This window comes from Aliiroseovarius pelagivivens (assembly GCF_900302485.1).
Classification (GTDB): domain Bacteria; phylum Pseudomonadota; class Alphaproteobacteria; order Rhodobacterales; family Rhodobacteraceae; genus Aliiroseovarius; species Aliiroseovarius pelagivivens.
This window is the reverse complement of the sequence record NZ_OMOI01000001.1, coordinates 1307161-1363828: the sequence shown is the minus strand read 5'-3', so window position 1 is coordinate 1363828 and position 56668 is coordinate 1307161. Positions and strand designations below refer to the sequence as shown.

At 56.4% G+C, this 56668-nt stretch carries 55 protein-coding genes and 2 tRNA genes (2 of these 57 running past the window's edge); 26 read left to right on the top strand and 31 right to left on the bottom strand.

Annotation, left to right across the window (positions count from 1 at the left end; genetic code table 11):
- Together gmk and ALP8811_RS06685 are read right to left on the bottom strand one after the other, a co-directional pair.
- Positions 1 to 476, bottom strand: partial view of a guanylate kinase gene (gene gmk / locus ALP8811_RS06690; RefSeq protein WP_108856360.1) — the 5' portion only. It extends 178 nt beyond the left edge of the window; the window shows 476 of its 654 coding nt (coding positions 1-476); its start codon is at positions 474 to 476; the stop codon falls past the left edge of the window.
- A gap of 4 nt (positions 477 to 480) precedes the next feature.
- A complete protein-coding gene (locus tag ALP8811_RS06685; protein WP_108856359.1) occupies positions 481 to 1374 on the bottom strand; it encodes a YicC/YloC family endoribonuclease in 894 nt (297 codons plus the stop codon).
- A 160-nt stretch (positions 1375 to 1534) separates the two neighbouring features.
- Between ALP8811_RS06685 and ALP8811_RS06680 the strand changes: the two genes are divergently transcribed.
- The 5 genes from ALP8811_RS06680 (at position 1535) to ALP8811_RS06660 (ending at position 8581) form a co-directional block, all read left to right on the top strand.
- Positions 1535 to 2359 (top strand): PAS domain-containing protein, encoded by an 825-nt coding sequence (locus ALP8811_RS06680; protein WP_108856358.1) that lies wholly within the window; start codon positions 1535 to 1537, stop codon positions 2357 to 2359.
- A gap of 260 nt (positions 2360 to 2619) precedes the next feature.
- The gene (locus tag ALP8811_RS06675; protein WP_108856357.1) at positions 2620 to 4983 is read left to right on the top strand and encodes a hypothetical protein; all 2364 of its coding nucleotides are present in this window, start codon (positions 2620 to 2622) and stop codon (positions 4981 to 4983) included.
- Between the two features lie 459 nt (positions 4984 to 5442).
- Entirely contained in the window at positions 5443 to 6414 is a 972-nt protein-coding gene (locus ALP8811_RS06670) for an ABC transporter substrate-binding protein (protein WP_058274113.1), read from the top strand.
- Positions 6415 to 6481: 67 nt separating this feature from the next.
- On the top strand, positions 6482 to 7510 hold the full coding sequence (locus tag ALP8811_RS06665; RefSeq protein ID WP_108856356.1) for an ABC transporter permease: 1029 nt from the start codon (positions 6482 to 6484) through the stop codon (positions 7508 to 7510).
- 12 nt (positions 7511 to 7522) lie between these two features.
- On the top strand, positions 7523 to 8581 hold the full coding sequence (locus ALP8811_RS06660; RefSeq protein ID WP_073256172.1) for a quaternary amine ABC transporter ATP-binding protein: 1059 nt from the start codon (positions 7523 to 7525) through the stop codon (positions 8579 to 8581).
- A gap of 33 nt (positions 8582 to 8614) precedes the next feature.
- On the opposite strand, the gene ALP8811_RS06655 is transcribed toward ALP8811_RS06660, so the two are convergent.
- Positions 8615 to 9538: a LysR substrate-binding domain-containing protein gene (locus ALP8811_RS06655; RefSeq protein ID WP_108856355.1), complete on the bottom strand. Its 924-nt coding sequence runs from the start codon at positions 9536 to 9538 to the stop codon at positions 8615 to 8617.
- A 279-nt stretch (positions 9539 to 9817) separates the two neighbouring features.
- Between ALP8811_RS06655 and ALP8811_RS06650 the strand changes: the two genes are divergently transcribed.
- Genes ALP8811_RS06650 through ALP8811_RS06635 form a run of 4 tightly spaced genes read left to right on the top strand, consistent with a single transcriptional unit; the run spans position 9818 to position 15376 of the window.
- Entirely contained in the window at positions 9818 to 11380 is a 1563-nt protein-coding gene (locus ALP8811_RS06650) for a fatty acid--CoA ligase (RefSeq protein ID WP_245924585.1), read from the top strand.
- Entirely contained in the window at positions 11377 to 12063 is a 687-nt protein-coding gene (locus tag ALP8811_RS06645) for a dimethylsulfonioproprionate lyase family protein (RefSeq protein ID WP_108856353.1), read from the top strand. The genes ALP8811_RS06650 and ALP8811_RS06645 overlap by 4 nt, the downstream gene beginning before the upstream one ends.
- Before the next feature lie 11 nt (positions 12064 to 12074).
- A complete protein-coding gene (locus tag ALP8811_RS06640; RefSeq protein ID WP_108856352.1) occupies positions 12075 to 14195 on the top strand; it encodes a 3-hydroxyacyl-CoA dehydrogenase NAD-binding domain-containing protein in 2121 nt (706 codons plus the stop codon).
- Positions 14192 to 15376, top strand: coding sequence for an acetyl-CoA C-acyltransferase (locus tag ALP8811_RS06635; protein ID WP_108856351.1), 1185 nt, complete (start codon positions 14192 to 14194; stop codon positions 15374 to 15376). Before ALP8811_RS06640 ends, ALP8811_RS06635 begins: the two co-directional genes overlap by 4 nt.
- A gap of 328 nt (positions 15377 to 15704) precedes the next feature.
- Here the strand turns inward: ALP8811_RS06635 and ALP8811_RS06630 are convergent, their stop codons facing one another.
- Complete coding sequence (locus tag ALP8811_RS06630; RefSeq protein WP_108856350.1) at positions 15705 to 17078, bottom strand: class II 3-deoxy-7-phosphoheptulonate synthase; 1374 nt, start codon at positions 17076 to 17078, stop codon at positions 15705 to 15707.
- 236 nt (positions 17079 to 17314) lie between these two features.
- Between ALP8811_RS06630 and ALP8811_RS06625 the strand changes: the two genes are divergently transcribed.
- The 8 genes from ALP8811_RS06625 (at position 17315) to ALP8811_RS06590 (ending at position 24650) form a co-directional block, all read left to right on the top strand.
- Positions 17315 to 18301, top strand: a complete 987-nt coding sequence (locus tag ALP8811_RS06625) for a GlxA family transcriptional regulator (protein ID WP_108856349.1) — start codon at positions 17315 to 17317, stop codon at positions 18299 to 18301.
- Positions 18298 to 18828 (top strand): GNAT family N-acetyltransferase, encoded by a 531-nt coding sequence (locus ALP8811_RS06620; protein WP_108856348.1) that lies wholly within the window; start codon positions 18298 to 18300, stop codon positions 18826 to 18828. Before ALP8811_RS06625 ends, ALP8811_RS06620 begins: the two co-directional genes overlap by 4 nt.
- 80 nt (positions 18829 to 18908) lie before the next feature.
- The gene (locus ALP8811_RS06615) at positions 18909 to 20096 is read left to right on the top strand and encodes an ABC transporter substrate-binding protein (protein ID WP_108856347.1); all 1188 of its coding nucleotides are present in this window, start codon (positions 18909 to 18911) and stop codon (positions 20094 to 20096) included.
- A 90-nt stretch (positions 20097 to 20186) separates the two neighbouring features.
- Positions 20187 to 20966, top strand: a complete 780-nt coding sequence (locus ALP8811_RS06610; RefSeq protein ID WP_108856346.1) for an ABC transporter ATP-binding protein — start codon at positions 20187 to 20189, stop codon at positions 20964 to 20966.
- On the top strand, positions 20966 to 21679 hold the full coding sequence (locus ALP8811_RS06605) for an ABC transporter ATP-binding protein (RefSeq protein ID WP_108856345.1): 714 nt from the start codon (positions 20966 to 20968) through the stop codon (positions 21677 to 21679). The genes ALP8811_RS06610 and ALP8811_RS06605 overlap by 1 nt, the downstream gene beginning before the upstream one ends.
- A 2-nt stretch (positions 21680 to 21681) precedes the next feature.
- Positions 21682 to 22692, top strand: a complete 1011-nt coding sequence (locus tag ALP8811_RS06600; protein ID WP_108856344.1) for a branched-chain amino acid ABC transporter permease — start codon at positions 21682 to 21684, stop codon at positions 22690 to 22692.
- Positions 22689 to 24044 (top strand): branched-chain amino acid ABC transporter permease, encoded by a 1356-nt coding sequence (locus ALP8811_RS06595; protein WP_108856343.1) that lies wholly within the window; start codon positions 22689 to 22691, stop codon positions 24042 to 24044. Before ALP8811_RS06600 ends, ALP8811_RS06595 begins: the two co-directional genes overlap by 4 nt.
- A gap of 3 nt (positions 24045 to 24047) precedes the next feature.
- The gene (locus ALP8811_RS06590) at positions 24048 to 24650 is read left to right on the top strand and encodes a nucleotidyltransferase family protein (protein WP_108856342.1); all 603 of its coding nucleotides are present in this window, start codon (positions 24048 to 24050) and stop codon (positions 24648 to 24650) included.
- On the opposite strand, the gene ALP8811_RS06585 is transcribed toward ALP8811_RS06590, so the two are convergent.
- The 7 genes from ALP8811_RS06585 to ypfJ all read right to left on the bottom strand — a co-directional run bounded on the left by ALP8811_RS06585 (position 24631) and on the right by ypfJ (position 31274).
- A complete protein-coding gene (locus tag ALP8811_RS06585) occupies positions 24631 to 25173 on the bottom strand; it encodes a Hint domain-containing protein (RefSeq protein ID WP_108856341.1) in 543 nt (180 codons plus the stop codon). The genes ALP8811_RS06590 and ALP8811_RS06585 overlap by 20 nt on opposite strands.
- A 559-nt stretch (positions 25174 to 25732) precedes the next feature.
- Entirely contained in the window at positions 25733 to 26863 is a 1131-nt protein-coding gene (locus ALP8811_RS06580; RefSeq protein WP_108856340.1) for a cystathionine gamma-lyase, read from the bottom strand.
- 53 nt (positions 26864 to 26916) lie between these two features.
- A tRNA-Leu gene (locus ALP8811_RS06575) sits at positions 26917 to 27002 on the bottom strand.
- Between the two features lie 78 nt (positions 27003 to 27080).
- The gene (locus ALP8811_RS06570) at positions 27081 to 28433 is read right to left on the bottom strand and encodes a TRAP transporter large permease (protein WP_108856339.1); all 1353 of its coding nucleotides are present in this window, start codon (positions 28431 to 28433) and stop codon (positions 27081 to 27083) included.
- Positions 28430 to 29014, bottom strand: coding sequence for a TRAP transporter small permease (locus tag ALP8811_RS06565; protein ID WP_108856338.1), 585 nt, complete (start codon positions 29012 to 29014; stop codon positions 28430 to 28432). The genes ALP8811_RS06570 and ALP8811_RS06565 overlap by 4 nt, the downstream gene beginning before the upstream one ends.
- Before the next feature lie 104 nt (positions 29015 to 29118).
- A complete protein-coding gene (locus ALP8811_RS06560) occupies positions 29119 to 30156 on the bottom strand; it encodes a TRAP transporter substrate-binding protein (RefSeq protein ID WP_108856337.1) in 1038 nt (345 codons plus the stop codon).
- Between the two features lie 275 nt (positions 30157 to 30431).
- Positions 30432 to 31274 (bottom strand): KPN_02809 family neutral zinc metallopeptidase, encoded by an 843-nt coding sequence (ypfJ, locus tag ALP8811_RS06555; protein WP_108856336.1) that lies wholly within the window; start codon positions 31272 to 31274, stop codon positions 30432 to 30434.
- 136 nt (positions 31275 to 31410) lie between these two features.
- Between ypfJ and ALP8811_RS06550 the strand changes: the two genes are divergently transcribed.
- Entirely contained in the window at positions 31411 to 31989 is a 579-nt protein-coding gene (locus tag ALP8811_RS06550) for a YqaA family protein (protein ID WP_108856335.1), read from the top strand.
- Complete coding sequence (locus tag ALP8811_RS06545; protein ID WP_181363700.1) at positions 31986 to 32486, top strand: disulfide bond formation protein B; 501 nt, start codon at positions 31986 to 31988, stop codon at positions 32484 to 32486. Before ALP8811_RS06550 ends, ALP8811_RS06545 begins: the two co-directional genes overlap by 4 nt.
- Before the next feature lies 1 nt (position 32487).
- On the opposite strand, the gene ALP8811_RS06540 is transcribed toward ALP8811_RS06545, so the two are convergent.
- The gene (locus ALP8811_RS06540) at positions 32488 to 33237 is read right to left on the bottom strand and encodes an RNA methyltransferase (RefSeq protein ID WP_108856333.1); all 750 of its coding nucleotides are present in this window, start codon (positions 33235 to 33237) and stop codon (positions 32488 to 32490) included.
- 73 nt (positions 33238 to 33310) lie between these two features.
- Here ALP8811_RS06540 and ALP8811_RS06535 point away from each other — a divergent pair, with 73 nt between their 5' ends.
- Together ALP8811_RS06535 and ALP8811_RS06530 are read left to right on the top strand one after the other, a co-directional pair.
- On the top strand, positions 33311 to 33640 hold the full coding sequence (locus ALP8811_RS06535) for a TfoX/Sxy family protein (protein WP_108856332.1): 330 nt from the start codon (positions 33311 to 33313) through the stop codon (positions 33638 to 33640).
- Positions 33641 to 33709: 69 nt separating this feature from the next.
- The gene (locus ALP8811_RS06530; RefSeq protein WP_245924584.1) at positions 33710 to 34351 is read left to right on the top strand and encodes a thiamine phosphate synthase; all 642 of its coding nucleotides are present in this window, start codon (positions 33710 to 33712) and stop codon (positions 34349 to 34351) included.
- On the opposite strand, the gene olsA is transcribed toward ALP8811_RS06530, so the two are convergent.
- The 3 genes from olsA to ALP8811_RS06515 all read right to left on the bottom strand — a co-directional run bounded on the left by olsA (position 34348) and on the right by ALP8811_RS06515 (position 36217).
- On the bottom strand, positions 34348 to 35181 hold the full coding sequence (gene olsA, locus ALP8811_RS06525) for a lyso-ornithine lipid O-acyltransferase (protein ID WP_108856331.1): 834 nt from the start codon (positions 35179 to 35181) through the stop codon (positions 34348 to 34350). The two genes, ALP8811_RS06530 and olsA, sit on opposite strands and share 4 nt — an antisense overlap.
- Positions 35178 to 35948 (bottom strand): L-ornithine N(alpha)-acyltransferase, encoded by a 771-nt coding sequence (gene olsB, locus ALP8811_RS06520; protein WP_108856330.1) that lies wholly within the window; start codon positions 35946 to 35948, stop codon positions 35178 to 35180. Before olsB ends, olsA begins: the two co-directional genes overlap by 4 nt.
- An 80-nt stretch (positions 35949 to 36028) precedes the next feature.
- Positions 36029 to 36217: a DUF3553 domain-containing protein gene (locus ALP8811_RS06515; protein WP_370738885.1), complete on the bottom strand. Its 189-nt coding sequence runs from the start codon at positions 36215 to 36217 to the stop codon at positions 36029 to 36031.
- 27 nt (positions 36218 to 36244) lie between these two features.
- Here ALP8811_RS06515 and ALP8811_RS06510 point away from each other — a divergent pair, with 27 nt between their 5' ends.
- Positions 36245 to 36844, top strand: a complete 600-nt coding sequence (locus tag ALP8811_RS06510; RefSeq protein ID WP_108856329.1) for a histidine phosphotransferase family protein — start codon at positions 36245 to 36247, stop codon at positions 36842 to 36844.
- A 45-nt stretch (positions 36845 to 36889) separates the two neighbouring features.
- Here the strand turns inward: ALP8811_RS06510 and ALP8811_RS06505 are convergent, their stop codons facing one another.
- The 8 genes from ALP8811_RS06505 to ALP8811_RS06470 form a co-directional block, all read right to left on the bottom strand.
- Positions 36890 to 38137, bottom strand: coding sequence for a glutamate-5-semialdehyde dehydrogenase (locus ALP8811_RS06505; protein ID WP_108856328.1), 1248 nt, complete (start codon positions 38135 to 38137; stop codon positions 36890 to 36892).
- Positions 38138 to 38177: 40 nt separating this feature from the next.
- Positions 38178 to 39284 (bottom strand): glutamate 5-kinase, encoded by a 1107-nt coding sequence (proB, locus tag ALP8811_RS06500; RefSeq protein ID WP_108856327.1) that lies wholly within the window; start codon positions 39282 to 39284, stop codon positions 38178 to 38180.
- Positions 39272 to 40306: a GTPase ObgE gene (obgE, locus tag ALP8811_RS06495; RefSeq protein WP_108856326.1), complete on the bottom strand. Its 1035-nt coding sequence runs from the start codon at positions 40304 to 40306 to the stop codon at positions 39272 to 39274. The genes proB and obgE overlap by 13 nt, the downstream gene beginning before the upstream one ends.
- 85 nt (positions 40307 to 40391) lie before the next feature.
- Positions 40392 to 40901: a GNAT family N-acetyltransferase gene (locus ALP8811_RS06490; RefSeq protein WP_108856325.1), complete on the bottom strand. Its 510-nt coding sequence runs from the start codon at positions 40899 to 40901 to the stop codon at positions 40392 to 40394.
- On the bottom strand, positions 40898 to 41419 hold the full coding sequence (locus ALP8811_RS06485; protein ID WP_108856324.1) for a GNAT family N-acetyltransferase: 522 nt from the start codon (positions 41417 to 41419) through the stop codon (positions 40898 to 40900). Before ALP8811_RS06485 ends, ALP8811_RS06490 begins: the two co-directional genes overlap by 4 nt.
- A 9-nt stretch (positions 41420 to 41428) precedes the next feature.
- A complete protein-coding gene (locus ALP8811_RS06480) occupies positions 41429 to 41968 on the bottom strand; it encodes a GNAT family N-acetyltransferase (protein WP_245924583.1) in 540 nt (179 codons plus the stop codon).
- Between the two features lie 197 nt (positions 41969 to 42165).
- Complete coding sequence (gene rpmA, locus ALP8811_RS06475) at positions 42166 to 42435, bottom strand: 50S ribosomal protein L27 (protein ID WP_108856322.1); 270 nt, start codon at positions 42433 to 42435, stop codon at positions 42166 to 42168.
- A 21-nt stretch (positions 42436 to 42456) separates the two neighbouring features.
- Positions 42457 to 43098 (bottom strand): 50S ribosomal protein L21, encoded by a 642-nt coding sequence (locus tag ALP8811_RS06470; RefSeq protein ID WP_108856321.1) that lies wholly within the window; start codon positions 43096 to 43098, stop codon positions 42457 to 42459.
- Positions 43099 to 43399: 301 nt separating this feature from the next.
- On the opposite strand from ALP8811_RS06470, the gene ALP8811_RS06465 reads away from it, so the two are divergent.
- A complete protein-coding gene (locus tag ALP8811_RS06465) occupies positions 43400 to 45559 on the top strand; it encodes a tetratricopeptide repeat-containing sulfotransferase family protein (RefSeq protein WP_108856320.1) in 2160 nt (719 codons plus the stop codon).
- Between the two features lie 3 nt (positions 45560 to 45562).
- Here the strand turns inward: ALP8811_RS06465 and ALP8811_RS06460 are convergent, their stop codons facing one another.
- On the bottom strand, positions 45563 to 46276 hold the full coding sequence (locus tag ALP8811_RS06460; protein ID WP_181363699.1) for a DUF2059 domain-containing protein: 714 nt from the start codon (positions 46274 to 46276) through the stop codon (positions 45563 to 45565).
- Between the two features lie 149 nt (positions 46277 to 46425).
- Positions 46426 to 47247, bottom strand: coding sequence for a DUF2059 domain-containing protein (locus ALP8811_RS06455; RefSeq protein WP_146183998.1), 822 nt, complete (start codon positions 47245 to 47247; stop codon positions 46426 to 46428).
- A gap of 167 nt (positions 47248 to 47414) precedes the next feature.
- On the opposite strand from ALP8811_RS06455, the gene ALP8811_RS06450 reads away from it, so the two are divergent.
- From ALP8811_RS06450 to pdxR, 3 genes are all read left to right on the top strand, one after another.
- A tRNA-Ser gene (locus ALP8811_RS06450) sits at positions 47415 to 47504 on the top strand.
- A gap of 351 nt (positions 47505 to 47855) precedes the next feature.
- Positions 47856 to 48521 (top strand): hypothetical protein, encoded by a 666-nt coding sequence (locus ALP8811_RS06445; RefSeq protein WP_146183997.1) that lies wholly within the window; start codon positions 47856 to 47858, stop codon positions 48519 to 48521.
- Between the two features lie 383 nt (positions 48522 to 48904).
- The gene (gene pdxR, locus ALP8811_RS06440) at positions 48905 to 50320 is read left to right on the top strand and encodes a MocR-like pyridoxine biosynthesis transcription factor PdxR (RefSeq protein WP_108856316.1); all 1416 of its coding nucleotides are present in this window, start codon (positions 48905 to 48907) and stop codon (positions 50318 to 50320) included.
- A gap of 192 nt (positions 50321 to 50512) precedes the next feature.
- Here pdxR and phoB read toward each other — a convergent pair whose 3' ends face one another.
- From phoB to ALP8811_RS06410, 6 genes are all read right to left on the bottom strand, one after another.
- Positions 50513 to 51202, bottom strand: coding sequence for a phosphate regulon transcriptional regulator PhoB (gene phoB / locus ALP8811_RS06435; protein WP_108856315.1), 690 nt, complete (start codon positions 51200 to 51202; stop codon positions 50513 to 50515).
- Positions 51199 to 51930 (bottom strand): phosphate signaling complex protein PhoU, encoded by a 732-nt coding sequence (phoU, locus tag ALP8811_RS06430; RefSeq protein ID WP_108856314.1) that lies wholly within the window; start codon positions 51928 to 51930, stop codon positions 51199 to 51201. Before phoU ends, phoB begins: the two co-directional genes overlap by 4 nt.
- A 29-nt stretch (positions 51931 to 51959) precedes the next feature.
- Complete coding sequence (pstB, locus tag ALP8811_RS06425) at positions 51960 to 52721, bottom strand: phosphate ABC transporter ATP-binding protein PstB (RefSeq protein WP_370738884.1); 762 nt, start codon at positions 52719 to 52721, stop codon at positions 51960 to 51962.
- A gap of 50 nt (positions 52722 to 52771) precedes the next feature.
- Positions 52772 to 54136 carry a phosphate ABC transporter permease PstA gene (pstA, locus tag ALP8811_RS06420; protein ID WP_108856312.1) on the bottom strand — a complete coding sequence of 455 codons (1365 nt, stop codon included), beginning with the start codon at positions 54134 to 54136 and terminating at the stop codon, positions 52772 to 52774.
- A complete protein-coding gene (gene pstC / locus ALP8811_RS06415) occupies positions 54133 to 55599 on the bottom strand; it encodes a phosphate ABC transporter permease subunit PstC (protein ID WP_108856311.1) in 1467 nt (488 codons plus the stop codon). Before pstC ends, pstA begins: the two co-directional genes overlap by 4 nt.
- A 93-nt stretch (positions 55600 to 55692) precedes the next feature.
- Positions 55693 to 56668, bottom strand: partial view of a substrate-binding domain-containing protein gene (locus tag ALP8811_RS06410; RefSeq protein ID WP_108856310.1) — the 3' portion only. It continues 77 nt past the right edge of the window; only the last 976 of its 1053 coding nucleotides appear in the window; its start codon lies beyond the right edge, outside the window; the stop codon is at positions 55693 to 55695.

Sequence of the window (56668 nt, the reverse complement as noted above, 5' to 3'; positions counted from 1 at the left end):
CAGCTTTTCTGCATCCGTTTCTGGATCACCTCGTCGCTGTCCTGTCCACGGCCGACCAGACGCGCGCGCAGCTCGGTGATCGAGGGCGGCAGGATGAAGATCGACAGGGAGTGTGATGCCATGGACGAATTGCGGATCTGCACCTCGCCCTGCCAGTCCACGTCAAACAGCACGTCCTTGCCGCTTTCGATGGCCTTGCGCACTGGTTTCGCGGGTGAGCCATAGAAGTTTCCGAAAACGTGGGCGTGTTCCAGCATGTCGCCTTTGATGACCATGTCCTTGAACTTCGCTTCATCGACGAAATGGTAATCCTTGCCGTCCACTTCCCCCTCGCGCGGAGCGCGTGTGGTGGCCGAGACCGAGAAGCTGAGCGTCGGGTCCCATTCCATCAGGCGCTTGGCCAGCGTCGATTTTCCCGCGCCCGAAGGCGAGGACAGGATGATAAGAAGGCCGCGGCGGGTATCTGGGGCGCTCATGGGGTTACTCCACGTTCTGAACTTGTTCGCGCATCTGATCAATCACATGCTTCAGGTCAAGCCCCACACGGGTCAGTTCGTTGAATTGTGCCTTGGAACACAACGTGTTGGCTTCGCGGTTGAACTCTTGCATCAGGAAATCAAGCTTGCGACCTGCGGGGTCCCCTGCGCTCAGATGCGAGCGGGCAACCGCGACATGGGCACGCAAACGATCCAGTTCTTCACGCACATCGGTTTTCACGGCGATCAGCGCAAGTTCTTGCGCCACGCGGTCAGGATCGGCGCCTTCGGTCGCATCCATTACCCGGGCCAGCGCGTTGCGCAGCGCATCGGCTTGTGCCTGAGAGCGGTCATCTAGAAGTGCTTCTGCCTGCTCGACAAGGGTTTCCACCTGATCCACCTGCCCCGCCATAATCTCGGACAGCGCTTGGCCTTCTTCTTGTCGCGAGGACATGAAAGCCTCGATCAATGTCGGGATCTGTTCTTTCAGCGCTTCAATCAGTGGCGCGCGGCTGTCTGCGTCTGCTGCGCGCACTTCGATCACACCGCGCAGCTGAGCGATTTCTGTCGCCGAAACCGGCGTAACTGTCAGTCCGCGCATCTCAGCCTCGGTCGAGATGGCCAGCAGATGCGAGATCGCCTGCCCCAACCGTTCCGGGTTAACCGCGTATTGACCATCGTCCTCCGGATGCGAGACACGCAGTGTCACGGATACGTTCCCACGGGCGATCTTTTGCTTCAACGCCTTGCGCAGCGTATCCTCCACGCCGTCCAGCCCATCTGGCAGCCGAAGGCGTATATCCAGCCCGCGCGCATTGACCGATCGCAAGTCCCAAACCCAGGTAAATCCATTCAGTTCCCCAGTAGAACTGGCGTATCCGGTCATCGAGTAAATCATGAGTGGTTAACCATTTGATAAGATTTTCCGCCAAATTCGATCAGAATATGACATATTAAGACATCGGTAAGCATTACCTACTTATTCGTTAACAAACGGTCACCGATTGAACAAGGATCACACAGATCCCATTCGGGGCCAGATCGTCGGGAACAAAGTGATGAGAATCGAGTATTTGCGTAACAAAAATGTTGTTTCACTTCTGTCGGCCCGACAGACCAAAACCTATCCCTCCATCACGCAGGTGGAAGCCTACTGGGACGGACTGCGCAACGGACGCCTTTGCCCGACCCGGCAAGAAGTTGACCCGCGCGGAATAGCTGGCGCCCTGCACGAAGCATTCATCCTTGAAAAGATCGCGCCGGGCCTGGCCCGTATCCGGCTCGCCGGGCAGCATCTGAATGACGTTATGGATATGGAAGTGCGCGGGATGCCAATCTCGGTCTTTTTTCAGTCCGATGCGCGCAAAGAGTTGCACCGCGCGATTGAAGCATTGTTCGACATGCCCGCGCAGATCACATTGTCACTGACCACGGAACCCGGCGCATTTCGTAAACCCACCGACGCGCAGATGGTTTTGCTTCCCCTGTGCGATGAAGATGGTCAGATCACGCGGGTCCTGGGCGCGTTGCAGGTCGATGGAGAGATGAAGCGCGGTCCGCATCGGTTCTCGATCCGATCCGTTGAAACCACTGCCATCGTCGCCAAGGCAAACGCCTCAGCGTCGATTGCAAAGTCTCAACAAGCCTACGACGAGGGGAAAGGCACGTTGAGACCGTCACACGAGGCGTTGGACCAGCGTTTGGGCACTAGCCCGGGTTTGCATATGGGGCATGTCTATCGTGAGCCTATTCCCGGCGGTGACCACGCATTTCGCAGCTTCGCCGAGGCGCAGCGCCATTTCGAACAGTACAAAGAACTGGACGCTTCTGACGGCCGGGGGACGGCCGAGCGGACATACCTAAAGCTGGTGACGTCAGACTGACTTTGCCTTTAGGCAGCGGCATCTGGGCGTTCTGCGCTGCTTTGGGCAAAGAAAAAACGCCCCGGCGACAATGCCTGACGCATTCCGTCCGATAGGAGGCTTCCCATCATGTCCTGCCGAAATATTTCCGGCAGGACATTGATTTCTATTTGAATTTCGAATTCAAAGTCGACGACAGATCGGCCTGATGCCCGGGACCTCGCAGTCCCGGGCTTCGTTTTTGCGAGTTTTGGCCAATATAACAATCAGCGGGAAACGCCATGGCAAAACTGAAGGTGGGGGGGGCTTTGTTCGAGAGCATTGAAAACCTATCGCTCGACCAGATTTACCCAGAGGTTGTCGGCCGAGTAAATTTGAACACATGCGGAAATCCGGATTGTGGAAATTTTGGCTTCGCATTCAATCCTGACATTCCTGATCCTCGTGGGGGGTCTTCGAAATTCAAACTGGCGGCTGCTTCGAGCGCAGCGATTTCCGCAGGTGTCGGGCAATACAAGCTGTCCTCCTCGGGCAAGAAAGAAGATGCGCGGGTTTCTTCCATCCTCGAATACGGGAACGAGCCAAGAGCATGGATGGATACAAGAACCATTGTATGCCAGCACAAGGCTGGGAATCGAAAATGTGGCTTGGGTCAGAAGGTTCTTTCCAATGCTCACTTCGTGGCGGAAACAAATCGCCTAAGGTCGATGAACGGCGTTCTGGATGGACCAAGATGCGGTAGCTGCGGAAAGCGGTATCTTGAAGATCCGACTGCGTTTGCCCTCGATGGTGCCAACGGCAAGACCACGCCCAGAAAAGGTAGCCGGAAGGGTGGAAAGCCCCTCGGAATGCGTGTCGTTTGCAAAGCATGCAAAGGCCAAAGAGGCTCCCGGTTTACGGTGTCAGCACCGCATCGCCGGCAGAAGGAAAGAACTGAAAACATCCAAATCCTGAACCACCTGGTCAATGAGTCAGGAATGAGTGATATGCGCCGAATTTTCAGAAGCCCTGATGGCAGGCGACAGGTTGGCATGTCGCGGTTCTACGATCGCATATTTTGGCTTGAGGAAGTCCTCCTTGCTTATGAAAAGGCCCAGTTGGACAAGTGGCGTAAGGACCACGAACGCCTCGGGAAATTTCGCCATCACAAAATTGCCCATGACGATATTGTTCTTTCGGTGAACTGGGAGACGCGCACTGACCGCCGCCTGACACAGTTGAATTGTTCGATCAGTGCAGACATCGATTCTGGCTACATTTACCGAATAGATGTCGATTTCGATCCTACCATTGATCCTGCCAATTATCTGCTCGACCACTACGGTGGTCGCAAAGGGCCAGTGAAGATCAGAAAGACTTATACCAAGGCAGATGGAACAACGTTCACCGCGCCCCTTTTGGAATTCCAACGACCCTCTGGGCGGTATGAAGAAGGAGCACTCTTCGCAGCTGCCGAGTCAGAATTCCGCCTCTTCGGTGAGAAGGTTCATGAAAAGCTCAAGCGAGCGAAGAGGACACCCGACGCGAGCCTTCAATTCGAGCTCGACAGAGCTGAGGAAAGGCGGCTCTCGCTCAGCTTCCTTCGCAGGTTCTATTTCAATTTCCCCGCGTCAGAGCGTGATACGCGCAACTCATTTTCGGGCATTATGACGCGCGATACCTACACAAAAGCGGCGCATCTCGAATGCCTGAGAGAAATGTTGCCCTCCGGAAAGATAACGCTCGTCAGTGAACAAGAAGCGGCAATGGCGCGGGTAGTTCCGCACATCTTCCGGGAAGACATTAAGGAGGATTTGTTTGAATGGCTTGTCGTGAGCTTCAACAAGAAGGCAACCAAGGGTCAGATCACCTCGAAGTTCAACCGATACGACGCATCGCTCAGAAGGTTTCGGAATGCCAATCCGAACCTTGCGCCATATGAAGCGCTGCATGCATGGACTGAAGCCAGGCTGAAGCCTGCCTACAAACCTGGACGATCCGGGGATGCTCGGCCGTTTCCTATATCAAATTTTGCGACACGTGCCTTCCCTGATCTCTGGATTCGAAGTCCTGTCCAGTTTGGCGGCGAGACAGACAAGGTTGTCGGATTCCCAGTCCTGTCGCGCCGATACAGGGAACAATTCAAAGCTTTGGGCATAGACTCTCAGATCAAGGATCCTGATCTTTGCAAGGCCATTACAAGGCGCGTTGTCCGGGCGACATTGCAGCCGGCTTCGAGCTTTATGGAGGCTGTTCGCGAACGCATCAGTATGACTGATCGCGCAAGCAGCGGCGGGGCTCGAAAAGGTCCCTCGTTTGAGAACGGTGCCAGCTACAATCCCAGGGTTCTGATCGCGATCCTGAACATCTTCAGGGTTCACTATAATTTTTTCGAGTTTCGCCAATATGTAACATCTCGGAACAAGCATGACGAAACCGAAGAAGTAGAAATGACCATGAGCTCTATCGCAGTTCCCGGTGAAAATATACGGATTCCCGTAGAGAAACACCGAAAACGGGCACCTATTGAGAACACGCCAGCCATTCGCTTGGGAGTTCAAAAAGTGTCGTCGGAAGATGAGCAGCCTTCGCTTCCGAACCTTTCTCGGGTTCTTTACAAGCCATGGCTTCTATACGGCACGCCTCTTTGGACGCGGCTGTCGTAAAGGCCCATCGCAAAACAGCTATTCCGGGCTTGCAATTATTCGTTGGCATGGTTTCTAAAAAGCTATCGGTCCATATCGGACATTCGTCGCAACAGACGCGAATGACCGTAGGGTGCCCACATTGACTCAATGCTGCAGTTCGCTCGAATGAAAGTGACAAGTCCAGAATGGACACCCTTGGGTGTGATGACACCTCGTTCTGTCTCTTAAAAAAAGATCCGAAAACTCACCTGCATATGTCACACAAAGAATTGCATCTAACACGTATTCGTTGGAACGATGTTCACTGTGCACGAGCTTGGCTGTGACATTCTACCTGTAAGCAATTGTACATGATTCAAAATTCTTTTCAGTTTTTTACTCTTGGGCCTATCGGTACAAATCATCGCTACAAATAAGGCGAATTTTGGATTGGAGCGTTTCTCTGCCCCTGTTTCGCCGATGACAAGGAGGAAAGAAATGTTCAAGATATCAGCGGGTCTCGGGTGTGTATTTGCTGCGGCAATCACCGCTTCGGCGGCCCAGGCAAACGAATGCGGTGAAGTATCACTGATGCAGGCCGATTGGGGGTCAGCGCAAATTGTGACCGCGGTCTCGAAGTTTCTGATGGAGCAAGGCTATGGTTGCGAAGTGACCACGGTTCCGCTCTCGAGCAACCCTGCGCTGGCATCCGTTTCCGAGACAGGAGAGCCCGATATTCTGACTGAAATCTGGACAAACGGCGCGCCGGCTTACCAAGGGCTGGTTGACTCAGGTGCAATCATTCCTGTGACCGAAGTTCTGTCAGATGGCGGTGTCGAAGGGTTCTTTGTTCCGAACTACCTTGTGGAGGAGCATCCGGAACTGGCAACAATTGAAGGCATCGCAGCCAACCCCGAACTCGTCGGAAATCGCTTTCACAATTGCCCCGAGGGATGGACCTGTCTGAATGTCAGCACCAACCTGATGAAGGCAGGCGGGCTGATTGATGCAGGCATTGAAAACTTCGTGCATGGATCAGGCGAAACCCTTGCGGCTTCGATCGCTGCCGCCTACGAAAACAAAGAGCCGTGGTTCGGCTTTTATTGGGCACCGACATCGGTACTGGGCAAATACCCGATGACCCTGGTCGATATGGGCCCCCATGACCCTGAAAAGCACGCCTGCAACATCACAGCGGAATGCGCGACGCCAGAAATGAGCGCCTTCCCCCGCAGTGAAGTCGTTACAGTTCTGTCGAAAGAATTCATGGCCGAAAACGCAGCAGTGTCTGACCTGATGACAAATCTGTCCTTCACCAACGCACAGATGGGCGAAACGCTGGCATGGGTCGAGGACAACAATGCCTCCTACGATGAAGGTGCGGTGCACTTTCTGACGACCTACAAGGATGTCTGGGGAGCGTGGCTTAACGATGCTGCGCGCGACAAACTTTCCGCATTGCTGCAGTAAACTGCATGGACAGGGGCATCCTCAGCGATGCCCCTAACGCACTGAAGTAGATCGGAAAGTGGGATAAATGGCCTTCTATGACAAGTTATTCAGCGCATTGGGTTTGAGCGAATGGTGTGGCACGTCAGATGACAAAGCGCCTCTTTCGCTGGCGGACCTTGCGGCGCAAGCAGGAGGAGAAGAGGCCTCTGGGCCGCTCGTTCCAATTCCCTCATTTGATAATCTGCACGAAAGCTGCAACCGCATATGGCAGTCGCGCGATGTAACCAACGGGATCGAAGAAGGGTTTCTGGCAGCCAAACCGGTCCTGAAAACCGTTCTGGACCCGATCACACAGCCATTGAGCTGGATATTGGATGGCGCACTTTGGCTGTTTGAAGCGACGCCATGGTTCATCATGGTCCCGCTTCTGGTGGCGATTTCCTGGTACGCGTCGCGTTCGCGCCCTGTGACGATCTTCGTCGCCGTCTCGATTATGCTGCTGGCCGTCGTAGACCACTACGATGTGGCGATGCAGACTCTGTCGATCATCTTTGTATGTACGACGATATCGGTGCTGTTCGGTGTACCCATTGGCATTGCCATGTCGAAATCTGACCGATTGCAAAAAAGCGTGGTTCCGTTACTCGACCTGCTGCAGACCCTGCCGACCTTCGTGTACCTGATCCCTCTGATTTTCTTGTTCTCGGTCACGGAATCCAAACTCTACGGGATTGCAATCATCCTTTACGCGATTGTCCCGGTGATCCGCCTGACCGATCTGGGCATCCGCCTTGTAGATCAGGACGTGATCGAAGCGGCCAATGCCTTTGGCATGAATGACCGCCAGAAACTGATGCGAGTACAATTGCCGCTGGCGCTGCCGAACATCATGGCCGGGATCAACCAGACCATCATGATGAGCCTTGCCATGGTCGTGATCGCCTCTCTTGTTTCGGCCCCTGGCCTTGGCGTGAACGTGTTGCGCGGTATCCGAAACCTTGAACTGGGTGTGGGCATCGTCGCTGGCATCGGCATTGTTCTGCTGGCCGTGATCCTTGACCGCGTGTCCAAGGCAGCTCTCACACGGGTCGATAAGACCCAAGTCAAACATTAAGGAGCCGGTTCAATGACACAACCAATGGTCCGCCTGTCCGGGCTCTATAAAATATTTGGCGCCCGCGACAAGGACGTGTTGCAGCATGTCAAAGGAGGCATGGGCAAGGAAGAATTGCTGGCGCAGCACGGGCACGTGTTGGGGCTCAACAATATCAACGTCGATATGCAGGCGGGGGAAATCACAGTGGTCATGGGCCTGTCCGGCTCTGGGAAATCTACTCTGATCCGCCACCTGAACCGGTTGATCGAACCCACTGCGGGCGAGATCATCGTGCAGGGTGAGGACGTGATGCAACTGTCCGAGGACGGGTTGCGCCATGCTCGACAGGAAAAGATGTCGATGGTGTTCCAGAAGTTCGCGTTATTGCCGCACAAGACCGTGCTGAAGAATGCAGGCATGCCCTTGTCGGTGCGTGGCGAAGACGAGGCCACCTGCGACCGCGAAGCCGCGAAATGGCTGGATCGCGTCGGTCTGAGCGGGTTCGAGAACCATTATCCGGCGCAGCTGTCTGGTGGGATGCAACAGCGTGTGGGCATTGCTCGGGCACTGAGTGCAAACACACCGATCATGCTGATGGACGAGGCTTTCTCGGCACTTGACCCGCTGATCCGGACCGACATGCAGGACCTGCTGCTCGAGCTGCAAAAAGAGCTGCACAAGACCATCATCTTCATCACGCATGACCTTGATGAGGCGCTGAAGCTGGCCGATCACCTTGTGATCTTGAAGGATGGTTTTGTTGTACAACAGGGCGAGCCGCAGCATATTCTGTTGAACCCTAACGATCCCTACATCGAAGACTTCGTGAGCGACATCAACCGCGCACGGGTTCTGCGGGTGCGCTCGGTTATGACCCCACTTGGGGATGACAAAGTGCCCGCGGATGCCCATGGCGAAGTGGACGTGAACGACACGCTCGAAAGCATGATCGCGCGGTCCGGCGGGGATACGTCACACGCCTATGTTGTCAAGGATGGGGAGCAGACGGTCGGCACACTGGACATGACCGAACTGGTTCGCGCTCTCGTCCCTCGTGTTGCCTCCGAAGCAGGTGCGCGTCAGTCCTGACGCGCGCTGACGGCAGAGCTGTAATTCAACAGATCAGGCCCGGAAGAACCGCATGGCTGGGTCGGCCTCGATCTGTTCGAACAGCCAGTCGATAAATGTATCGAGCTTGGGGTTGGGTGCACGCTCTTTTTGCGTCGCCAGATACCAGCGGCCTGGCTCTGGCACCGAAATGTCGAACGGTCTGACCAAGCGCCCCCTTTCAAGATCACGCGTGCAAAACGGTGCCCTTGAGATGCTCATTCCGTGGTTGTTCAAAACGGCTTCGCGGACAAGAGGGTAGTTATCGAAGATTGAGCCAAATTTCATGGTTTCGCGATCTAAGCCTGCCGCATCCAACCAACAGTCCCAGTCATCCGGCTCATTCCATGTGCTTGGGACACTCAACAGCAGGAAATTTCTTAGCTCTTCCAGCGGCACTCCACCGCTTGCGGTTTTCAAGGCCTCTGGAGCACATACCGGGTAGATATCGGTTTCGAACAAGGGGCTATAGTTAAACCGTTTGTCAAATGGTGGTGCATTGAACACGCCCACATCGAACCGGTGCATGTCATAATCACCGTCTTCAAAGGTAGAGACTATGCGCACGCGTGTGTCCGGATTATCCTGAAGAAATTCAGCCAATCTGGGTTGGAGCCACATTGTGTTGAAACTTGCGTAGGACTGAACGAGCAACACGTCCGGTTCCTCAGGTGTCTGGATGCGCCGTGTGGCTTTGATGATTCCCTGAATGTGTTCGCGTACTGGCGGGTAATACTGCTCGCCAGCCGGTGTCAGTTCGACCGAACGGCTTGTGCGTTCCAGCAGCTTAACGCCGATTGATGTTTCCAATGCTTTGACTTGGTGGCTGACCGCCGCGTGCGTCACACAAATCTCTTCTGCAGCCTTTCGGAAACTCTTGTGACGCGCCACTGCCTCAAAAGCGCGCAGTGAAACCAGCGTGGGCATGTGAGTGGTCATTGCTGCATCTCCTCGATGAAATCAATTCTGCTTACCCTCAAGCAGAGTTATCCGGCGACGGGCGCGAATGCAGCAGGGTTTTGATACTCTTTTTCATAGCCTGTCAGGGGGTAAAACGCAATTCGCGGTGCGATATGATCGGTTAGAATTTCTTGATGAAAGGAAATTTCTTTCAATTCTTCGACTGGGTGAGAAATGTCAGATTAGCAGATAGAGATGCTATGGGATTCCACCTTCATGCCACCACTTTCACCTTCGCCAAATGCATATGGCTATCCATTGCTGATTAAACACTTGCTGGCCGGATCCCAGCTTGCGTCAGCCAGCCAAGAGATCGTCAGCGGCACCGAAATGCGGCTGAGTTACGCGGACTTGGGCAAACGCGTGCGCCAACTTGCCAATTCTCTAAAGGCCAGCGGGATACATGAGGGCATGCGCGTCGGTGTCATGGATTGGGATACGCACCGTTATCTTGAGTGTTTTTTCGCGATCCCGATGATGGGCGCGTCCCTTTTCACGATCAACGTCCGTCTATCTCCTGCCCAGGTTCTCTATACGATCAACCATGGGCAGCCGGACCTGATTATCGTGCACCGCGATTTCATGCCGCTCATTGATGACATCAAATCGGATTTTGATCGGGACATCATCATTGTGCCGATTGGCGACGGTGAAGGATATGAAGAGTGGATAGGCGATGCCTCAGGCAGCTTTGACTTCCCGGACTTCGATGAAAACCAAACCGCAACCCTGTTTTATACGACTGGGACAACCGGCAATCCCAAAGGGGTGAGCTATTCACATCGGCAGTTGGTCCTTCACACGTTGGGCCTGATCGCCGGCTTCGGAGCGTGGCCCGGAAACGCCGGATTTCATCGCGGCGACGTCTACATGCCGCTGACGCCCTTGTTTCACGTCCACGGCTGGGGATTTCCATATGCCGCAACGATGCTGGGGCTGCGTCAGGTCTATCCCGGTCGATATGACCCTGAAACAATCTTGCGATTGATTGAAGACGAAAACGTCACCTTTTCCCATTGCGTGCCCACGGTTCTGTCAATGGTGCTCGACCATCCCAACTGCCCGCAAACTGACCTAAGCCAATGGAAGGTCATCATTGGCGGGGCCGCTTTGCCGCGCATTCTACAGGACCGGGCGGCGGCGGCAGGCATATCCTTGCATGCGGCATATGGGATGTCCGAAACCTGTCCGTTTTTGACAGTGGCCGATTTGTCCAGCGACGATCCAGAGGTGCAGGCGCAAACCGGCTTTCCCGGCCCGCTTGTCGACCTTCGCGTTGTGACACCGGATATGCAGGAGGTCCCACATGATGGCGAAACAACCGGCGAAGTTGTTGCTCGGGCTCCCTGGTTGACACAAGGCTATCTGGACAACGCGCAAGCCTCAGATGAACTTTGGGATGGTGGGTATCTGCATACCGGGGATGTTGGGTATATCCGCGAGAATGGGTCGTTGCAGATCACTGACCGCCTCAAGGACGTGATCAAGACCGGCGGCGAGTGGATTTCCTCACTGGCACTGGAAAACATAGCATCGTCTTGTGGTGGCATCGAGGACGTCGCCGCGATCGGGCTGCCGCACGCGAAGTGGGGCGAGCGGCCAGTGTTGGTCGCTCAAGCCGCAAAGGATGCCGATCCGGATATTGTGCGCTTGAGAGTCATTGAAGAAATCCAGTCGCGCGTCGACGCAGGCGAGATCTCAAAATGGGCAGTTCCCGACGGTATATTCTTTGTCACCAGCCTTCCTAAAACCAGCGTCGGCAAGCTCGACAAGAAGCTCGTGCGGCAAGACATTTCAACTCGCGCGGGCCTAAAATCATGACAGACAAGCAACGTCGTATTCAGGCGCTTATTCATTCCATTGTCACCTATCTGCAGGCACATAGAGCTGCCCCGCGCGGCGTTGATCTGACGTTGGACAAGCTGGCAGCCATGGACCTGTCCGACGAGCGGCTCATTGATTTACCTCCCCAAGGAACCCGGCACGATGAGGTTCTGAAGAACGCCATCGCCGGGATTGTCGCCCCCGAATTGCAAGAAATCGCACGTTGTCTGAAAGCGGCCAAGGATGATCTGATCTGGCGCGAAGACAACGCCCAATTCTATCCCCCTGGTGCCGAATTGGGCGAGGGATACACAAAGTGTAACCTACATACTCTGCTGATTGGGCCAGACGCATGTGGACATCACCATCCCGATTTCAACCTTGGCATTTTCATGCTGGGCCCAAGGACGCTGTATCGCGACCACAACCACGACGCGCCAGAGCTGTACCTGAACCTGTCCGAGAAATCTGGTTGGCGGTTTGGCACCCGTGACTGGCAGGATTATCCGGCTGGATCACTTATCTGGAACGCGGCGGGCGATCCCCACGCCACCCGGGTCTATGACCAGCCATTCATCTCCGTCTTTGTCTGGCTCGAGAACGTGAATTCACCCTGCAATGTAATCCACTTCGACGATTGGGCAGAGATCGAACAAGATCTTGCCAAGCAGTCCAATTGAGGTTTCCAAACATGATTTCCATTAAACACACCGAGGGTGTCGCTTTCATTGAGCTGAATGCCCCGCCAGTGAACGCTCTTGGCCTGAAGATGCGGCAGGCGCTTTCCTCGGCCATCCACGAGTTGGACGCCGATGAACAGGTCAAAGCTATCGTTCTATGCTCGGCTCTGCCGCTCTTTTGCGGCGGCGCTGACATCGTCGAGTTCCGTACCGGGGCAGTTTGGGACAAGCCGGACCTGCCAAACCTGTGTGTAACGATTGAAACCAGCAAAAAACCCATTATCGCCGCGATAGCAGGTCCCGCTATGGGTGGTGCGCTGGAGATCGCGCTTGCCTGTGATTACCGTGTCGCCACGCCGGATGCCGTGATGGGCCTACCTGAGATCAAACTGGGGCTGCTGCCTGGTGCCGGCGGCACCCAGCGACTACCCCGGATTTCCGGGCTGGAAGCGGCAACGCAAATGATCCTCTCGGGTGATCCCGTGAAAGGCGAATATGCCCTGTCTTGTGGGCTGGTCGACGCGCTGCTTGAAAACAACCAGGATTTTCGCGCGCATGTTTTGGGTTTCGCCACCCGTGTCAGCCATGAGGGCGATCCGAAACGCAGTTGCGCGGATATGACCGTCACACACCCTGATCCGAAGGGATATCTGACGGGTTTCCGAGACCAGATAGCGCACACGTCCAAAAACCTTGTCGCCCCTGAACGATGTTTGGTGTCCATCGAGGCCGCGTGCGAAATGCCGCTGGCCGAGGGGTTGGCACAAGAGAAGGCAGGTTTCGCTGAACTGCTCGACACACCTCAATCGCGCGCGGGGCGGCATCTGTTCTTTGCAGAGCGTGAATGCACCAAGGTTCCCGGCGTTACCCGTGCTGACCAACCACGTAGCATTTCATCGGTCGCTGTGATCGGTGCCGGAACAATGGGGCGCGGCATTGCCATCGCCTTTCTGCAGGCGGGATATCCGGTCACGCTTCTTGAAACCACGCAAGGCGCGCTCGAACAGGGGCTGGAAAAGGTCCGGGAGCATTTTCAGCGTGCGGCTCAAAAAGGGCGGCTCAGTGCCGATCGGGCAGAGGCCATCGTATCCAACGCCACCGGGACGCTCAGCTACGGCGACCTCGCAGAGGCCGACCTGATCATTGAAGCGGCGTTTGAAAGCATGAATGTCAAACGCCAGATTTTCGAAGCGTTGGGCCAGCACGCCAAACCCGGCGCGATACTGGCCTCAAACACATCGACGTTGGATCTTGATGAAATCGCCGCGGTCACATCCCGTCCGGAGGATGTGATTGGTCTCCATTTCTTCAGCCCGGCCAATGTCATGCGCTTGCTGGAGGTGGTGCGCGGCGCCAAGACCGCTCCGGATGTCATTGCAACAGCAATCACAGTCGCAAAGAAGATCCGAAAGCTCCCTGTCACGGTTGGCGTGTGCTACGGCTTTGTTGGAAACCGGATGCTCGAGCCATACTTCCGCGAAGGTTCTCGTCTGCTTCTTGAGGGGGCGACGCCGAAACAGGTGGATGACGTCCTTGAGAACTTCGGCATGGCCATGGGCATTCACGCGATGGCAGATCTGGCCGGGGTCGATGTGGGCGCACGCGTACGCCAGGAACGGCGAAGTGAAATCGCACATGACCCGACTTACCAGGCTGTGCAGGACAAACTGTTTGAGTTGGGCCGACTGGGCCAGAAAACCGGGCGAGGAAGCTATGTCTACGACGGCCGGACACGAGTTGAAGATCCCGAGGTTGTTCAAATCAGCGCCGAGTTAGCAGACTTACATGGAATGACGCCCCGGGACATCGACGATCAGGAAATCCTTGAGCGATCCCTCTATCCCTTAATCAACGAGGGCTTTCTCATCCTTGAAGAGGGCATTGCAACGCGCCCGGGTGATTGCGACCTGATCTGGGTCAATGGTTATGGCTTTCCAAACTGGCGCGGCGGCCCGATGCACTACGCCGACGAGATTGGATTGAGCCAGATTCTGGAACGCATGAACCACTATCGGCAGTCGCTTGGCGCCTATGGCGAGATGTGGTTCACGCCTGCGCCTTTGTTGGAAGAACTCGCAACCTCGGGCGTGACACTTACCGCGTATTTTGATGCCAAAAAGGAAAAATCATGAGAGAAGCCGTTATCGTCTCAACCGCACGAACCCCTATTGGGGTTGCCTTCAAAGGTGCGCTGAACAACATCAAATCCCCTACCATGATGGGGCACGCCATTCAGCACGCGGTTGAACGTGCAGGCGTGGACCCCGGTACGATCGAAGATGTCGTCATCGGATCGGTCCTTACGGCGGGGACAGCAGGCATGAATGTCGCCCGTTTATCGGCGCTGGCGGCGGGCCTTCCCAATACGGTGGCAGGACAGACGATCGACAGGCAATGTTCCTCCGGGTTGATGGCCATTGCGACAGCTGCAAAGCAGGTCATTGTGGATGGTCAGAACGTTGCCGTGGCGGGCGGGCAGGAAAATATTTCCGCCCTGCAGAATGCTTATCTGAAATGGGCGGGCGATGAGAAAGATCCAAACGTTATCGCCCAATCAGAGCATGCCTATATGCCGATGCTGATGACCGCGGAAAATGTGGCGCGGACCTATGGGATCAGCCGCGAGGTGCAGGATGAATACGCTGCACTTTCCCAAGGTCGGACGGCTCGGGCTCAGGCCGCTGGCGCCTTTGATGACGAGATCGTTCCGATCACTGCTATAAAGCGGGTCAAGAACCGCGAAACCGGAGAGGAAACCCTGGAAGAGGTGACCTTGTCAAAAGACGAAGGCAATCGACCGAGTACGACGACCGAAGCACTGGGCGGGCTGAACCCGGTTGTCGAAGGAGGCGTGATTACCGCAGGAAACGCAAGCCAGCTCTCAGATGGCGCTTCCGCTTGCGTTCTCATGGAAGGCAAATTGGCTGAGCAACAGGGGCTCACACCGCTCGGCATTTATCGCGGTATGGCAGTTGCAGGAAACGCACCGGAAGAGATGGGTGTCGGCCCGATCTATGCCATTCCAAAGCTGCTGAAGAATGCAGGTCTTCGCATCGAAGACATCGGCCTTTGGGAGCTTAACGAAGCCTTCGCCTGCCAGGTTCTGTATTGCCGCGATCATCTTGGTATTGATCCGGAAGTCTACAACGTGAATGGCGGTGCCATTTCGATTGGCCACCCCTACGGTATGACGGGCGCGAGACAAGTCGGGCATGCTTTGCTTGAAGGTAGGCGCCGTGGTGTAAAGTACGTGGTTACGTCCATGTGCATTGGCGGAGGTATGGGGGCCGCATCTTTGTTCGAAGTCGCCTGACCTCACTGAAAGGAGTGCAAACCGGGCGTTGTCTGGATGAGATTTTGACAACCTGTCATTTTCGAAACCCGCCTTGTTTCAAGTCGGACGCTACATGCAAACAGATTAGTCATTTGGAAGCTCGGAGCGAATGTCGTGATAGTCCCGCTTTTGCGGACTTTGATGCTCATCGCAGCGAACGGTTCTTTTCCGCCCAATCTATCAAAATTGGCTCCACCGTTTTTCGGTGGAGCCAACCAAAGCTCTGCGGCTTATTACCAATTGCCTCCTACAGCACGGAATGCGTCAGACAATGCCGGGGCGTTTTCATTTTAAACTGCAAAGACGCTTAGCTGGCTTTGGCGGCCAACGCATCGCCATTGCGACGCGACGAAAGCTCTTCTGCCACCAGGAAGGCCAGTTCCAGAGACTGGCTGGCGTTCAGGCGCGGGTCGCAGGCGGTATGATAGCGATCCGAAAGATCTTCGTCGGTCACGGCACGCACGCCGCCAGTGCATTCGGTCACGTCCGAGCCGGTCATCTCGAAATGTACGCCACCGGGAACCGAACCTTCGGCCTTGTGGACGGCGAAGAATTCCTGAACCTCTTTCAACACGCTGTCGAACGGGCGGGTTTTATAGCCCGAGGCCGACTTGATCGTGTTGCCGTGCATCGGGTCACAGGACCAAACCACGTTGGCGCCTTCTTCCTGTACGGTCTTGATCAGACGCGGCAGGTGTTCGGCTACGTTTCCAGCACCAAATCGCGCGATCAGGGTCAGGCGGCCTGCTTCGTTCTCTGGGTTCAGCTTTTCCAACAGAACCTTCAGATCTTCGGCGGTCGTGGTCGGACCGCATTTCAAACCAATCGGGTTGATCACACCGCGCAGGAATTCAACATGTGCGCCGTCAGGCTGACGGGTACGGTCACCGATCCACAGCATGTGGCCGGAACCTGCTACGGTCTTGCCAGTCGTGGCATCCAGACGGGTCAGCGCTTCTTCATATTCCAGCAGCAGGCTTTCATGTGACGTGTAGAAGTCGACGGTCTGCAGCGTGTGCATACGATCTGCGGTCACGCCAGCCGATTGCATGAAATCAAGGCTGTCCTGAATACGTTCGGCCATGGCGCGGTACTTTTCGGCCTCGCCCGAAGCGGTAAAGTCCAGCGTCCATTTGTGCACCTGATGTACATCCGCCAAACCACCGGTCGAGAACGCACGCAGAAGGTTCAAGGTCGCAGCCGATTGCGTATAGGCTTGCAACATCTTCCGAGGGTCCGGGATCCGGGCGTCCGAGGTGAAGTCCAGTTCGTTGATGATATCACCACGGTAGCTGGGCAGCTCAACGCCTTCCAAAGTCTCGGTCGGGGCCGAACGCGGTTTGGCGAACTGACCGGCCATACGACCGACCTTGATGACCGGAACCTTGGCACCGAAGGTTAATACCATCGCCATCTGCAGCATAACTTTGAACGTGTCACGAATGCCATCTGCCGAGAAATCAGCGAAGCTTTCGGCACAGTCTCCGCCTTGCAGCAGGAACGCCTCGCCGCGCGATGCACGACCTAGTTCTTCGCGCAAACGCATGGCCTCGCCGGCAAAAACCAACGGCGGATACTTTGCAAGCTGCGCCTCGACTGCGGCCAATGCGGCCGGGTCGGTATAGTCTGGCATCTGTACCCTTGGCTTGTTGCGCCAGGTCGACTTGTCCCACTCCGTCATGATTTTCTCCGTAAACAATCAATCTTCGCCCCCTATTCGGGCGATGCCTCTTCTATCCTGTCCGTCGTTAACGTGCAAATAGAGTTGTGAAACAAGATTATGACGGAAATTTCCCATCGTTTGTCGCAAAAGTAATAGTGCGCTATCATTGGAAAAAAAGCGACTTGCTGCGAGCATCCAAACCTGTTGAATTCGTCGCTACCTTTAATGAACCCATGAAGAAAAGGGTGAGTCGGATGACCAAACTGTCACAGATGAATGAACAAGCCGCACAGCGGTTTGTTTTCGTTCTGGTCGACGGGTTTACCCTTCTAAGTTTCGCAGGCGCCGTTGATGCGCTTCGGATCGCCAACCGTGCCAGCGGGAAGAAGCTTTATGACTGGGTGATCCTGTCTGAAGACGGCAGTGAAGTTACCTCGTCTGCGGGTCCCAGCTTTCTGGCAGATGGTCCATTGGAGGAACTTCGCCGCGATGACACACTGGTTCTGGTGTCGGGCGTCGACGTGCAAAGCAAGTGCAGCACCAAGCTGTTGAACTGGCTACGGCGCGAGGCCCGTCGCGGAGTGCGTATCGCAGGGCTGTGCACAGCGGCGCATATTCTGGCCAAGACCGGTCTTCTGAACGACAAACGCGCCACAATTCACTGGGAAAACCACGACAGTTTTACCGAGGAGTTCGACGAGGTCGAGCTGACAAAGCGCGTCTTCGTGGTTGACGGAAAGATCATGACCGCTGCAGGCGGTACCGCGGCGATTGACCTGATCCTGAAGATTATCGCTGAAGATCAGGGCGAAGACGTGGCCAACGTGGTTGCGGATCAGCAGATCTATACGACGATCCGGACCGAAAGCGACAGTCAGCGCCTGTCTGTGCCCACCCGCATCGGTGTGCGCCACCCCAAGCTCAGCGATGTGATCCGCAAGATGGAGGCCAATATCGAAGAGCCGATCTCGCCTTCGGTTCTGGCCAGCGAAGTGGGTATGTCCACCCGACAGCTTGAACGCCTGTTCCGCCGCTATCTGAACCGATCGCCAAAGCGGTACTATATGGAACTTCGTCTGCAAAAAGCGCGAAACCTTTTGATGCAGACCGATATGAGCGTCATCAACGTCGCCTTGTCCTGTGGCTTCTCCAGCCCCTCGCATTTCTCGAAATGCTACCGGTCGCATTATGACACCACGCCCTATCGTGAACGTGGCAGCCGCGGGGCAAAACCTGCGTGATCCTGCGCACCGAACGGCTTTTACTTCGACCACCGCAGCCCGAGGATCTGTCTGCGCTGTCTCGGGTGTTCTCGAACTCGGACGCGATGCGGTACTGGAGCCATTCGGCCCACGATTCACGTTCCAAGACTGAAAAGACCCTAAAGGGGATGATCGCCTCGTCTGCCGAGACGGGGCTGGAGTTCGTCATCGAATGCAACGGTGAGGTGGTTGGCAAAGCTGGTCTTTGGCGGGTCGCTGAACTGGGGTACATCCTGCATCCCGATTATTGGGGGCACGGCTTGGCACGCGAAGCGCTTGAGGTGATCATCTCAGCAACTTGGGAACGCTATCCCGATCTCAATGAAATCACAGCTGAAATTGACCCCAGAAATGGTGCTTCAGCTCGGTTGTTGACGCATTTCGGATTCAAGCTGACGCATTCTGCGCGCTCGACCATCCAGATCAATGGAGAATGGTGCGACAGCGATTATTATACCTTGTTGCGACCGGATCCTGACGGCCCGAAACCCTCGGTGGTTTTTTGAGCAAATCCTCTGCTTCGGCCTTTTCTTTTCCGATATCCGCGCCTAGGCTCACGATCAGAATTTCCAATTGGGAGAGGAAAATGAAAAGACTTCTTATGGCGACCGCCGCAACTGCACTCGTTGGCGGCGTTGCATATGCTGACGACCACGCAATCAAGCTTGGCACCATTCTTGGCTACACTGGCCCGATCGAAAGCCTGACCCCGCACATGGCAGGCGGCGCTGAACTGGCGATGGAAGAAGTGTCGGCCTCGGGTCTGCTTCTGGGTGGTAAAGCCGTCGTAAGCGTGCGCGCTGATTCGACCTGTGTTGACAGTGCAGCCGCAACCGCCGCAGCTGAACGTCTGATCACCGGGGACGGTGTCAAAGGCCTGATGGGCCCGGATTGCTCGGGTGTGACCGGCGCCGTTCTGGCCAACGTGGCCCTGCCCAACGGCATCGTAATGATCTCGCCTTCGGCGACTTCGCCGGGTCTGTCGACCGCCGAGGACAACGGCCTGTTCTTCCGTACCGCACCTTCGGATGCCCGTCAGTCGGACGTGATGGCGAACATCCTGAAAGAAAACGGCGTGGGCTCGGTTGCTGTGACCTACACCAACAACGACTACGGCAAAGGCATGGCTGACGCGTTCAAAGCCGCGTTTGAAGCCGCTGGTGGCGAAGTAACCATCGTGGCCTCCCACGAGGACGGCAAAGCTGACTACACAGCTGAAGTCGGCGCTCTGGCCTCGGCTGGTGGCGACGTGCTGGTCGTGGCTGGCTATGTGGACCAAGGTGGTGCAGGCATCGTGCGCGGTGCGCTGGATACCGGTGCATTTGACACCTTCCACTTCCCCGATGGCATGATTGGTTCGAACCTTGAAGCCAACTTCGGCTCCGAGATCGACGGATCGACCGGCCAGGTTCCGGGCACCGATAGCCCCGGTGCTGCTACTTTCGCCGAAATGGTCGGTGACAAGTTCGACGTAACCTCGCCCTACACCGGCGAAAGCTATGACGCTGCTGCTCTGATCATGCTTGCCATGCAGGCTGCTGGTTCGGCTGAACCGGGCGACTATGCATCGAAAGTCGAAATGGTTGCCAACGCACCAGGCGAAAAGATCTATCCGGGTGAACTGGCCAAAGGCCTGCAGATCCTGGCAGACGGCGGCGAGATCGACTATGTCGGCGCAACCGCAGTTGAGCTGGTAGACGGTGGCGAAGCTGCCGGTTCTTACCGCGAGATCAAGATTGAAGGCGGCAAAATGATGACGGTTCAATACCGTTAATCTAACGCCATGTAGACCTGAAACAGCCCGGAGTTTTCCGGGCTGTTTCCGTAAGTTACGCCATAAACTTAAAGTGGCAGGAGAATTCACATGATCGTCATCGAGGATGTCCACAAGCACTTTGGCGGCTTTCGCGCCGTTGATGGGGCAACCCTGACCATCCAGGACAAGTCCATCACCGGACTGATCGGCCCCAATGGCGCGGGCAAAACGACGCTGTTCAATGTCATCGCGGGCGTGTTGAAGCCGACCTCGGGTCGGATCACCATGGCGGGCGAGGATATTACCGGCCTGCCCCCGCACGAGCTGTTCCATAAAGGGCTTTTGCGCACCTTCCAGATCGCGCATGAGTTCGGGTCCATGACCTGCCGCGAGAACCTGATGATGGTGCCCGGCGGCCAGTCCGGCGAACGCCTGTGGGACACGTGGTTCGGGCGCAAACGCATCGCGGATGAAGAACGCGCACTGAAAGCCAAAGCCGATGAGGTGCTGGAGTTCCTGACAATCTCGCACATCTCGAACCTGCGTGCAGGCGAGATTTCGGGTGGACAAAAGAAGCTTCTCGAGCTGGGCCGCACCATGATGGTCGACGCCAAAATCGTCTTTCTGGACGAAGTGGGCGCAGGCGTGAACCGCACGCTGCTTTACACCATCGCTGACGCGATCAAACGCCTGAATGAAGAACGCGGCTACACCTTCGTCGTCATCGAACACGACATGGATTTCATCGAGAAAATCTGCGATCCGGTGATCTGTATGGCGGAAGGCAAAGTGCTGGCTGAAGGCACTCTGGCCGAGATCAAAGCCAACGAACAGGTGATCGAAGCCTATCTGGGCACCGGTTTGAAGAATAAGAAAGAGGACGCATAATGAGCGAACCTTTCCTCATCGGAGACAGCATGACCGGCGGCTACGGCAAGGGCCCGGACATTCTGCATGACTGCACCATTGCCGTCGACAAAGGCGAGATCGCCGTGATCGTCGGACCCAATGGCGCGGGTAAGTCCACCGGCATGAAGGCCGTATTTGGCATGTTGAACGTGCGCTCGGGCGCGGTGCGACTGGGTGGTGAAGACATCACGAACCTGTCGCCTCAGGACCGGGTGCGCAAAGGCATGGGCTTTGTGCCGCAGACCCACAACATCTTCACGTCGATGACTGTCGAAGAGAACCTCGAGATGGGCGGCTTCATCCGTACCGACGACATCTATGAGACGATCGAGCAAGTCTATGAGCTTTTCCCAATCCTGCGCGAAAAGCGCAACCAGCCAGCCGGAGAGCTATCGGGCGGTCAACGTCAGCAGGTGGCCGTTGGCCGTGCGCTGATGACAAAACCGACCGTGTTGATGCTGGACGAACCCACCGCGGGCGTCAGCCCGATCGTGATGGACGAGCTGTTTGACCGGATTATCGAGGTCGCCCGCACCGGGATCTCGATCCTGATGGTCGAACAAAATGCCCGCCAAGCGCTTGAGATTGCGGACAAAGGCTATGTCCTTGTTCAAGGTTGCAACGCGCATACGGGATCTGGAAAAGAGCTTTTGGCCGACCCAGAAGTCCGCCAATCGTTTTTGGGAGGCTAAGAATGGACTTTCTGAACGCGCTCGTCGCGCTTTCCAACTTTGTTTTAATCCCCGCGATGGCCTATGGCAGCCAGCTGGCGCTTGGTGCGCTGGGGGTCACGCTGATCTATGGCATCCTGCGGTTCTCGAACTTCGCCCATGGCGACACGATGGCCTTTGGTGCGATGGTGACGATCCTATTTACCTGGTGGTTCCAGTCGATGGGACTGTCAATTCACCCGCTGCCGACCGCCCTTCTGGCCCTGCCCTTCGGCATCTTCGTCACGTCAATTCTGCTGATTGTAACGGATCGCACGGTGTACCGTTTCTATCGCCGTGTGAAAGCGAAACCGATTGTGTTCGTCATGGCCTCGATGGGTGTGATGTTCATCATGAACGGCATCGTGCGCTTCATCATCGGCCCCGGAGAGCAGCGCTTTGCGGATGGTGAACGTTTCATCATCAAGGCGCGTGACTTTAAAAACGCAACCGGGTTGAACGAAGGTCTGGCCTTCAAGACCTCGCAGGGCATCACCATTGTGACAGCGATCATCGTGGTGGCGGTTCTGTTCTGGTTCCTGAACCGTACCCGCACCGGTAAATCGATGCGCGCGTTCTCGGACAACGAGGATCTGGCGCTTCTGTCGGGCATCAACCCCGAGCGCGTGGTGATGATCACGTGGATCATCGTGGCGGCCCTGATCACCATCGCGGGCACGCTGTATGGGCTTGATAAAAGCTTCAAACCATTCACCTACTTCCAGCTGCTGCTGCCGATCTTTGCCTCGGCCATCGTAGGCGGTCTGGGAAATCCATTGGGAGCCATCGCAGGCGGGTTCGTCATTGCGTTCTCCGAGGTCACGATCACCTATGCTTGGAAGAAAGTCGCGGTTTATCTGCTGCCTGAAAGCCTGGAGCCATCCAGCCTCGTACAGCTGATGTCCACCGACTATAAATTCGCAGTCAGCTTCGTGATCCTGATCGTCGTGCTGCTGTTCAAACCTACAGGTCTATTCAAGGGGCAATCGGTATGAGCCAATCTCTTCGTACTCCGCTTCTGTTTGGCGCCGTCGCGCTTCTGTTCATCCTTCAAGGCACGACCGATTGGTGGATCTTTGCAGGCAGCTGGAACGCGTCCCTGACCATTCTGAATATGGCGCTGATCTCGGCCATCATGGCGTTGGGCGTAAACCTGCAATGGGGTTACGCAGGCCTGTTCAACGTCGGGATCATGGGCTTCGTCGCACTTGGGGGCTTGGCCACGGTGCTTGTGGCCATGCCCACCACCCCCGGCGCGTGGAGCTCGGGTGGTGTTGGCATTGTGTTCGGCCTTCTGGTCGGTGCGGCCACGGTTGTGGCAGCAGTGCTGCTTCACAGCCGAATGGCGGCTGGCCGCAACCGCAGTTTGGCCATTGTTGGCACGCTGATTGCGGGCTTCTTCCTGTATCGCTTCATCTTTGACGCAGGCGTTGCAGGAGTTGAGGCCATCAACCCTGCGCAAACCGGATATCTGGGCGGTCTGAATCCCGGTGGCCCCGATAACTATAAGGCGCATGGCTATATGACGGTTTTGGCGTGGCCTGTTGGCGGTCTGTTGGCCGCAGGCGCCGCATGGATCGTGGGCAAGATCGCTCTGGGTCTACGCTCGGACTATCTGGCGATCGCAACGCTGGGTATTTCCGAAATTGTCATCGCCGTCATTAAGAACGAAGATTGGATGGCCCGCGGCGTGAAAAACGTCATCGGCTTGCCCCGTCCGGTCCCTTACGAGGTCGACCTTCAACAAAGCGCTGACTTTGTGGCACGCGCCGACAGCCTTGGGCTGGATGTGACCACAGCTTCGACCCTCGCGGTCAAACTGTCCTATTCGGCGTTGTTTACAGTCGTTCTGGTGGTCCTGATCATCTTCGCACAATTGTCGCTGAACTCGCCCTGGGGTCGAATGATGCGCGCGATCCGTGACAACGAAGTCGCAGCGCAGGCGATGGGCAAGGATGTCACCAGGCGACATCTGCAGATCTTTGTCTTGGGATCAGCTCTCTGCGGCTTGGCGGGCGCCATGATGACCACATTGGATGGTCAGCTTGTGCCGGGTACCTATCAGCCCCTGCGCTTTACCTTCTTGATCTGGGTGATGGTGATTGTTGGCGGATCGGGTAACAACCTTGGGTCTGTTCTGGGTGCTTTCCTGATCTGGTTCCTGTGGATTCAGGTAGAACCGATTGGCCATTGGTTGATGTCAGTCGTCACCTCGGGGCTCGAGGATGGATCAGCGTTGAAAGCGCACCTCATCGACTCTGCTGCGCATATGCGTCTGTTCTCGATGGGGATCGTATTGCTCTTGGTCCTTCGTTTCAGTCCACGCGGTCTGATCCCGGAAAAGTAACACATGTCGGCGGCCAATATCGCAGTTGTACTATTGGCCGCCGGACTGTCCCGGCGCATGGGGCGGGACAAACTTCTAATGCAATTGCCAAGTGGGCAATGCCTTCTTGAAGATCGTATTCGTATGATCGCGGTCGCCGGGGTTGTCCCTTATGTGGCTGTCCCAACCAACACCCGAAAAGCCGAGCTTGTCGCGCAGTATTCTGCCATCCCCGTTCCTGTGCCCAACAGCGCACTGGGAATGGGTGACAGCCTATCTATCGCCGTAAGAGCCCTGCCAGCTGCGATCGAGGGGATCATGGTCTTGCTATCCGACTTGCCGGATGTGACCACGGACGACTTACGGTCATTAATGACCCGCTTTGACGGCACGACAATCCTTCGCGCGACCAGCCAAGATGGTACACCGGGTCATCCGGTAATCTTCCCGGTACGATATCGTTCAAAACTTGAGGCGTTGTCCGGAGATCAGGGTGCAAAGGAACTGTTGATCTCAGAGGCGGTCGAACTGTTTCCTCTACCCAGCCAAAACGCCGTGTTGGATCTGGATACGCCCGAAGACTGGCACAGTTGGGAAGATCACAGGATTAAGCTTCTGCGAAAATGACGCTTGCCTCGCGTCGATCAATGACGAGGTGGTCGCGCAGATAAGACGCAATCCCCTGCTGGCTGCGCAATCTGGGGCATGCGGCCTGAATTTCTTCTGCCGCTTCGGGTGCGTCCCGGCGGATCAGGTCAATCTCGGGTATCAGGCTTTCCACCCAGTAGTCCCCGCAGCGGATCATCTCGGTCTTATCCAGAAGGATGTGGACCATCATGGGGGACACAGTGTCATCTGCCTCGGCCTGCCCTGCTTCGGCAAGCATATCCGCGGTGCAAACCACCTGAGATTCTCCCGTCAGCATTTCACAGAACGGATGGTCGACCAGAACAAGACTTCCGGGTGTGAGCAAGGCACCTGATTGACCATCTGAGAGGGCGGCAAAACGGATTGGGGAGGCGTTACGATCTTTGGACATCGTAGAATGCCCCAACCATTGAATGGGAGCATACCGCCCCTTCAATGTTTTCACCTGATCTCCGGCCTGTAAGGACCGCGCTGCAATGGAACCACGCGCAGTTTCGACCATCGTATTGGCTGAAACACCTGACAAAGCCCCGCCAAGATTCGCACGACGAGATTCATTTTGCGTCGAAACGGACGCAACGCTTCGGACGTTTGGTACGCCCGGCCACGATACGCTCAACTCGTCCTCAATTCTGAAATCACGAAGTACCAAATTGTATATCCACAACTCGTCATGGCTGGCTGAATAACAGTTTTTCCAGCTCTCATTGAGGGGAATATAGTGAAAGATCGTGCCCAAAGTGTGAAAATGTTCGATCGAAAACCAGCGCGCGCCATACGGTTCCCACCGCACAAGACATCATTCACGTTGAGGTTGTCGCAATCCAGGCCAGCGTATTGTTAAATCTTTAATTATTAAGGCCTTAGCGATGCGCTGATCAATTTCACCTCACAAGAAACTACTGCAGATTGTTTCTCTATTTAGATCAGTACAGTACCGATCTTCTGACCTTCCACGCAGCAGTACTCGTATATGTGGATTGGAGTGCAGCAAACCTGATCAATGGTGGGTATCAGTCTTACCGATAAGCCAAAATACGGCGCAAAAATGGCACGTCGACCTAGGGATCTAGCAGATCAAGGGAATCACTCAGATCCTGCAAAAGAGCCTCGGGCGGCTCGCAGCCTACAGACAGTCGGACGTATCCTGCGGGGACATCGTCTCCCCACCGCGAACGCCGCTCGGCAGAACTGTGAACGCCACCGAAAGACGTCGCGGGACGCAAATATCGGCTTTGGTTGATGAAGCGTTCTGCCCGTTCCTCGGACCCAAGATCGATCCCGATCAAGAAGCCGAACCGGGCCATCTGCGTTGCGGACAAATTATGTGCGGGGTCGGTTGGAAGGCCCGGAAAGCGCGTCGACTGAACGGCCGGATGTGCGGCCAAAACGGGAGCAATCATGTCGGCCGTGTCGCACATACGGGTAAAGCGCAGCTCTAGCGTCTCAAGCCCGCGATACAGCGCCCATGCGGCGTGTGGCGAGGGTATGGCGCCAGACATTTTCCGCCAATTTTTGATGCGCGCCAGAATTTCGGGATTTCGCGTAGCCACGTGACCCATCAGAAGATCAGAGTGCCCGCCCGGTGCCTTGGTGTCTGAAGCAACGACAACATCCGCGCCAAGATCCAGAGGGCGCTGTCCAAAGGGGGTCAAAGTGGTGTTGTCCACAATGCTGATCCCACCCGCTGCACGCACCTCGGCACTGATCGCCCGCAGGTCACATAGATCAAGCCCGGGATTGGACGGAGATTCGATGAAGACCACATCGAAATCCTGAAACCCACCTTCGGCAAACTGGGCGGTTGATCTCTCGGTCACCTCCACACCAAACGCAGCCAGAAATTCAGACGACATCACGCGGGTCACATAATACCCGTCAGACGGCACCAACAGGCGTTTTCCGGTCCCAAGCGTTGCAAACAACGCAGCAGAAATGGCAGCCATCCCCGACGGAAGCGCAACGCAGGGCGCGTCTTCCAGGATCGCCAGCGCGTCTTCCAGAGCTTCCCATGTGGGGTTGTCCACACGGCCATACCCGGGTGTTCCAGTCGGATCTCCGGGCAAATGAAACATCGAACTTGTGGTGATCGGAAGTGCAATCGGATCACCTTTGGACAGCCCCTGCCCACGGTGGTGCAAAAGCTCAGCCGCTCGGTTCAACGAATTGAGATCTTTGGGTGTTTCGCTCATGTCATGCTCCGGTTTTCCACCTGCATACATGTATCACGAATTCAGCGGGAAAGTGGTGCCCAAGGTGGGATTCGAACCCACACGCCCGTGAAGGCGGGGGATTTTGAATCCCCTGCGTCTACCGTTCCGCCACTTGGGCACTGTTTGGTTTGGATATCCAAGCCACGGGGCAAGGTCAACGGCATTTCCGCCCTTGCCCCGTGCAATTTTTATCTGGTCAGAACAGGACCCCGACCAGCCAGAGCGTGATGCCCGGGAAGGCCACCAGTACAACCACGCGGATCAGGTCAGACAGCACGAACGGAGCAACGCCGCGATAGGTCGCACTCATCGGGATGTCGCGCGCCATCGAGTTGATGATGAACAGATTCATGCCAACCGGCGGCGTGATCAAGCCGACCTCGACCACGATCAAGGCAAGGATACCGAACCAGATTCCTGCCTCTTCTGGGGTCAGGCCAAAGTCCAGCACTTCGATGATCGGATAGAAGATCGGAATGGTCAGAAGGATCATCGACAGGCTGTCCATGACGCAGCCGAAGACGAGATAGGCGATCAGCATCAGCGTCAATACCAGCAAAGGCGCATAGCCTTGTGCGGTCACCCACTCGGCCAGCATCTGCGGGGCTTGGGTAAAGGCCAGGAACGAGTTGAAAATCTGCGCGCCTAGCACGATGAAGAAGATCATTGCGGTGGACTGCGCGGTCGCCAGAACGCTATCGAGGAAGCCTTTCCACGTCAGACCGCCGGTCATCACACCGTAAAGGCCAGTTGCAACAGCGCCAACAGCTGCACCCTCGGTCGGGGTGAACAACGCTTGCACGCCCACTTTCGACCAGTTCCAGTCACCAGCGATACCGCCCATGACCAGACCGAAGATCACCACAACCGGCCAGATCGACAGGAGTGTTTTGAATCTCTCGATATAGGGCACACGTTCTGCGGTCGTGGCACTGTCGGGATTGATGCGCACCATCACAGCCACGGTCAGCATATAACCAAGAGCCGCCAGAATGCCCGGCACCAGTGCCGCAATGAACATCTTCACGATGTTCTGTTCCGTCAGGATCGCGTAGATCACCAGAATGACCGACGGGGGGATCAGGATACCCAGCGTACCACCTGCGGCCAGAACGCCGGTCGACAGTGCGTCAGAATAGCCGCGTTTGCGCATCTCGGGCAAAGCCACCTGCCCCATCGTCGAGGCAGTCGCAAGCGACGACCCACACACAGCACCAAAGCCCGCACAAGCACCAACGGCAGCCATGGCCACGCCGCCCTTGCGGTGCCCCAGCCAGTCTGAGGCCGCATTAAACAATGCTCCGGACATGCCGGACTTGGTCGCAAACTGCCCCATCAGCAGGAACAGCGGCACGATCGACAGCGAATAGCTTGAGAATGTGTCGTAAGACAGTGTCTTCAGCTGGCTCAGCGTCACCGACGGACGCCCCATCATGTACCAGATGCCAAAAAAGCCGGTCAGACCCATGGCCAGACCAATTGGTAGGCGCAGGAAGATCGCCAGAAGCATCAGCGCAAAGGCGATAATCGCGAGTTCAATTCCGGTCATACGCGTTGTTCCTTACCATCAAGAACCCAGTTGAAGGATCGCCACATCGTATAGATGGCGACCACAAGGAAGAAAGCTGCGCCGATCAGACACAGGCCAAAGGGAATCCACAGAGGAACTTCCAATTCATAGGTGCTTTCGGCGAAGAAAGGTTTCGACCCCATGCCAAAAACGCCACGGATCGCGTCAGACCCGAAGGGGAACTTTTCGCCAAAGCCCAGCCACAGCCGCCACAGGATGATGAAGGCCGCGCCCGTCAGGAAAAGGTCTCCGATGAAACCAAGCAAAGCTTGGATGCGCTCAGGAAGTCGTGTGATGAAGATATCAACCGTAACGTGGCCACGTTTGAACTGGCACCACGGCATGAAGGCGAACACGGCAATGGCACAGCCCATCTCGACGATCTCGAAGTCGCCTTTGACCGGCGTCAGGCCATAGCCCGATAACGCCCGCCCGATGATTGAGACCACTGTGGTCATGGCTATGCCAACCAGCACAGCACCACCCGAGTACGCCATCCAGCGGCTTAGAAATTCCATGATACGCCCCACCCGGAGCTCGGCAGATTTCGCGATTGCCACGACCTTCCCCCTTCTAACGGTTCAGTACGGGCCTTGATGCCTGTACTTCAAAGAAAAACTCCGGGCAGCCCATCAGGCCACCCGGAGCTGTGTTTTTTACCAGATCACTGGTCCGAGTATTTCGCAACCAGCTCTTTCGCCAGTGCAACCATACCTTCGCCGTCCAGGCCTTTCGAGGTCATGTCAGCAGCCCAGGCTTCAACCTGCTTGTCACCCATGGCGCGGATTTCAGCCACCAGAGCCGGGTCCAGTTCGTGGATCTTGTTGTCGGTGCCTGCAACGATCTCGCGACCGATGACGTCACCTTTGTCGAAGGACGCACCTGCCCAAGCCGATGCTTCCAGACCCGAGTTCGCGTCGATGACGGCTTTCAGATCATCCGGCAGACCAGCATAGGTGTCTTTGTTCATCGCCCAGATGAAGAAGGTGTTGTACAGCGAACGGTCACCGGGGATTTCGGTGTGGCTGTCTGCCAGTTCATGCACTTTCAGCGGCGGAACGATTTCCCACGGAATAACGCCACCTTCAACAACGCCTTTTGACAGGCTTTCCGGGAAGGTCGGCAGAGGCATGCCAACGGGCGTTGCACCCAGCGTTTCAAACAGGGCGTTTGCCTGACGCGACGGGCCGCGCAGTTTCAGACCGTCAAAGTCGGACAGAGCCATGACCGGCTCGCCTTTTTTGTGGATAACGCCCGGGCCGTGTACGTGAACGGCCAGCAGTTTGACGTCGCCCATACGCTCCATCAGATACTTTTCCGAGAATTCCCAAGCTGCTTTCGACGACGCCGCAGCATTGCGCGAGGTCATGAACGGCAGTTCGAAGGCTTCAGCTTCCGGGAAGCGGCCCGGAGTATAGGCAGGCAGGGCCCAGCCACAGTCGATCACGCCATCGCGGATCTGGTCGTACAGAGCCTGCGGTTTACCGCCCAGCTGCATTGCCGGATAAAGTTCAACCTTGATGCGGCCACCCGAGTCTTTCTCGATTTTCTCGGCCCACGGCGCCATGAAGTATAGCGGGGTTGAGCCCTTCGGCGGCAGGAAGTGCTGGCAGCGCAGCGTCACGTCCTGTGCAAAGCTGGCGGTTGCACTCAGTCCAAGTGCAAAGGCACCGGCCAAGGTGGCTTTCATGGTAAGTTTCATTTCGCTTCCTCCCAACGCGAGTGTGTATCAGCTGCCAAGGCACCTGCCCCGACAATTGATATCAATACAAACAGGCTCGGCTGACTCGTGCAAGCTTTTTTGACCACACGGTCGGCTTTGTTTGATCCTGTCGCTGAAATTTTTGTAACCAAAACTCGTTGCGTTCGCAACATTATATCTGAAAGCAGAGTATTTCTACGATTTACCTGCGGGTAAACCTGCATTCCACCGGTCGTCATTTACGATCCGCATCAAGCAGTGAAACTAAATAGGAATCACAGCGGGCGCGCAGAGAACGTGTCGCAAACGCGCATATCGCCGCTTTCCAATCCTCGCTCGAACCAGCGTTCGCGCTGTACCGAGGTGCCGTGCGTAAACGTGTGCGGCATCGGAACGCGACCGGCATTGCGTTGCAATGTATCGTCCCCGATCTGGCGGGCGGCATTCATCGCTTCGGCAATATCACCCCGTTCTAACGATCCAAACCGCGCCTGAGCTTCACGCGCCCAAATGCCCGAGAAACAATCGGCCTGCAGCTCGATCCTGACCGAGATTGCGTTGCTTTCTTCCTGACTGACCTGTTGGCGAACGCGGTTGGCCTGCATCAGAATACCAAGTTCGTTCTGCACGTGATGGGCGACCTCGTGGGCAACCACATAGGCCGCTGCGAAATCTCCGCTGGCCCCCAGCTTGCGGGACATGGTGGTGAAAAACGCTGTATCCAAATAGACCTTGCGATCTCCGGGGCAATAAAACGGGCCGGTTGCGCCAGACGCCCCTCCACAGGGGCTTTGCGTCACACCTTTATACAAAACCAGCGTGACGGGGTTATAGGTGTCGCCCACTTGGGTACGAAACAGATCGGCCCAGACCTCTTCGGTGTCTGCCAACGTTACCGAAACGAATTCGCCTGCTTGCCGGTCGGCCTCGGTGATCTCGCCGCCGCCATTGCCGCCAGCGACACCGCCGCCCTGCAACAAGGGCGTGACATCCACTCCCATGAAATAGCCGATCGCCAGAATGGCCAGAAGCCCAAGACCGCCGACCTGCGCTTTACCGCCCCCTGAACGTCTGCGGTCTTCGATGTTGCGGCTTGTACGCCGACCCTGCCATTTCATTCCGGAACTCTCCTACCCAATTACCGTATAAGCCTTCACGGTCAGTTTACCGCCTTAGCCACCGACATCAAGAACAGCTCACTTGACCTCGGGCCACGCGCATGTTTCGACAGGGATAAGGAATAAGGGCACGAGCATGATCAAACGGCTTTACGACTGGACTATGGGGCTGGCCAACACGCCACACGCACTTTGGGCGCTGGCCGTGGTGGCCTTTTTGGAAAGCTCGATCTTTCCGATCCCGCCGGATGTTCTGATGATTCCAATGATCATCGCCCGCCCGTCGCGGGCCTTTGTGATCGCGGGCGTAGCGTTGGCAGCCTCGGTTCTGGGTGGCATGTTCGGCTATTATATCGGCTGGGGCATGTTCGAGACCGTCGGTCGACCCGTGTTGGAGTTCTACGGCAAGGATGCTTATTTTGACGACTTCGCGACGCGCTATAACGAATGGGGCGCCTGGGCCGTCCTGATCGCCGGCGTCACGCCGTTTCCTTACAAAGTCATCACAATCCTATCCGGAGCCACCGGCCTGAATTTCGGCGTCTTTATGGTGGCCAGCGTCATCGCGCGCGGTCTACGCTTTTTCATCGTAGCGACTTTGCTGTGGAAATTCGGAGCACCGATCCGTGACTTCATCGAACGCAGGCTGGGCCTGATGTTCACACTGTTCTGCCTCCTGCTTGTCGGCGGGTTCTATGTGGTGAAATTCCTATGAGAATGCTTGATCGTCTCTCGACCAAAACCTTGATCATTACTGCGGCCGTGGCTTCAGCCGGTATTCTGGCGGGTGCGTTTATCTTTCAATCTTTGGGATACGCGCCCTGCAAAATGTGCTTGTGGCAACGCTGGCCCCACGCGATCGCCGTAGTCTTAGGCGGTGCAGCGCTCGCAACCAAGATGCGCTTGCTTCGATGGGTGGGCGCGCTGAACATGGCTCTGTCCGCCGGTCTTGGCATCTACCATTCGGGCGTCGAAAGGAAATTGTGGGAAGGTCCATCCTCGTGCACAGGCGGCGGCGTCGGCAACCTATCGGTCGACGACCTGCTGGCCCAGATCCAAGCCGCACCGCTTGTGCGCTGCGACGAAATCCCGTGGCGTTTGTCAGACATGATCCCGATCGAGGCGCTGGACATCACCATGGCCAACTTCAACGCTGTTGGGTCTCTAGTCTTTATGGTGATGTGGATCGTGGCCGCGCGCCGCGCGGACTAACCTAGTCTTTATTGCGTAAGAGCTGACGCAGGATGCCGTGGAACATCTGCACGTCCAGACGGCTAAGGTTCAGACGGCTCCACATATTCCGCTGAGTGATCTTCATCACTTCGGCCTTGGTCTCGGGGAAGAAATACCCGGCCTCGTCCAATCGCTGTTCATAGTGTTCGGCCAGCTTCTCGACCTCAATCGCGCTGGCAGGCTCGCTGCTGGCCCATTCCATTACGTGATGAGCAGTTTCATGGCTCTGGCGGCGATACTCATACGCAGTCAAAAGCACGCATTGGGCTAGGTTCAGCGACGCAAATTCCGGGTTTACCGGGACCGAGATCAAGGCGTTCGCGCGTGCAATCTCGTCATTTTCAAGCCCGGTACGTTCCGGCCCGAACAACACGGCCACTTTCTTGCCCTGCAATCGCATGGCGCGGGCCTCTTCCATCGCACGTTCGGGGCTGAGAACAGGTTTCGCCAGATCGCGTGAGCGCGCGGTTGTCGCATAGACGTAATCGCAATCGCCGATCCCGTCTGCCAGTGTGTCATACACCCCTGCAGCATCCAAGACGCGCCCTGCACCAGACGCCATCGCCACGGCGGACGGATTGGGCCAGCCATCGCGCGGCGCGATGATCCGCATCCGCTCCAACCCGAAATTCAGCATTGCGCGCGCCGCCGCACCGATGTTCTCCCCCATCTGAGGGCGTACCAGTACGATCTCGGGCTGTGGTCCCAGTTGGGTCTCGGGGGTATCCATTGCGGCATTCTCTTTCAATTGGTCGGGCGCGTGATACGCTGAGCGGGATCATTCGGCAAGCAGGAGCTTCCCCATGGCCTATGACAGCGGTCTTTATGAAATCCTGAAAGACGATCTGGGCGAACGCGTGGATCTGGTGGAAAAGAAGATGTTTGGCGGCATTGCCTTCATGCTGAACGGCAACATGCTGTGCGGGGTTCACAAAAACGGTGCGATGTACCGGGTCGGTAAAGAGCACGAGGCAGAGGCGCTCGCCCTGCCCGGCGTTCGTAAGATGGATTTCACCGGGCGCCCCATGGGTGGGTTCATCGACGCGGGCGAAGAGGCCATGGCAGATGATGATACCCGCGCCGAATTGCTAAGGCTGGCCGTCGATTTTGTGTCGGGCCTGCCCGCGAAGTAACGCGCACGCTTGCAATAGCGGCAAACCCGGCTATGAAGCCTTTCAGACAATACAACGAGGATCGCGCAGATGGCTGAGAACACTCAAGAGACTGAAATGGACCGCCCCCAGCTTTATCTTGTGACTCCTCCCGAGATCGAGCTGTCGCGCTTCCCTACGGAACTGGCCAAAGTTCTGGACACCTATGACACCGCTTGTCTGCGCCTGTCGCTGGCCACCACGGACGAAGATCGCATCATGCGTGCCGCTGACGCCTGTCGCGAAGTGGCCCATGCCCGCGACGTGCCGATTGTCATCGCCGAACATGCGCTGCTGGTCGAACGTCTGGGATTGGACGGCGTACATCTGGGCGACGGTGCGCGCCGGGTGCGCAAGACCCGCGACGATCTGGGGGCTGACGCCATCGTGGGCGCATATTGCGCGGCCTCGCGGCACGACGGCATGAACGCAGGCGAAGTTGGCGCGGACTATGTCAGCTTTGGCCCTGCAGGCACGACCCCGCTTGGCGACGGTACCCGCGCTGAACAAGACCTGTTTACTTGGTGGAGCCAGGTGGTCGAGGTTCCCGTGGTCGCAGAAGGTGCGCTGGATGAAGATACGATCCGCGCCCTTACCCCCGTCACCGACTTCTTCGCCATCGGGGAAGAGATCTGGCGTACGGACGATCCCTCGGCCACGCTGGGCCGCTTGCTGGCAGCGATGGACGCTTAACGTTCGACGTTCAAATCTCCCAAACCTTCACGAACGGCCGCCTCGCAATGGGCGGCCAGTTCTTTGCGACCCGCAAAATCCGACACCTTGACCGGCGTGTGATAGACCAACTCAACCCGCCCTTGTCGCTTGGTTGCCAAGGTCTGCAGCAGATGCGGCCCAAACTCCATATCGCCCCACCAGCCATAGAACCGCGGATCTCGGCCTTCCGGTGCGAAATAGCGAAGTGTGACAGGCTGCACCCACATGAATTCACGCAAATCAGGCGTGAAGAACGCGGCGAACAGCGTTGATTTAAATGGCAAAACGCGCTGACTGTCTGAAGACGTCCCCTCGGGAAAGAAAAGCAGCTTATGTCCGGCCATCAGACGGGTGCGAAAGACCTCGATCTGGCTGTGCGCCTCTTTCCGGTCGCGGTTGATAAACACCGTTCCCGTCGCACGTGCCAGCCAACCGATGCCGGGCCAGCCGGCCACCTCGGATTTCGAAACAAAATACACCCGCTTACGCGCGTTCAGCGAGAAAATGTCCAGCCAACCTGCGTGATTGGCCACCACTGCCCCCTTCTGGTGCATGGGCTCTCCGCTGGTGGCATAGGTGATGCCAAGGATTCGAAAGGCATTTCGGCAGACAAATTGGGTGATATGGGGCGTTATCGGTCGCTGAGTGCCATAGATGGGCCGCTCAAAAAGCCGAACCAATAAAAGCAGGACCAAGCCACCGAATACCAATAGCCCAAGCGGAATCCCGCGCCGGAGAATGCGCATACGTTCAATAACCGAGGGCCGAAATCCATGCGGTTCGTGATTGCCACGCCAAGTCGCACTCATGATTTTACCTCCGCATAGATGGCGCGTGATTTGTCATTAACCAGCGACATGTCGATGATCAGGCAGACATCAGTAGTGTTAAATACATGATCCACAAATGCCCCCTCGCCGACAAAACCACCAAGGCGCAGATATCCCTTTATCAGCGCCGGAACCGCGCGCATGGCCACAGGCCGGTCAATCTCATCTTCTGGCACGAGGTCCATCAATTGAAACACATCAGGCTGGGCCCGAACACGAATAGATTCTGGCGCAAGGTGGCGGTGATGCAGCAGTGATAGCGGTGCCTTCAGCGCTTCGATATCCGTCCCATGGAACGATGCCACACCGAACAGGATTTCGATCCCGTGCTCTTCCACATACTTGGCCAACCCGCCCCAAAGATACATCATCGCAGCCCCGCCACGATAGTCCGGGTGCAGGCAAGAACGTCCTAATTCCAACAACTTACGCCCCGACGCTTTCAAAACTCTTAGGTCATACTCGGCTTCGGAATAGAAGTGGTCTGGCCCCTCAGCTGTGTTCAGTTTGTCGCCACGCAACACCCGATACACCCCAACGGCAGGAGAACCCGCGCGCGCATGGTCAAACAGGATCAGGTGGTCATAGAACGGATCAAACGCGTCACGCTCCAATCCGTTCACGTGGTCGACCAAAGGCCCGTCCCCGCCCAGCTCTCGCACAAAGACATCATAACGCAGCCGTTGTGCTGCGATCAGATCTGCGTCACTCTGGGCCAGTCTCAGTTCAAATTCGGGCGCAGTCATTCGCGATTAACCATTTGATAACCTTGTTCAGCTCATATGGCTCAGATAACGGGCGCGCAACACGGCATCCGTGCAGAACCTTAGCGTTCAGGAGGCGTAAATACAGGCATCAAGTCAACATGTTCAATCATGATCACCCGCTTCCCGGCATGCTCAAAATTTACTGTGACGCGGCCGGCCACGTTGGATTGAACCTGCCCCAGTCCCCAATCGGGCTGTTGCGGGTGGCGTACCAGCATTCCCGGTTCAAGAAGTGATCCCAATCCCATGACCTTTATCCCACTCAGGCTTCAAACATGACCAAACAAGACCGCGACCTGACCGCGTTGATCGGATCCCGTATCTGCCATGACCTTATCAGCCCTTTGGGCGCGATCGGCAATGGGGTAGAGCTGTTGCAGCTGTCTGGGATGGGTGACAGCCCGGAAATGGCGCTGATCGCGGAAAGCGTGACCAATGCGAATTTAAGGATCCGGTTCTTTCGCGTGGCATTTGGCGCTGCGGCCGAGGGACAATCCCTATCCGAACGCGAAATCCGAGCCGTACTGGCGCCTGGCGGCGATGGGCGCAAGATCGCCATTGACTGGCAGCCCACAGGCGATTTGCCACGGACCGAGGTCAAACTCGCCTTCTTGGCCTTGCAGTGTTTTGAAAGCGCGATGCCCTGGGGTGGTCAACTGTCCGTGTCTTGCGCGGATGGGCGCTGGCACATGTCGGCGCATGGGGACCGGTTGAACATCGATCCAGATCTCTGGGCCCTGCTGTCGACGGTCAACCCTGACATTGATGTCCCGCCTGCGCGGGTTCATTTTGCCTTGATCCGGCCAGAGCTTCAAAGACAGGGCCGATCAGCCACTGTTCAGATCTCGGATCAAACCATCAGTCTGACCTTCTAAGAAAAAAGCCGCCCTATCGGGGCGGCTTTCACTTTCCGGGTTCGATCAAGAGCGCGTGGTGCCATCTCCGACGACAAGATACTTGAACGACGTCAATTGCTTGGACCCAACCGGGCCACGCGCGTGCATTTTGCCAGTGGCAATCCCGATCTCGGCACCCATGCCAAATTCGCCCCCGTCTGCAAACTGAGTCGACGCATTGCGCATCAGGATCGCGCTATCGATACGGGTAAAGAAATGATCCGCCGTCGCATCGTTTTCCGTCATGATCGCATCTGTATGAGACGACGAATAGCGGTTGATGTGATCAATCGCGCCATCCACATCATCCACAAGCTTGGCAGCAATGATGCTGTCCAGATATTCGGTGCCCCAATCATCGTCCGTTGCAGGGACACTGCCGGTCAGACCTTCGCCCACCCGCACCTCGACCCCAGCCGCCATCAGATCGTCGATCACGGCTTGTCCCAGCTCCTGCGCATCGCGATGGATCAGCAGGCACTCTGCCGAGCCACAAATGCCGGTGCGACGGGTCTTGGCATTCATCACCACGTTCCGGGTCTTCTCGGCATCCGCGTCTTTGTCGATATAGATATGCACGATGCCTTCCAGATGCGCGAACACCGGCACGCGTGCCTCGCGCTGGACCAACCCTACAAGGCCCTTGCCTCCGCGCGGAACGATCACGTCCACATGGTCAGTCATTGTCAGCATCTCGCTGACCGCAGCACGATCACGGGTCGGAATAAGCTGGATGGCATCCACCGGAAGACCAGCAGCACGCAGACCGTCTTGCAGACATTCGTGGATCAAACCGGCTGAATGAAAGCTCTCGGAGCCTCCACGCAAAATTACCGCGTTTCCGGCCTTCAGGCACAATGCGCCCGCATCCGCCGTCACATTGGGGCGGCTTTCATAGATCACGCCGATCACACCCAAGGGTGTACGCACGCGACGAATGTTCAGGCCCGAGGGACGGTCCCATTCTTCCATCACCTCGCCCACCGGATCATCCTGCGCGGCAACCGCACGCAATCCGTCGCACATGCCCTTGATGCGATCTTCGTCCAGCATCAAGCGGTCCATCATTGCGTCAGACAGGCCTTTGTTGCGACCGAACTCCATATCTTTCTCGTTGGCAGAGATGATTTGGTCCCGACGCTCCCAACAGGCATCCGCCGCCGCCATCAAGGCTTTCTCTTTGGCATCGGCTGGCGCGAAAGCAAGGTCACGTGCGGCCACGCGGGCGCGGGTGCCAATGCCGGTCATCATGGTTTTGATGTCGTCGCTCATCTTGCTTTCTCCGTAAAGGTAATCTTGTATCTTATTGTCTTTAAAGGGACATATCGTCCCGATGGATCAGGGCTGCACGACCTGGGTGACCCAAAATGCGTTCGATCTGATCCGACCTCTGACCCTTGATCGCGCGCGCTTCATCCGCCGTATAGCCCGCCAGACCCGCGCCCAGATGGGTGCCATCTGTGCCCTGAATATCAACGGGATCGCCCCGCATGAACGTGCCGATCACATCCGTCACACCTGCCGCCAGCAGCGAATTGCCTGAACGGAGCGCTTTAACTGCGCCGTCGTCCAGCACCAAAACACCCTGAGGCTTCATCGACGCAATCCAGTGCTTTCGCGCAGCTTTCGGTGTGGTGCGCGCGGTGAACAGCGTCGCCGCCGCGCCGTCGATCAAAGAGGTAAGCGGGTTCATCCGCGACCCTTCGGTGATCGTCATGTCGCACCCTGCCCCGGTTGCGGTTTTCGCGGCCATGACCTTGGTTTTCATCCCGCCTTTGGACAGGCCAGTGCCGGCATCGCCCGCCATCGCCTCGATCTCGGGCGTGATCTGGTCGATGACGTCATAGCGTGTCGCGGTAGGATCGTCCTTGGGATTACCCGAATAGAACCCATCCACATCCGAGAGCAGAACCAAGTGATCCGCACCAATGGTCACAGCTACCTGAGCGGCCAGCCGATCATTGTCACCAAAGCGGATTTCATCGGTGGCAACGGTATCGTTTTCATTCACAATGGGCACCACGCCCAGTGACAGAAGCGTCTCCATCGTTGCACGCGAATTCAGATACCGGCGGCGGTCCGCGCTGTCTTCCAGCGTGACCAGAATCTGTGCAGTTTTGGCGCCCAAAGGGGCCAAAGCCTCTTCATAGGCACGGGCCAGCCGGATTTGACCAACGGCGGCGGCGGCCTGAGATTGTTCCAGCGACAGAGCGCCGACAGGAAGACCCAATACACCACGTCCCAAGGCGATAGAGCCGGACGAGACCAGTACAACATCCGCACCGCGCGCCTTCAATGCTGCCACATCCGCACAAAGTGACCCCAACCAGTCCGCTTTCAGCGCACCGTTATTTGCGTCCACCAATAGCGCCGAGCCGATTTTGACGACGACACGTTTTGCCGTGCTCAGGGATGCCACGTCTCTTCTTCCTCTTGCGGCTTCTGCCGAATGCGATCTTCCGAGATCTCCTTACGCAACGCGCGCAGAACATCTGTCGTGCCCTGTTGGGCAACGCCTGACATCTGCATGACCGGACCGCTGACAGCCTCTTCAAGGGCGGCCAGCTTCTCGGCCCGTTCCTCGTCATCCAGCGCGTCGATCTTGTTCAGAACCGTCACACGGGGCTTGTCACCCAGAATATCACCATAGTTTTCAATCTCGGTGATGATGGTCTGCCAGTCGGCGACGACATCCTCAGCCGTGCCATCCACCAAATGCAGAAGCACAGCGCAACGTTCGACGTGACCAAGGAACAAATCTCCCAGCCCGCGACCTTCCGAGGCGCCTTCGATCAGACCGGGAATGTCTGCCACGACAAATTCCGCACCATCCACGCCGACAACGCCCAGATTGGGGTGCAGCGTGGTAAACGGATAGTCCGCGATCTTTGGCCGCGCGTTCGAGGTCGCAGCAAGGAAGGTCGACTTCCCTGCATTTGGCAAACCCAGAAGTCCCACATCCGCGATCAGCTTCAGGCGTAGCCAGATCGTGCGCTCGACGCCCGCAAGGCCGGGATTGGCACGACGCGGTGCACGGTTGGTCGAGCTTGTGAAATGAAGGTTGCCAAAGCCGCCATTACCGCCCTTGGCGATCACCACGCGCTGACCGACTTCGGTCATGTCGGCGATGACGGTCTCTTCGTCTTCGTCCAGAATTTCCGTACCTACAGGCACGCGGAGCACGATATCATCGCCATCCGCACCGGTGCGCTGCTTGCCCATGCCAGGGATGCCATTGCCTGCAAAGAAGTGTTGTTGATAACGGAAGTCGATCAGGGTGTTCAGCCCGTCGACCACCTCGACAACCACGTCACCACCGCGCCCGCCGTCACCACCGTCCGGGCCACCGTATTCGATGTACTTCTCGCGCCGGAAAGACACGCAGCCAGACCCGCCCGAACCAGACCGGATATAGACCTTTGCAAGATCGAGAAATTTCATGACACGCGCCTTTCTGTTATGTCACAGGCGATAGAGGGAAATGCGCCAAGGCTCAAGTCCAGAGCCAGCGGCAGGGGCAATTGGATCAGCTTTGTGGTCGCAAAAGCTGGAAATTGCGCAAGGGATGGCTTTCACCGCGCGCAACACTGTGGCCTGTGCTGCTGCCAAGCTCTTCAAAGCCCAACTTTTCAAGCACATGGGCCGAGGCCGGATTGTCTGCAAACGCGTCAGCGCGGATCAACGACCAGTCATACTGGGCCCAGCAATGGTTGATCAGGGCGCGGCCCATCTCGGTCGCATAGCCCCTGCCCCAATGTGCACGGGCAAACATGTAGCCAAGCTGCGGATCTTCATCAGGTTTTTGCGCAAGACCCATCGACCCGACTAGCATACCTTCGTGCAACACCACGCCAACCATTCCCTGCTTTGGATCGAAGGGCTGGCATCGAGAACGCGTCAGTTCCGGATCAGCCGGATATGGCCAGGACGATGTCATGCGCACGACATCGATATCCGAGACAAGGTCTTGCATTGCCTCGAAATCAGACGGCTGACAGCGCCGCATCGTCAGGCGTTCTGTGATGAGGCAGGTCATCGCTGGCGGGCCTCCCAATCGGCACGCGACAGGCTGAGTTTGATCAGTATTTCATCGCAATCCCGCGAGACACAATGGGCGTTTTCGGTCTTCCCGGTATCACGAAACCCCAATCCCGTCAGAACCGCGCGCGAGGCATGGTTCTCGGGGAAATGACCTGACCCGATCTGGTCAAGATCCGTGGTTTCGAAAACATGCGAAATTAAGGCGCTCGCAGCCTCGCGCATGACGCCACGGCCATGATGCTTGCGCCCCAGCCAAAACCCCAGTGTCGGATCGATGCCTACGACTCCCAGAACCTCATTCCCGTTATCAACCGCCAACCCACCAAACGGATTGGTCGTGGTGAGATAGTCCAGAAATCCATCGAAATCGCGACGCGTATAGGGATGCGGCACAACGGTCAGCCAGCGCGCCACTTCGATATCATCAAGCAGCTCGACCACCTGATCACCATCGCCGGGCGTCAGGGGACGAAGCGTAAAACGCTCCGTCTTGATCTGAATATCGTCTTCCATGACAATTGGTTAAGACATCTTCTTAATGTACGTCCACGTGGGGACATTTGCCCCGCGCGCGACTGAATGGCTTTCAGCATCCCCAATATACTCGAACCCCGCATGGGTCAGAACACGGGCCGAGGCCGGGTTGTCTTGAAAGACTTCCGCAAAGATGGTGCTGTTGTTCTGAGGGTTCGCGTCGATCAGTGCACAGACCGCTTCCGAGGCAAAACCCGCATTCCAAAAACCAGGCGCGACCCAATACCCAAGCTGGCTTTGTCCGCGATCCAGAGAATCCAGAGTGATTACACCAAAAACTTCGTCCTGATCGTCGCGCAGGCTGTCCATAACCCAGACATCTTCATGCCGATCCTCGGCCATGGCGCGCTCAATGAACGCCTCGGTTACGCCCGGCGGCAAGGGATGCGGAATCGAGCGCGTGGCCTGCGCCACCCGTTTATCCGACACCGACAGAACCAATGCCCCAAGATCCGAAGGCCGAACAGGGCGCAGAACAAAACGCTCCGCCTGAATGATCGGCTGGGTTCTAATATCTACATGCTTCACGGCTTTCCCTCCTCTGAAAAGCGCAGAATGCACCGCCCGTAGTCCCCTAAAGGCCATCACATAACCTGTGTTTTCGGCACTTTTAGGGCGTTCGTGTGAACGTTGGATGAACAGGCAGATAAGTACTACAAACAAAAAGAAAAGGGGCCGGCTATCACAGCCGGCCCCTGGTTTTTCACAACCTTGTTAGGTTCGGCTTACTCAGCGGCCTCCGCCACTGGGAGAACCGAAATAAAGGTGCGGCCTTTCAGGCCTTTGTGGAATTTAACGGTGCCTTCGCTGGTTGCAAAGATGGTGTGATCTTTGCCCATGCCCACGTTATCACCCGGCCACATCTTGGTACCGCGCTGACGCACGATGATGTTGCCCGGGATCACAACCTGACCACCGTATTTCTTTACACCAAGGCGACGACCGGCTGAGTCGCGGCCGTTACGGGATGAACCGCCTGCTTTTTTATGTGCCATGCTATCTCTCCTTAGCTCTCGTTAGCCTTTGGCCAATTCTTTGGCCTGCTCTACCCAGCCTTCACGCTCGATACGACCTTTGAACGACAGTTTCTCGTCGAACTCGGTAATATCAGCTTCGCCCCAAGCGGCGATCTGAGCGAAGGTGGTGACGCCAGCTTCCAGCAGTTTCTTCTCAAGCGCAGGGCCAACGCCCGACAGCTTCTTCAGATCGTCAGCACCAGCGGGTGCTTCTGCCTTGGCGGCTTTCTTCGGAGCTGCTTTCTTTGCAGGCGCTTTGGCCGGAGCAGCCGCTGCAACAGCAGCACCCGATACCGAACCTGCACCGATGGCAGCTTTTACGCCCGACTTGTCGGCACCCTTTTCCAGGATGTCGGTCACGCGGAGCAGCGTCAGTTGCTGACGGTGGCCCTTGGTGCGCTTCGAGCTGTGCTTACGGCGACGCTTCACGAAGTGAATGACTTTTTCGCCTTTGATCTGGTCGATGACTTCTGCCTGGACGCCAGCACCTTCTACGGTGGGGGCACCAACAGTCGCGCCGACCATCAGAATCTCGTTGAACTGGACTGTTTCGCCAGCATCGGCCGCCAGCTTTTCAACGCGCAGAACGTCGCCAGCTTGGACCTTATACTGCTTGCCGCCGGTTTTCATAACCGCAAACATATGATCTTCCTTCATAATCCGCGTCCTGTGGCCCCGACATATGCCGGTGTTTGACGAAGGGCCAATCCCTTCCATTGCCTCGAACTGCGCATCCGCCACTTGCGTTTTGGACATAGTTTTTAGTCCCTGCACAGGAAAACCCCGGCAGGAATGGCGGCTTATCGGGTGGATTTGGGCTAAAGTCAAGACTTTTACACAGGCGCAACGCGCTTATTCTCAAGGGCGCCGGCTGGGCCTTGAAGCTCTGCTCTGGTAATATTAGCCAATAGGTAAATGCCTTTCCAGCTTAAACGGGTCCGACATGCTTCCTTTGAACTCAAATCAGATCCCTGCCCTGTTTCAAAAAGCAGGCAATCTTGCACGGTCAGGCAAGCCAGATGAAGCGCTAAAGGTCTTGGCGCAACTTCAAACCATCGCCCCCAACCGGGCCGAGGTGCCGTTTCAGATCGCTCAGATTCATCAACAGCTAGGCCGGACAGACGCGGCATTGAAAGCTTACGGCCAAGCCGCGCGTTTAGCACCTGCCGAGATCACGGTATGGCGGGCTTACGTCAATCTTGCGCTCAGCCTTGATGCCTCGTCCCGTTCGATGGTCGCAAAGCAGTTGAAATCCGCGAAACTGCCAGCAACCGAACATAAAAGACTGACTGCCATTCTGAAGGGCACTGGGTCCAGCACCAAACGTGTTAGCAAGACTGCCTCGAAGTCCGAGATTGACGCGCTGACCGCCCTTCTGAACGCGGGCCGCGCAAAAGAAGCCGCGGCTCAGGCCCATGCGCTTTTGGCCCGCGGCGCAAACGAGGCCGTGACGATGGTCCTTGGGGTTGCACTTGCGGCATTGGGCAAGGTCGATGCGGCCGAGGCTGCCTTCAAAACCGCGCTTTCCGCCGATCCCGACTATGGCGAAGCGCTAGCGCAATATGGGCAGTTCCTTCTGAAGCAAACGCGTCGCACCGATGCCCGCAAGGTCTTGGAGCACGCGCGCCGTATCATTCCCGACAACCCGATTGTCCTTGGCAATCTTGGCATGCTCTACTCCGACATCAATGCCCCGCGCGAGGCGATCGAGTGTTTGGACGCACTGCTGAAACAGGCTCCGGGAAATGCAGCCGGGTTGTTCACCCGCGCCAAGGCCCGTCTGACACTGGAAGATGCTGCCGGGACGCTCGAGGATTTGGACGCGTTGGCTGTAAAGACCGCCCCCACAGGTGAAATGCTTGCCTTGCGGGCGATGGCAGAGAAGCTGCTTGGAAACCTTGAGGCCTCGCGCAACGCCATCGAAGAGGCTTTGAAAACCGACCCAAACCACCTTCGCGTGGTGACCATGGCAGCAAATCTGCTGCAACAGGCCGGTGACTTCGAGGCGGCCGAAAAGGTTCTGCGCGACGCCATCGCGCGGGGTGTCCGGTCGGGTTCGGTGTATCGCATGGTCGCACAGGGCCGAAAGCTGGCACAGGATGATCCGCTGATCGACGAAATGAAAGCCCTGTGGGATCGTCCTGACCTGCCGGACGAGGCCCGCATCGATCTGGGATATGGCTTGGTAAAGGTGATGGAGGATCACAAAGATGCCGAGGCCGCCTGGACCTATCTATCCCGCGCAAACGAGGTGATGGCCCGCCTTCACCCTCATGACATGAACAAAGAACAAGGCGATTTCGACCGCTTCAAGGCGTTCCTGAAGGGGTTCGATCCCGCACGCATCGGCGACTGCGGTTACGACCAGAACAGCACGGTCTTCATCACCGGCTTACCGCGCTCGGGCACCACGCTGGTCGAGCAGATCCTCGCCAGCCACTCTACGGTCACCGGCGGGGATGAACTGGGAATTTTCCACCCACTGGGTTTCGAGCAAGTCGCAAAGGTGGCCCAAGCTGGCGGGCATATTGGCGATATGACCGATGCGCAATTCGAAGACCTTGGCCGCGCGTATCAGGCCGCCATCGACACGCGCCTGCCGGATGCTGACCGGATCACAGACAAGACAATCTCGACCTATCAGATTGCGCCTTTGGTCTGGCTGGCCATGCCCAAAGCCAAGATCGTGGCGCTGCGACGTGATCCGCGCGACAATCTTTGGTCGATCTTCAAGAACCGCTTTGTACCGGGGCTGCACCGCTACAGCTATTCACAGGCTGCCCTAGTTCAGACCTATCGCCTGTACACCGAATACCTGGACCTCTGGCGCGAGCTTGCCCCGGATCGGATTTATGAGATTTCTTATGAAGATCTAGTCGACAATCCGGAAACCGAAATCCGCAAACTTCTAGAGTTCTGCGAGCTGGAGTGGGAAGACGCTTGCCTCAACTTCCACAAGACCAAACGGGACGTGAAAACGCTGTCGGTCGCACAGGTGCGCCAACCCCTTTACAAAAGTTCAGTCGGCAAGTGGGAGCCATATGCCGATCACCTGAAAGAGCTGTTGGACGGGTTGGCTAGTTTGGATGCTAAGAACACCTAAGCATTAAAGCTCTTCTTCCCGTGACAGGGTTCCCACAACGCGGCCAAGATCACCGGACAACCGCAGGTATACGGCGTCAAATGCCGTGAACAGGGCTTGGTTAAGCGCCTGACCCGCAGGTGTCGCAGAGAACGCGACATAGCGGTCCAGATCATAGGGATCAACTGGCGCATATGCGGTGTGTAAATAGGCAAAGATCCATTCCGTAGTATCCGTCCGAATGTCCGTTTCCTGCGACCAGACATGGGATAGAATATCCCGCTCGCTCATTTGATCTACAATATCGGGCAGGCTTTGATTGAGCGTATTCAGGAAAACATAGTTCGAATTCAGCGACCCCATGACGTTCAGTTCGATCAGGTCGTTTGTGTCGACATACTGACGGATCGTTTCGTCCAACACCTCGGGGATGTCCCCTTGAAGCCAACGATCGCGCGCGGTTTGTTCGAACTCCATGTCAAGGAATGCGCGGCGAGCGGCAATCTCGTTCTGGATGATCTTTTGCATGTCCTCTGTCTTATAGAACTCGCAAAGCACCGAGAGATGGGCCTGCGCCAATTGCTGTTCAAACAGAGTGTGCAGCTCACCCTGAAGGACCTTCTCGTTGTAAATGGCCTGAACGGCACCTTCCCAACGCGGTCCACCTTCGTGGCCCAGAAGGTCCAGATCCGATGCCAAGGCCATCGAGAGGCCCTCGTCATGAAGGATCGATACCATTTGCGACATACCAAGAAGGGTCCAAAGCTCTTCAAAGCTCTGCTCGCCGTCCTGCTGGGATTGATCAGAGGCCGCAACAGCGCTCAGGCTGCAGGCTAGCAACATCGAAAGCACTGCCAACACTCTCCTCAAGGCTGTCATCCAGCAGGTCACAGTTCCGTCTCGGGCGACAGTTCGTCAAGGCGGCTCGCCATCGTCTCGTATCGATTGGCCATAATCTCGAACTGAACAGCGTTCAGAATTTCATAGACCTGCCCCATCCGGGGATCCTGAAGCGCGGCGAGGTAGTCAATCAGATCAGCCTCGTCCACGGCGCGATAGGCATAGGCATTCGACACCAAAGAGTTTTCTTCAATCCCCTCGCGCATAAGGTCTGACTGGCTTAGCAAGATGCCGCGCAAATCGTCTTCGTCCAACTCAAGATCGCTGGCCCCGGCTGCCATAGCCGCCATCAGATAGCGGACCTGGATTTCGATCAACGAGCGGATCGCGACATCGGTCGAGCCGATCGCATCCCCCATTGCCTTGTAGATTTGCAAACGCAGATCCCCGCTTTCCAGAAGTCGGGCAACAATATCGGCGCCTTCGGTGTATTTCACCTCGTCATCTGCCATGTGGCTTTCGTTCTCGACTTCGACCAGCCGTTGCCCAAGGGGGCTTTCGTAAAACGCCATGCCATGATCCAGCACATCCTGCGGCAGCACGGCGGCCAGCATGTCGACAGCATCTTCCACCATCGCGTCAGGTTCGAACACCTCGCGTGCCAGATCTTGCCATTGACGGCCAAAGACTTCGGGATCTTCCCCGGTCATTCCCGGCCCCGCCATCGCACCCAACTGGATAGATTCAATCGCAACATCAAACCCGGTGATCTTCAGAAAGGTCCTGATTTGATCCTCGTCACTAGCAAAAGCGCTTGACGCGGTTACAAGAACAGCCGCCGCGAAACTTATAATTCTGTTAATTATCATGGCTTTATTTATGTCTTCCAACTAAGTTTTCGCACCAAGACTAGCGCCCACCTTATTCCTTGCCAAGCCGTAGAGGATCACGATTTTTCCAGCATTTCAAAATTAGGCAAAAAAAGTGGTTGCACATGCCGCGTGGTCGAATTATCCCCCCCTCCACAGACCCCCGCGGAGAGGTGCCGGAGTGGTCGAACGGGGCGGTCTCGAAAACCGTTGTGGGTGCAAGCCCACCCAGGGTTCGAATCCCTGTCTCTCCGCCACTATCCTGTCTAAGTGCTTGTTTTCATTCACTTGGTCGAGGCTAGAGTGCAGAATCCGCGACAATATCACCCAATCGAAACTCATTGCCTTTGATCGCTTGGATTTGAGTGTAAGCTATCCGAAAGACTTGATATTTTTCTCAAACTCCCGGTTTACACTAGGCGTTAGTGGTTGTTGCGATGCGGATTTGGTTTAACCCTAAACGGGTATTTTTGTGCCCAAAGTTGGGATCTGCAAGTGCCATCATCCGCGAAATAGGCGCTCACAGAACTATTTGGTGTAGACCTGCTATTACCGCACAGTTATCAAGTTTACATTGAATACACTAACTTTTTTAACCGGAGGCGATTGTGTTTAGACTATTTGCATTTCTCGTTGCAGCATTTCAGATGCACCCTACAAGCTCTTGGGCAGAAGGACCTACTTCAGCCGAACAACAAGTTCTTCATTTTGTCGAGAATGAGGTCCCCAACAAAATGGCCTTCACTTTCTTAGATAGAAAATTTGAGCTAGGCAAAGATGGTTCAGTTGAACGATTGAGCAACAACACTGCTTGGAAGGTCCAACAGCGCTTTATGCTCGCTGGCTTGTCATCGATGCGCACTGATCAGGCCGAAGAAAATCGCGTCTATGATGCGGACATTGCCCAGAAAGAAGCAAAATGCAGTCAAACCAGCGGCTTGTGTATGGTTATGAAACGACATGGATTCTGGCGAATGGGCTGGTCTGCTGAGATATCTTCAGGTTCTCAGTTCCGTCAATATGTCGTTCATGAGGATACTCCCGAAGCTGGATACCAGCTCGGAAAGATTAGCGATCTTCGTGTGATCGACATATCTCAAGCGCATGCAAACAATTGTGATTTCCGCGTCACCATGCGCATTTGGATCGATGAACCTACCCCGTTCGGCAAGGTACTCATTGAGCACATTGGTAGCGAAGCTTTAGTCCAGGAAAACTGTTTCGTGCTCGGTCGCTCAGGTGTTGAGTGGAAAACAACCTTCACCCGACATTAGGGAAATCGCACACATAAACCAAATTGATGACGCTGGTTAAAATCCAGCTGAGAATAGCAACAAGTTTCAAAAACATCAGAATGCACCTACAGAGGGTTTCTGCTGTCTCGGAAACTGTGGAGGCGGGATTTCTGAGTTTGGTAGTCCTCCCGAGGAACAATCTAAAGGGCGAGCAAGCGCGCAAAAACTCTAGATTTCCGAGTTTATTGCAGCCCCAATGTGCCTATCCGCGAAGGCGTATTCGTCCACTTGCACGGTCCTTCAAATCGACGATTGCCCAACTTGGTCATGGCAACATCCTTTTGCTTGCCCAGTTGGGAACGGATTGCCATAGATTTGGACACTCATTAATATCCAAAACAGACCTAAATGAGCATACCACTATGAAGCAAACCCCATGGTTGGCCTTTTCAATCGACCGATCTGCAAAGACACCTGTCTTTGAACAAATCTGCTCTTCTATTCGCGAGAGGGTTATTTCCGGAGATCTGGCCGAAGGGACGAAGTTGCCGCCGACCCGTGTGTTTGCCACCGAGCTTGGCGTTTCACGCTCCACGATCATTACTGCCTATGATCAACTGGTCGCAGAGGGGTATCTGCGCTCGGTACAAGGATCTGGGTATATGATCTGTGCTCTGGGCGAAGTTGAATTGGCAAAACGGATTACTTCAAAACGCATAAAACGCGTCGATGAACAAACCCGCCTTCCCATCCCTTTCCAAGCCAGCCAGCCCGACATGCGGCTTTTTCCCCATCGGCAATGGGCCAAAGCTGTTGCTCGCGTGTGCCGAACAAATCCCGAGGCCATGCTGATTAGCAACTCCTATTTCGGCAATATTCAGTTGCGAGAAGCGATTGCCGAACATGTGTCTGAATGGCGAGGGATCGACGCGTCGCCTCAACAGATTTTTGTGACTGCCGGATCAACCGACGCTCTCGAAATCTGTTTGCGAACATTGGTAGGCACCGGCGACACAATTGGCCTTGAGAACCCCGGATATCAACCGATGCGGCAGTTTGCCGAGGCCCATGGCGTAGCGGTTAGCAACCTTAACGTCGATGACAATGGAGCCGAAGTACCGCGTACGTCCTCGACCGCACGCCTTGCAGTGTTGACACCGTCGCATCAATATCCTCTTGGCGGTGCGATGTCGCCCAATCGCAGACTGGAATTCCTTGCGTGGGCCACGTCCCAAGACGCTTGGATCGTCGAAGATGATTACGACAGTGAATTCAGATATGCAGGCAGGCCGATCCCAGCCATGGCTGGCTTCGACCATGTGAACCGCACAATCTATATCGGCAGCTTCTCCAAGATCTTCTCAAACTCATTACGGTTGGGGTATGTTGTGGCCCCGGAAGCATTGATCGACCGTTTTCAAGCAACACTAAAACGATTTGGCCAACGAGCGAGTTACATGCCGCAACAAGCGTTGGCAGACTTCATGAAATCTGGCGAGTTTTATCGTCATTTGCGTCGGGTGCGCCGAACCTATGGGGACCGGCGCAAATTCCTTTTGGATAAACTCGCCCGCGACTTCACCGATTTTGGAAGCTGCGTCGATCATCACGCCGGAATGCAGGTGGTGTTTCACCTTAAGGAAGGCCTGAAGGACGTTGAGATAGCCAAGAGCGCCGCAGAAATCGGGGTGGCAACACAGCCGTTGTCACAGTTCGCGACAGGTAAAACAGGGCACAATGGCCTGATACTTGGCTTTTGTGGGATTTCCGAAGAAGAAATGAACCCAGCTTTGAACGCACTGAAAGACTGTTTCAAAAGGCACTTAGATCGCCGATAACTTGCGATGCATCCCCTAGCTATGGTTTGTCGCGTCGTGCTGGCATCTGGGTACATTGCAGCGAATGCCGACACACCGTCCGTCGCGTGGGCGCAGTGAATGGCCCTATGGCCCTGTTCAAACAGGCTACGCATCGGGTCCAGTTTTCTTCGGATTCAGAGCCAATGAAGCGATGAGACCTGCAATCAAGCCTCATCCAAGCGCATACCCGGTCCCACGCACTGTGCGCAGAGGATCATCGCCGCCATTGCGGCAAAGCGCCTTGCGCAGACGTCCAACATGGACGTCTACCGTACGCGTATCCACGTAGACGTCACGCCCCCAGACACGATCCAAAAGCTGCTCACGGCTCCAGACACGACCCGGTTTCTCCATGAATGTGCTCAACAGTCGAAACTCTGTCGGGCCGAGCTTCACCGGCTCGCCATCGCGGGTCACGCGATGGCTTTCGCCGTCCAGTACGATGTCACAGTACTCTAGCTTTTGCCCGACAGACACCGGGCGCGTGCGGCGCAGCTGGGTGCGGATGCGCGCCATAAGCTCGCTTACGGAATAGGGTTTGACCACGTAATCATCCGCGCCAGTTTCCAGCCCCCGGACCCGATCAACCTCTTCCGAACGCGCTGAAAGCATGATCACCGGAATGGCGCGGGTTTCCTTACGGGTCTTGATCTGGCGGCAGATCTCGATCCCCGAGGCACCGGGCAGCATCCAGTCCAGCAAGATCAGGTCTGGCATGACCTCGTCGACCAAGATCAGCGCGTCATCGCCGTTTTCGGCCATGGTGACGTCATAACCTTCCGAGGTCAGGTTATAGCGCAGGATTTCGCGTTGTGCTGGCTCGTCTTCCACCAGCAGAACGCAGGGCTTATCCGCGCTCATGCCTCGGCCTCGCTGGTGTCCTCACTCGGCACTTCATAGTTGGCCGAGTTGCCTTTCGGGCGCGCTTCGTCCGGCAGTTCGCCGCTGACCAGATAGATCACCTGATCCGCGATCGAGGTCACATGATCCCCCATACGTTCGATATTCTTGGCGATGAAATGCAGGTGCATACAGGACGTGATGTTGCGCGGATCTTCCATCATGAAGGTCAAGAACTCGCGGAAGAGCGCGTTATACATCTGGTCCACTTCCAGATCGCGGTGCCGCACGTCATGTGCCAGTTCCTCGTCACGGCGGATATAGGCATCCAGCGCGTCCGTCAGCATCTGGCGCACTTCGCTGGCCATGCGTTTGATCGCACCCGATGCGCCGTCGATGGGCTGCATGTGCACCAATACCGTGGTCCGCTTGGCCATGTTCTTGGCATAGTCGCCGATCCGTTCCAGGTTGGCGGCCACTTTCATCACGGTCAGAACGGTACGCAGGTCCGAGGCAATCGGCTGCCGAAGCGCAAGTACGCGGGCGCATTCTTCCTGAATTTGCATGTCCAGCGCATCGATCTGACGATCTGCCTTACGCACTTCTTCGGCCAGCTCTTCGTCCCGGCTTTTCAGGGATTTCGCACCCTCACGGATGGCGTTCTCAACCAAGCCGCCCATCTTCATAAGGTGGGCCTGAATTTCTTCCAGATCGCGGTCGAAAGCGGATGCAATATGTTGATCAATCATGTCTTTTCTCCTGCCCCGAAGGGCCAACCTTAGCCGATACGGCCGGTAATATAGCTTTCGGTGCGCGGATCTTCGGGGTTGGTGAAGATCTTGGTGGTGTCATCGTATTCGACCAGATTTCCAAGGTGGAAGAAGGCAGTTTTCTGGCTGACACGCGCGGCCTGCTGCATCGAGTGGGTGACGATCACCACCGAATAGCTTTGGCGCAGCTCGTCTATCAGCTCTTCAACTTGTGCCGTCGCAATCGGATCAAGCGCCGAGCACGGTTCATCCATCAGCAGGACTTCAGGTTCGGTTGCAATGGCGCGCGCAATACACAGACGCTGCTGTTGCCCGCCCGACAGACCGGTTCCCGGTGCGTTCAGGCGATCTTTCACCTCGTCCCAGATGGCGCCGCGACGCAGAGACTTCTCGACGATTTCGTCCAGTTCGGCTTTGTTTCGGGCCAGTCCGTGGATGCGGGGGCCATAGGCGATATTGTCATAGATCGACTTGGGGAACGGGTTGGGTTTCTGGAACACCATCCCGACCTTGGCGCGCAGCTGCACAGGATCGACGCGCTTGTCATAGATGTCTTCGCCGTCCAACAAGATGTCGCCCTCGACGCGGCAGATATCAATCGTGTCGTTCATACGGTTCAGGCACCGCAGGAAGGTCGACTTGCCGCAACCCGACGGGCCGATAAAGGCCGTTACGGTCTTGTCTTCGATCTCGACCGAGACGTCTTTGATCGCATGCGTATCGCCGTAATAGACCTGTACGCCCTTGGCCGAGATTTTCATATCGTTCATCTCAACAGCCCTTTCGATTTTCGTCATATCATTCATGGGTACAGTCTTTCTTACCAGCGGCGCTCGAAACGGCGGCGCAGAATGATTGCAATGATGTTCATGCTCATCAGGAACACAAGCAGGATGATGATGCCGCCCCACGCGCGCTCATAGTAGGCCGGGTCAGCGCGTTTGGCCCATTCATAGATCTGGGCCGGCATGGCCGAGTTCGGGGACATGAAGCCTTCGATCAACCCGCCGGGATAGTTCGAGGCGATATAGCCCACCATCCCGATCAATAGCAGCGGTGCGGTTTCCCCAAGTGCCTGTGCCAAGCCGATGATGGTGCCGGTCAGAATGCCTGGCATGGCAAGGGGCAGCACGTGATGGAACACAGTTTGCATCTTGGAGGCCCCGACGCCCAATGCGGCCTCGCGGATCGAGGGCGGGACGGATTTCAGCGACGCACGGGTCGAGATGATGATCGTCGGCAGGGTCATCAACGTCAGCACCAGACCACCAACCAGCGGGGCGGATTGCGGCAGATGCGCGAACTGAATGAACACGGCCAAACCAAGGATGCCGAACACAATCGACGGCACGGCGGCAAGGTTCGAGATATTCACCTCGATCAGATCGGTGATCCAGTTTTGCGGCGCGAATTCCTCTAGATAGATCGAAGCAGCAACCCCGATGGGCAGCGCACAAACCAACACCACCAGCATCATATAAAGGCTGCCCAGCATCGAGACACCGATCCCGGCTTGCTCGGGGCGGCTTTCGGACGCGTCCGCGCCAGTGATGAAGCCAAGGTTAAAGCTTTTCGCAACAACGCCCGCGTCTTTCAACTGATCCACCAGATCCAGATGCACCGGCGTTAGGTTCTTGTCGCGGGCCAGACTTTCACGGGTCACGCGACCCTTCAGATAGCCATCCACGCGGGACGAGGCCAGAAGGCGGAACTGCACGGTGTCTCCGATCCGGTCGGGGTTGGCGATCACGAAGCGGCGCAACTCAGCAGCAGCACCCGAGCTGAGCATCTTGCGCAGATCTTTTCCCTTCGCGAAGGGGTTTTCAACACCCGCCTCTTCCAACGCGGTTTTCAGGGCATTTTCGATCAACGGGTTATAGCCAAAGGTCGTGACCTTCTTGATCTTCTCGATGTCCCGTTCGCCGGTCTTGTCCAACTTGCTTTCCAGAAGCGCGACATCCAGTGTGATGAAGCTTTGCTGAAACGCGCCCACACCTTTGAAGAAGATCGACGTGATCAGGACCACAAGGAATACCAACCCCACGGCAATGGCGGCGATGCCATAGGCGCGGAAACGGGTTTCGGCGGCGTTACGTTTCTTGGTGCGCTGATCCAGTTCAAGGATCGAGCTTTTGGCGCGCGGCGTACCCATCTCGGGGCCGCTTTGAAGGCTTGCGTCGCTCATTCGTATTGCTCCCGATATTTGCGCACGATGTAGAGCGCAAGGACGTTAAGACCCAAAGTCAGAAGGAACAGAGTCATGCCAAGGGCGAAGGCCACAAGGGCCTCGGGGCTGGCAAAATCACTGTCACCGGTCAGCTGGCTGACGATCTTGGCGGTCACCGTGGTCATGGCTTCAAACGGGTTCAGGTCCAGACGGGCCGCGGCCCCTGCCCCCATCACCACAATCATGGTTTCACCGATGGCGCGCGAGGCCGCCAGCAGGATCGCCCCCACAATGCCCGGCAGAGCGGCAGGCAGTACCACCTGCCGTACCGTTTCCGATTGCGTCGCACCCAGCCCGTAAGAGCCGTCGCGCATCGCCTGCGGCACCGCATTGATGATGTCATCAGACAGTGATGACACGAAGGGGATCAGCATGATGCCCATCACCAGACCCGCCGTCATCACCGAACGCGCGCCCTGCATCCAACCAAGGCCGTCGGCACCGAAGAAATTTACCAGAAGCGGGCCGACAACGGTCAGGGCAAACAGACCGTAAACAATGGTCGGGATCCCGGCCAGAACCTCCAGCAGCGGTTTGGCGAACGCGCGGGTGGTGCGGCTGGCGTATTCCGACAAGTACACAGCAGCGAACAGGCCGATGGGCACGGCCACCAGCAGCGCCACGATCGAGATATAGATCGTGCCCCACAGAAGCGGCAGAATGCCCAGATGCTCGGACCCGCCGCGGCCTTCCGGCGACCAAGTCAAGCCAAACAGGAAGTCACTGGCGGGGAACATCCCGAAGAATGTGATCGTGTTGAAGATCAGCGATAGAATGATGCCGATGGTGGTCAGGATCGCGATGGACGCAGCAGCGATCAGCAAGGCTTTCACGCCGCTTTCAACCGCGTTTCGGGCACGGAAATCTCCGCGTGTCATCATCATGGCGGCGACAAAGCCCGCCGCTGCGACCACCAGCACCACGATGGTCATGAACAGGTTTCCGCTATCGGTCTTGCCGCGCATCTCTTGCGCCGCGTTCAAGACCGAGGGGTCGACATCGCTGCCAAGGGCCACGCCTACCTCGCCCAGCAAGGCGCGGACATCCGTGGTTTTGGTGTTCAACTGCTCTGCGTCGTCTGCGGACATCACGCCTTGCGCAATAGCCTCGTCCAAGCCGTCGGCCACACGCTTTACGTCGCTCATGATCAGGTTCAACTGACCGGCGTCTTCATAAAGCGCTGCGGGAATATGCGTAGACACCTGCCCGCTGATCAGCATCGGCTGAAGGATGACCCATGCGCCCAACACCAGAACAGCTGGCACAAAGGCCAGCATGGCGACATTGAAACCATAGTAATTTGGAAGCGAGTGAAGCAGACGCCGATCCCCGTGGACCGAGGATATGGCGCGGTTTCGTCCTAGTATGAACCCCATGACGGCCAGAGCCAGGATGATCATGAATAGCCAGAATGCAGACATTGAACGCTCTTGCAGCAGAGATGCAGGTCTTTGCCCCGACCTGTGGATAGGGAGTGGTGGCGCAGGGCAAACACCCTGCGCCGCCGAAGTGTTTTAGTTGGTCAGCACGTCTTCAGCAGCAACCATGGCTTGCGTCGCAGCCAGTTCCGGATCCGCAACCAGACCGTATTCAGCCAGCGGACCATCGGGGCCAGCAATCTCGTCTGCCACGAAGAATTCAGCGAATTCTTTCAGGCCCGGGATCACGCCGATATGCGCTTTTTTGATGTAGAAATACAGCGGACGCGACACCGGGTATTCGCCGGTAGCAATCGATTCAGTCGACGGTACAACGCCCGACATTGTCGCCACGTTCAGCGTGTCGGTGTTGTTTTCATAGAAAGCCAGACCGAAGATGCCGATGCCGTCTTTGTTGGCGTCGATCGAGGCCAGCGTCTCGGTGTAATCTCCGTCGATGTCGACCGATTTGCCATCGGTGCGCACTTTGTAGCACATCTTGGCAGCGGCTTTGCCCTTGGCTTTGTCGTCGTCGCCTTCAGCGACAGCTAGGAACGCGTCGTAAGCGCCGGTGGCTTTACAGCCAGCTTCCATCACCTTCACTTCGAACACTTCACGAGTGCCGTGCTTGGTGCCGGGAATGAAAGCAGCGATGTCAACGGCCGGCAGGTCGGCGTTGAAGTCAGCCCACTGAGCGTGTGCGTTGTCGACCAACTTGCCGTCTACAACAACCTGAGCACCCAGTGCGTTATAGATGTCAGCGGGTTCGAAAGCCGAGAAGTCCGGGCCGTCGATCTGCGAGGCAAATACGATGCCATCGTAACCGATGCGGACTTCGACAATGTCGGCGACGCCTGCTTCGGCACAAGCCTTGATTTCTTTGTCCTTGATGGCGCGCGATGCGTTGGCAATGTCGATGGTGTTCTCGCCGACACCCTCACAGAAGCGCTTCAGACCAGCCGAAGAGCCGCCCGATTCAACAACGGGGGTCGGAAAGTCGAAGTTTTCGCCGAAAGCTTCAGCAACAATCGAAGCATAGGGCAGAACGGTCGAGGAACCAGCAACCTGCACC

What these genes read in the sequence shown, in the direction of transcription:
- ALP8811_RS06685 (WP_108856359.1), bottom strand. Translation starts at nt 1,374, where the DNA reads ATGATTTACTCGATGACCGGATACGCCAGTTCTACTGGGGAACTGAAT.
- ALP8811_RS06680 (WP_108856358.1), top strand. Translation starts at nt 1,535, where the DNA reads ATGAGAATCGAGTATTTGCGTAACAAAAATGTTGTTTCACTTCTGTCG.
- ALP8811_RS06675 (WP_108856357.1), top strand. Translation starts at nt 2,620, where the DNA reads ATGGCAAAACTGAAGGTGGGGGGGGCTTTGTTCGAGAGCATTGAAAAC.
- ALP8811_RS06670 (WP_058274113.1), top strand. Translation starts at nt 5,443, where the DNA reads ATGTTCAAGATATCAGCGGGTCTCGGGTGTGTATTTGCTGCGGCAATC.
- ALP8811_RS06665 (WP_108856356.1), top strand. Translation starts at nt 6,482, where the DNA reads ATGGCCTTCTATGACAAGTTATTCAGCGCATTGGGTTTGAGCGAATGG.
- ALP8811_RS06660 (WP_073256172.1), top strand. Translation starts at nt 7,523, where the DNA reads ATGACACAACCAATGGTCCGCCTGTCCGGGCTCTATAAAATATTTGGC.
- ALP8811_RS06655 (WP_108856355.1), bottom strand. Translation starts at nt 9,538, where the DNA reads ATGACCACTCACATGCCCACGCTGGTTTCACTGCGCGCTTTTGAGGCA.
- ALP8811_RS06645 (WP_108856353.1), top strand. Translation starts at nt 11,377, where the DNA reads ATGACAGACAAGCAACGTCGTATTCAGGCGCTTATTCATTCCATTGTC.
- ALP8811_RS06640 (WP_108856352.1), top strand. Translation starts at nt 12,075, where the DNA reads ATGATTTCCATTAAACACACCGAGGGTGTCGCTTTCATTGAGCTGAAT.
- ALP8811_RS06635 (WP_108856351.1), top strand. Translation starts at nt 14,192, where the DNA reads ATGAGAGAAGCCGTTATCGTCTCAACCGCACGAACCCCTATTGGGGTT.
- ALP8811_RS06630 (WP_108856350.1), bottom strand. Translation starts at nt 17,078, where the DNA reads ATGACGGAGTGGGACAAGTCGACCTGGCGCAACAAGCCAAGGGTACAG.
- ALP8811_RS06625 (WP_108856349.1), top strand. Translation starts at nt 17,315, where the DNA reads ATGACCAAACTGTCACAGATGAATGAACAAGCCGCACAGCGGTTTGTT.
- ALP8811_RS06615 (WP_108856347.1), top strand. Translation starts at nt 18,909, where the DNA reads ATGAAAAGACTTCTTATGGCGACCGCCGCAACTGCACTCGTTGGCGGC.
- ALP8811_RS06610 (WP_108856346.1), top strand. Translation starts at nt 20,187, where the DNA reads ATGATCGTCATCGAGGATGTCCACAAGCACTTTGGCGGCTTTCGCGCC.
- ALP8811_RS06605 (WP_108856345.1), top strand. Translation starts at nt 20,966, where the DNA reads ATGAGCGAACCTTTCCTCATCGGAGACAGCATGACCGGCGGCTACGGC.
- ALP8811_RS06600 (WP_108856344.1), top strand. Translation starts at nt 21,682, where the DNA reads ATGGACTTTCTGAACGCGCTCGTCGCGCTTTCCAACTTTGTTTTAATC.
- ALP8811_RS06595 (WP_108856343.1), top strand. Translation starts at nt 22,689, where the DNA reads ATGAGCCAATCTCTTCGTACTCCGCTTCTGTTTGGCGCCGTCGCGCTT.
- ALP8811_RS06590 (WP_108856342.1), top strand. Translation starts at nt 24,048, where the DNA reads ATGTCGGCGGCCAATATCGCAGTTGTACTATTGGCCGCCGGACTGTCC.
- ALP8811_RS06585 (WP_108856341.1), bottom strand. Translation starts at nt 25,173, where the DNA reads ATGGTCGAAACTGCGCGTGGTTCCATTGCAGCGCGGTCCTTACAGGCC.
- ALP8811_RS06580 (WP_108856340.1), bottom strand. Translation starts at nt 26,863, where the DNA reads ATGAGCGAAACACCCAAAGATCTCAATTCGTTGAACCGAGCGGCTGAG.
- ALP8811_RS06570 (WP_108856339.1), bottom strand. Translation starts at nt 28,433, where the DNA reads ATGACCGGAATTGAACTCGCGATTATCGCCTTTGCGCTGATGCTTCTG.
- ALP8811_RS06560 (WP_108856337.1), bottom strand. Translation starts at nt 30,156, where the DNA reads ATGAAACTTACCATGAAAGCCACCTTGGCCGGTGCCTTTGCACTTGGA.
- ypfJ (WP_108856336.1), bottom strand. Translation starts at nt 31,274, where the DNA reads ATGAAATGGCAGGGTCGGCGTACAAGCCGCAACATCGAAGACCGCAGA.
- ALP8811_RS06550 (WP_108856335.1), top strand. Translation starts at nt 31,411, where the DNA reads ATGATCAAACGGCTTTACGACTGGACTATGGGGCTGGCCAACACGCCA.
- ALP8811_RS06545 (WP_181363700.1), top strand. Translation starts at nt 31,986, where the DNA reads ATGAGAATGCTTGATCGTCTCTCGACCAAAACCTTGATCATTACTGCG.
- ALP8811_RS06540 (WP_108856333.1), bottom strand. Translation starts at nt 33,237, where the DNA reads ATGGATACCCCCGAGACCCAACTGGGACCACAGCCCGAGATCGTACTG.
- ALP8811_RS06535 (WP_108856332.1), top strand. Translation starts at nt 33,311, where the DNA reads ATGGCCTATGACAGCGGTCTTTATGAAATCCTGAAAGACGATCTGGGC.
- ALP8811_RS06530 (WP_245924584.1), top strand. Translation starts at nt 33,710, where the DNA reads ATGGCTGAGAACACTCAAGAGACTGAAATGGACCGCCCCCAGCTTTAT.
- olsA (WP_108856331.1), bottom strand. Translation starts at nt 35,181, where the DNA reads ATGAGTGCGACTTGGCGTGGCAATCACGAACCGCATGGATTTCGGCCC.
- olsB (WP_108856330.1), bottom strand. Translation starts at nt 35,948, where the DNA reads ATGACTGCGCCCGAATTTGAACTGAGACTGGCCCAGAGTGACGCAGAT.
- ALP8811_RS06515 (WP_370738885.1), bottom strand. Translation starts at nt 36,217, where the DNA reads ATGGGATTGGGATCACTTCTTGAACCGGGAATGCTGGTACGCCACCCG.
- ALP8811_RS06510 (WP_108856329.1), top strand. Translation starts at nt 36,245, where the DNA reads ATGACCAAACAAGACCGCGACCTGACCGCGTTGATCGGATCCCGTATC.
- ALP8811_RS06505 (WP_108856328.1), bottom strand. Translation starts at nt 38,137, where the DNA reads ATGAGCGACGACATCAAAACCATGATGACCGGCATTGGCACCCGCGCC.
- obgE (WP_108856326.1), bottom strand. Translation starts at nt 40,306, where the DNA reads ATGAAATTTCTCGATCTTGCAAAGGTCTATATCCGGTCTGGTTCGGGC.
- ALP8811_RS06490 (WP_108856325.1), bottom strand. Translation starts at nt 40,901, where the DNA reads ATGACCTGCCTCATCACAGAACGCCTGACGATGCGGCGCTGTCAGCCG.
- ALP8811_RS06485 (WP_108856324.1), bottom strand. Translation starts at nt 41,419, where the DNA reads ATGGAAGACGATATTCAGATCAAGACGGAGCGTTTTACGCTTCGTCCC.
- rpmA (WP_108856322.1), bottom strand. Translation starts at nt 42,435, where the DNA reads ATGGCACATAAAAAAGCAGGCGGTTCATCCCGTAACGGCCGCGACTCA.
- ALP8811_RS06470 (WP_108856321.1), bottom strand. Translation starts at nt 43,098, where the DNA reads ATGTTTGCGGTTATGAAAACCGGCGGCAAGCAGTATAAGGTCCAAGCT.
- ALP8811_RS06465 (WP_108856320.1), top strand. Translation starts at nt 43,400, where the DNA reads ATGCTTCCTTTGAACTCAAATCAGATCCCTGCCCTGTTTCAAAAAGCA.
- ALP8811_RS06460 (WP_181363699.1), bottom strand. Translation starts at nt 46,276, where the DNA reads ATGGTATCGATCCTTCATGACGAGGGCCTCTCGATGGCCTTGGCATCG.
- ALP8811_RS06455 (WP_146183998.1), bottom strand. Translation starts at nt 47,247, where the DNA reads ATGATAATTAACAGAATTATAAGTTTCGCGGCGGCTGTTCTTGTAACC.
- pdxR (WP_108856316.1), top strand. Translation starts at nt 48,905, where the DNA reads ATGAAGCAAACCCCATGGTTGGCCTTTTCAATCGACCGATCTGCAAAG.
- phoB (WP_108856315.1), bottom strand. Translation starts at nt 51,202, where the DNA reads ATGAGCGCGGATAAGCCCTGCGTTCTGCTGGTGGAAGACGAGCCAGCA.
- phoU (WP_108856314.1), bottom strand. Translation starts at nt 51,930, where the DNA reads ATGATTGATCAACATATTGCATCCGCTTTCGACCGCGATCTGGAAGAA.
- pstB (WP_370738884.1), bottom strand. Translation starts at nt 52,721, where the DNA reads ATGAACGATATGAAAATCTCGGCCAAGGGCGTACAGGTCTATTACGGC.
- pstA (WP_108856312.1), bottom strand. Translation starts at nt 54,136, where the DNA reads ATGAGCGACGCAAGCCTTCAAAGCGGCCCCGAGATGGGTACGCCGCGC.
- pstC (WP_108856311.1), bottom strand. Translation starts at nt 55,599, where the DNA reads ATGTCTGCATTCTGGCTATTCATGATCATCCTGGCTCTGGCCGTCATG.